Source organism: Nocardiopsis sp. NPDC058631 (assembly GCF_042716955.1).
GTDB lineage: Bacteria > Actinomycetota > Actinomycetes > Streptosporangiales > Streptosporangiaceae > Nocardiopsis.
The window spans coordinates 1-51,460 of sequence record NZ_JBHXQY010000043.1; the positions used below are offsets into that span (position 1 = coordinate 1).

General features: G+C 70.8%; 45 protein-coding genes. 20 read left to right on the plus strand and 25 right to left on the minus strand.

Going from position 1 to position 51,460, the window contains the following annotated elements; translation table 11 throughout:
• Nucleotides 1-91: 91 nt before the first annotated feature.
• The 3 genes from ACFWTE_RS15875 to ACFWTE_RS15885 form a co-directional block, all read right to left on the minus strand.
• Nucleotides 92-1,339, minus strand: coding sequence for an ABC transporter substrate-binding protein (locus ACFWTE_RS15875; RefSeq protein WP_378780151.1), 1,248 nt, complete (start codon nt 1,337-1,339; stop codon nt 92-94).
• Nucleotides 1,340-1,402: 63 nt separating this feature from the next.
• The gene (locus ACFWTE_RS15880; RefSeq protein ID WP_378780152.1) at nt 1,403-2,227 is read right to left on the minus strand and encodes a carbohydrate ABC transporter permease; all 825 of its coding nucleotides are present in this window, start codon (nt 2,225-2,227) and stop codon (nt 1,403-1,405) included.
• Nucleotides 2,224-3,162, minus strand: a complete 939-nt coding sequence (locus ACFWTE_RS15885; protein ID WP_378780153.1) for a carbohydrate ABC transporter permease — start codon at nt 3,160-3,162, stop codon at nt 2,224-2,226. The genes ACFWTE_RS15880 and ACFWTE_RS15885 overlap by 4 nt, the downstream gene beginning before the upstream one ends.
• Nucleotides 3,163-3,591: 429 nt before the next feature.
• Between ACFWTE_RS15885 and ACFWTE_RS15890 the strand changes: the two genes are divergently transcribed.
• Both ACFWTE_RS15890 and ACFWTE_RS15895 read left to right on the plus strand, forming a co-directional pair.
• Complete coding sequence (locus ACFWTE_RS15890; protein WP_378780154.1) at nt 3,592-6,201, plus strand: family 78 glycoside hydrolase catalytic domain; 2,610 nt, start codon at nt 3,592-3,594, stop codon at nt 6,199-6,201.
• A gap of 154 nt (nt 6,202-6,355) precedes the next feature.
• The gene (locus ACFWTE_RS15895) at nt 6,356-7,330 is read left to right on the plus strand and encodes a LacI family DNA-binding transcriptional regulator (protein ID WP_378780155.1); all 975 of its coding nucleotides are present in this window, start codon (nt 6,356-6,358) and stop codon (nt 7,328-7,330) included.
• Nucleotides 7,331-7,373: 43 nt separating this feature from the next.
• Here ACFWTE_RS15895 and ACFWTE_RS15900 read toward each other — a convergent pair whose 3' ends face one another.
• On the minus strand, nt 7,374-8,324 hold the full coding sequence (locus ACFWTE_RS15900; protein ID WP_378780157.1) for a LysR family transcriptional regulator: 951 nt from the start codon (nt 8,322-8,324) through the stop codon (nt 7,374-7,376).
• 113 nt (nt 8,325-8,437) lie between these two features.
• Between ACFWTE_RS15900 and ACFWTE_RS15905 the strand changes: the two genes are divergently transcribed.
• Genes ACFWTE_RS15905 through ACFWTE_RS15930 form a run of 6 tightly spaced genes read left to right on the plus strand, consistent with a single transcriptional unit; the run spans nt 8,438 to nt 14,421 of the window.
• On the plus strand, nt 8,438-9,427 hold the full coding sequence (locus ACFWTE_RS15905; protein ID WP_378780158.1) for a fumarylacetoacetate hydrolase family protein: 990 nt from the start codon (nt 8,438-8,440) through the stop codon (nt 9,425-9,427).
• Nucleotides 9,427-10,386: a cyclase family protein gene (locus tag ACFWTE_RS15910; protein ID WP_378780160.1), complete on the plus strand. Its 960-nt coding sequence runs from the start codon at nt 9,427-9,429 to the stop codon at nt 10,384-10,386. Before ACFWTE_RS15905 ends, ACFWTE_RS15910 begins: the two co-directional genes overlap by 1 nt.
• Nucleotides 10,387-10,396: 10 nt before the next feature.
• A complete protein-coding gene (locus ACFWTE_RS15915) occupies nt 10,397-11,524 on the plus strand; it encodes an FAD-dependent monooxygenase (protein ID WP_378780161.1) in 1,128 nt (375 codons plus the stop codon).
• Complete coding sequence (locus ACFWTE_RS15920; protein WP_378780162.1) at nt 11,521-12,534, plus strand: amidohydrolase family protein; 1,014 nt, start codon at nt 11,521-11,523, stop codon at nt 12,532-12,534. The genes ACFWTE_RS15915 and ACFWTE_RS15920 overlap by 4 nt, the downstream gene beginning before the upstream one ends.
• Complete coding sequence (locus ACFWTE_RS15925) at nt 12,531-13,469, plus strand: VOC family protein (protein WP_378780163.1); 939 nt, start codon at nt 12,531-12,533, stop codon at nt 13,467-13,469. The genes ACFWTE_RS15920 and ACFWTE_RS15925 overlap by 4 nt, the downstream gene beginning before the upstream one ends.
• A gap of 16 nt (nt 13,470-13,485) precedes the next feature.
• Nucleotides 13,486-14,421: a fumarylacetoacetate hydrolase family protein gene (locus ACFWTE_RS15930; protein WP_378780164.1), complete on the plus strand. Its 936-nt coding sequence runs from the start codon at nt 13,486-13,488 to the stop codon at nt 14,419-14,421.
• Between the two features lie 7 nt (nt 14,422-14,428).
• Here ACFWTE_RS15930 and ACFWTE_RS15935 read toward each other — a convergent pair whose 3' ends face one another.
• Nucleotides 14,429-15,196, minus strand: a complete 768-nt coding sequence (locus ACFWTE_RS15935; RefSeq protein ID WP_378780165.1) for a TioE family transcriptional regulator — start codon at nt 15,194-15,196, stop codon at nt 14,429-14,431.
• A gap of 58 nt (nt 15,197-15,254) precedes the next feature.
• Between ACFWTE_RS15935 and ACFWTE_RS15940 the strand changes: the two genes are divergently transcribed.
• Nucleotides 15,255-16,466 carry an erythromycin esterase family protein gene (locus ACFWTE_RS15940; RefSeq protein WP_378780166.1) on the plus strand — a complete coding sequence of 404 codons (1,212 nt, stop codon included), beginning with the start codon at nt 15,255-15,257 and terminating at the stop codon, nt 16,464-16,466.
• Nucleotides 16,467-16,790: 324 nt separating this feature from the next.
• Nucleotides 16,791-17,378: a peptidoglycan-binding protein gene (locus tag ACFWTE_RS15945; protein ID WP_378780168.1), complete on the plus strand. Its 588-nt coding sequence runs from the start codon at nt 16,791-16,793 to the stop codon at nt 17,376-17,378.
• Between the two features lie 125 nt (nt 17,379-17,503).
• Here the strand turns inward: ACFWTE_RS15945 and ACFWTE_RS15950 are convergent, their stop codons facing one another.
• A complete protein-coding gene (locus ACFWTE_RS15950; protein WP_378780169.1) occupies nt 17,504-18,301 on the minus strand; it encodes a DUF2306 domain-containing protein in 798 nt (265 codons plus the stop codon).
• A 442-nt stretch (nt 18,302-18,743) separates the two neighbouring features.
• The gene (locus ACFWTE_RS15955; RefSeq protein WP_378780202.1) at nt 18,744-19,706 is read right to left on the minus strand and encodes a helix-turn-helix transcriptional regulator; all 963 of its coding nucleotides are present in this window, start codon (nt 19,704-19,706) and stop codon (nt 18,744-18,746) included.
• A gap of 63 nt (nt 19,707-19,769) precedes the next feature.
• Here ACFWTE_RS15955 and ACFWTE_RS15960 point away from each other — a divergent pair, with 63 nt between their 5' ends.
• The 3 genes from ACFWTE_RS15960 to ACFWTE_RS15970 all read left to right on the plus strand — a co-directional run bounded on the left by ACFWTE_RS15960 (nt 19,770) and on the right by ACFWTE_RS15970 (nt 23,281).
• Nucleotides 19,770-20,912 carry an epoxide hydrolase family protein gene (locus ACFWTE_RS15960; protein ID WP_378780171.1) on the plus strand — a complete coding sequence of 381 codons (1,143 nt, stop codon included), beginning with the start codon at nt 19,770-19,772 and terminating at the stop codon, nt 20,910-20,912.
• Between the two features lie 520 nt (nt 20,913-21,432).
• A complete protein-coding gene (locus ACFWTE_RS15965) occupies nt 21,433-22,179 on the plus strand; it encodes an alpha/beta fold hydrolase (RefSeq protein WP_378780172.1) in 747 nt (248 codons plus the stop codon).
• A 208-nt stretch (nt 22,180-22,387) separates the two neighbouring features.
• Nucleotides 22,388-23,281 (plus strand): DUF1963 domain-containing protein, encoded by an 894-nt coding sequence (locus ACFWTE_RS15970; RefSeq protein ID WP_378780173.1) that lies wholly within the window; start codon nt 22,388-22,390, stop codon nt 23,279-23,281.
• Between the two features lie 135 nt (nt 23,282-23,416).
• On the opposite strand, the gene panD is transcribed toward ACFWTE_RS15970, so the two are convergent.
• The 4 genes from panD to ACFWTE_RS15990 all read right to left on the minus strand — a co-directional run bounded on the left by panD (nt 23,417) and on the right by ACFWTE_RS15990 (nt 27,047).
• Nucleotides 23,417-23,824 carry an aspartate 1-decarboxylase gene (panD, locus tag ACFWTE_RS15975; protein ID WP_378778674.1) on the minus strand — a complete coding sequence of 136 codons (408 nt, stop codon included), beginning with the start codon at nt 23,822-23,824 and terminating at the stop codon, nt 23,417-23,419.
• Nucleotides 23,825-24,019: 195 nt separating this feature from the next.
• Nucleotides 24,020-24,913, minus strand: a complete 894-nt coding sequence (locus ACFWTE_RS15980) for an ATP-binding cassette domain-containing protein (RefSeq protein WP_378780174.1) — start codon at nt 24,911-24,913, stop codon at nt 24,020-24,022.
• Nucleotides 24,910-25,959, minus strand: coding sequence for an ABC transporter permease (locus ACFWTE_RS15985; RefSeq protein WP_378780175.1), 1,050 nt, complete (start codon nt 25,957-25,959; stop codon nt 24,910-24,912). The genes ACFWTE_RS15980 and ACFWTE_RS15985 overlap by 4 nt, the downstream gene beginning before the upstream one ends.
• A 38-nt stretch (nt 25,960-25,997) precedes the next feature.
• Nucleotides 25,998-27,047 (minus strand): sugar ABC transporter substrate-binding protein, encoded by a 1,050-nt coding sequence (locus ACFWTE_RS15990; RefSeq protein WP_378780176.1) that lies wholly within the window; start codon nt 27,045-27,047, stop codon nt 25,998-26,000.
• A 355-nt stretch (nt 27,048-27,402) separates the two neighbouring features.
• Between ACFWTE_RS15990 and ACFWTE_RS15995 the strand changes: the two genes are divergently transcribed.
• Nucleotides 27,403-29,022, plus strand: a complete 1,620-nt coding sequence (locus ACFWTE_RS15995) for a glycoside hydrolase family 32 protein (RefSeq protein ID WP_378780177.1) — start codon at nt 27,403-27,405, stop codon at nt 29,020-29,022.
• Nucleotides 29,023-29,151: 129 nt separating this feature from the next.
• Nucleotides 29,152-30,198 carry a LacI family DNA-binding transcriptional regulator gene (locus ACFWTE_RS16000; protein ID WP_378780178.1) on the plus strand — a complete coding sequence of 349 codons (1,047 nt, stop codon included), beginning with the start codon at nt 29,152-29,154 and terminating at the stop codon, nt 30,196-30,198.
• A gap of 100 nt (nt 30,199-30,298) precedes the next feature.
• Here the strand turns inward: ACFWTE_RS16000 and ACFWTE_RS16005 are convergent, their stop codons facing one another.
• Nucleotides 30,299-31,423 carry a sensor histidine kinase gene (locus tag ACFWTE_RS16005; protein ID WP_378780179.1) on the minus strand — a complete coding sequence of 375 codons (1,125 nt, stop codon included), beginning with the start codon at nt 31,421-31,423 and terminating at the stop codon, nt 30,299-30,301.
• Nucleotides 31,424-31,584: 161 nt separating this feature from the next.
• On the opposite strand from ACFWTE_RS16005, the gene ACFWTE_RS16010 reads away from it, so the two are divergent.
• Together ACFWTE_RS16010 and ACFWTE_RS16015 are read left to right on the plus strand one after the other, a co-directional pair.
• A complete protein-coding gene (locus ACFWTE_RS16010; protein WP_378780180.1) occupies nt 31,585-32,469 on the plus strand; it encodes an ABC transporter ATP-binding protein in 885 nt (294 codons plus the stop codon).
• Nucleotides 32,470-32,581: 112 nt separating this feature from the next.
• The gene (locus ACFWTE_RS16015; RefSeq protein WP_378780181.1) at nt 32,582-33,298 is read left to right on the plus strand and encodes an ABC transporter permease; all 717 of its coding nucleotides are present in this window, start codon (nt 32,582-32,584) and stop codon (nt 33,296-33,298) included.
• Between the two features lie 127 nt (nt 33,299-33,425).
• Here the strand turns inward: ACFWTE_RS16015 and ACFWTE_RS16020 are convergent, their stop codons facing one another.
• From ACFWTE_RS16020 to ACFWTE_RS16070, 11 genes are all read right to left on the minus strand, one after another.
• The gene (locus ACFWTE_RS16020) at nt 33,426-34,031 is read right to left on the minus strand and encodes a response regulator (protein ID WP_378780182.1); all 606 of its coding nucleotides are present in this window, start codon (nt 34,029-34,031) and stop codon (nt 33,426-33,428) included.
• Complete coding sequence (locus ACFWTE_RS16025) at nt 34,028-35,197, minus strand: sensor histidine kinase (RefSeq protein WP_378780183.1); 1,170 nt, start codon at nt 35,195-35,197, stop codon at nt 34,028-34,030. Before ACFWTE_RS16025 ends, ACFWTE_RS16020 begins: the two co-directional genes overlap by 4 nt.
• Nucleotides 35,198-35,213: 16 nt before the next feature.
• Nucleotides 35,214-36,242, minus strand: a complete 1,029-nt coding sequence (locus ACFWTE_RS16030; RefSeq protein ID WP_378780184.1) for a type II CAAX prenyl endopeptidase Rce1 family protein — start codon at nt 36,240-36,242, stop codon at nt 35,214-35,216.
• A 179-nt stretch (nt 36,243-36,421) separates the two neighbouring features.
• Nucleotides 36,422-37,105 carry a 4-carboxy-4-hydroxy-2-oxoadipate aldolase/oxaloacetate decarboxylase gene (gene ligK / locus ACFWTE_RS16035; RefSeq protein ID WP_378780186.1) on the minus strand — a complete coding sequence of 228 codons (684 nt, stop codon included), beginning with the start codon at nt 37,103-37,105 and terminating at the stop codon, nt 36,422-36,424.
• Between the two features lie 40 nt (nt 37,106-37,145).
• Nucleotides 37,146-38,162, minus strand: coding sequence for an amidohydrolase family protein (locus ACFWTE_RS16040; protein ID WP_378780187.1), 1,017 nt, complete (start codon nt 38,160-38,162; stop codon nt 37,146-37,148).
• On the minus strand, nt 38,162-39,445 hold the full coding sequence (locus ACFWTE_RS16045; protein WP_378780188.1) for a 4-oxalomesaconate tautomerase: 1,284 nt from the start codon (nt 39,443-39,445) through the stop codon (nt 38,162-38,164). Before ACFWTE_RS16045 ends, ACFWTE_RS16040 begins: the two co-directional genes overlap by 1 nt.
• Nucleotides 39,446-39,552: 107 nt before the next feature.
• Nucleotides 39,553-40,578 carry an ABC transporter substrate-binding protein gene (locus tag ACFWTE_RS16050; RefSeq protein WP_378780189.1) on the minus strand — a complete coding sequence of 342 codons (1,026 nt, stop codon included), beginning with the start codon at nt 40,576-40,578 and terminating at the stop codon, nt 39,553-39,555.
• Nucleotides 40,579-40,697: 119 nt separating this feature from the next.
• On the minus strand, nt 40,698-41,558 hold the full coding sequence (locus tag ACFWTE_RS16055) for an ABC transporter permease (RefSeq protein ID WP_378780190.1): 861 nt from the start codon (nt 41,556-41,558) through the stop codon (nt 40,698-40,700).
• Nucleotides 41,555-42,322, minus strand: coding sequence for an ABC transporter ATP-binding protein (locus tag ACFWTE_RS16060; protein WP_378780191.1), 768 nt, complete (start codon nt 42,320-42,322; stop codon nt 41,555-41,557). Before ACFWTE_RS16060 ends, ACFWTE_RS16055 begins: the two co-directional genes overlap by 4 nt.
• Nucleotides 42,319-43,290 carry a DUF6282 family protein gene (locus tag ACFWTE_RS16065; RefSeq protein WP_378780192.1) on the minus strand — a complete coding sequence of 324 codons (972 nt, stop codon included), beginning with the start codon at nt 43,288-43,290 and terminating at the stop codon, nt 42,319-42,321. Before ACFWTE_RS16065 ends, ACFWTE_RS16060 begins: the two co-directional genes overlap by 4 nt.
• A 133-nt stretch (nt 43,291-43,423) precedes the next feature.
• Entirely contained in the window at nt 43,424-44,101 is a 678-nt protein-coding gene (locus ACFWTE_RS16070) for a GntR family transcriptional regulator (protein ID WP_378780193.1), read from the minus strand.
• An 82-nt stretch (nt 44,102-44,183) separates the two neighbouring features.
• Here ACFWTE_RS16070 and ACFWTE_RS16075 point away from each other — a divergent pair, with 82 nt between their 5' ends.
• Complete coding sequence (locus ACFWTE_RS16075; RefSeq protein WP_378780194.1) at nt 44,184-44,948, plus strand: DUF1932 domain-containing protein; 765 nt, start codon at nt 44,184-44,186, stop codon at nt 44,946-44,948.
• Nucleotides 44,949-45,086: 138 nt separating this feature from the next.
• Here ACFWTE_RS16075 and ACFWTE_RS16080 read toward each other — a convergent pair whose 3' ends face one another.
• Nucleotides 45,087-45,791, minus strand: a complete 705-nt coding sequence (locus ACFWTE_RS16080; RefSeq protein WP_378780196.1) for a hypothetical protein — start codon at nt 45,789-45,791, stop codon at nt 45,087-45,089.
• A gap of 166 nt (nt 45,792-45,957) precedes the next feature.
• The gene (locus tag ACFWTE_RS16085) at nt 45,958-47,490 is read right to left on the minus strand and encodes a WD40 repeat domain-containing protein (protein WP_378780198.1); all 1,533 of its coding nucleotides are present in this window, start codon (nt 47,488-47,490) and stop codon (nt 45,958-45,960) included.
• Between the two features lie 1,011 nt (nt 47,491-48,501).
• Here ACFWTE_RS16085 and lanKC point away from each other — a divergent pair.
• Together lanKC and ACFWTE_RS16095 are read left to right on the plus strand one after the other, a co-directional pair.
• Nucleotides 48,502-51,153 (plus strand): class III lanthionine synthetase LanKC, encoded by a 2,652-nt coding sequence (lanKC, locus tag ACFWTE_RS16090; RefSeq protein WP_378780199.1) that lies wholly within the window; start codon nt 48,502-48,504, stop codon nt 51,151-51,153.
• A gap of 31 nt (nt 51,154-51,184) precedes the next feature.
• Entirely contained in the window at nt 51,185-51,310 is a 126-nt protein-coding gene (locus ACFWTE_RS16095) for a SapB/AmfS family lanthipeptide (protein WP_378780201.1), read from the plus strand.
• The last annotated feature ends 150 nt before the right edge of the window (nt 51,311-51,460 follow it).

Genomic DNA, 51,460 nt, shown 5'->3' on the forward strand with positions numbered 1-51,460 from the left:
TGCTTTGTCGTCAGCGGTCAGGTCCAGCGGCGCGAGTTTGGGTCCTGGTCGTACCATCACACAACTATATGGATATTTGAGACTCAGGACACTAGCTGTCCTGGTAGGAGTCGTCCATCTCGGCCAGGGCGTCCTCGACGGTGATGTCGCCGGCGAAGAGCTGCTGGATCACGGTGAAGTGGGTCTGCTGGACGCGGGGGTTGGGCCAGCGCTGATCCATGAAGGGCACGGTCCGGCCCCCGCTCTGGAACTCGGTGAGGGTGGACAGGGCCGGGTCGGCCTCGCGCTCCTCGTCGGGCAGGGCGGTCAGGGTGCCGCCCTCGGTGGCGTAGATGTCCTGCCCCTCGGCCGAGCCGAGGAAGTCCACGAAGGCCATGGCGGCGTCGGGGTTCTGGCTCTCGGCGTTGACGCCGTAGGCGGCCGAGATCGAGCCCGGCATGAGGGTCTCCTCGGCGTCGTCGGTGGCGGGCAGGGCGAACATGCCCAGCTCGGCGTCGCCCATCTCGGTCCGGACCTGGGAGAGGGTGGTGGCGACCTGGACCAGACCGACCGACCGGCCCTGGACGACACTGGCGACGGAGGCCTCGTAGCTGGTGCCGAGGGGGTCGTCGTTGAAGCAGCCCTCCTCGTCCATCTCCAGGTACTTCTCCATGGCGGTCCGCCACTCGGAGTCGGCGAAGGTGGCGTCGCCGGAGGCCATCCGCTCGTCGAAGTCCGGGCTGTCGTTGTAGACGGTGGTGGCGGCCAGCGCGTAGGTGACCAGCTGGGTCACCCAGGGGGTCTGGTTGCCCAGGGCGAGCAGGCTCATGTCCTCGTCGCGGGCCGTGCCGCACAGGTCGATGAGCTCGCTCCAGGTGGTGGGGGGTTCGGCGCCCAGGCCGTCCAGCGCCTCCTGGCTGTAGATGACGCCGATGCCGCTGTAGGTGACGGGGACGACGTGGGTGATGCCCTCGTACTCGGTCACAGGGCGGTCGCCCTCGGGGATCTCGGAGGCGAACGCGGCGTCGCCGAGGTCGGCGAGGTAGCCGCTGGGCGCCAGCAGCTCCAGCGCCGCCGGGTTGCCGTTGCCCGGCCACACCGTGAAGACGTCGGGGCCGGTGCCCGAGGACAGCTGTGTGCGCAGGGTGCTCTGGAGCTGGTCGGTGTCCGCGTAGGTGACGGTGACCTCGACGTCGGGGTTGGCCTCCTGAAAGGCGGAGACCACCTCGTCCATGGGCACGCGGTCGGTGGAGTTGGCGGTCACGGTGAGTCCGTTTCCAGAGGCTTCGTCCTCGGCGCTGCACGAGGTGAGGGCCGCGACCACGGCCAGGCAGGCCAGGGGTGCGAGGGGTTTGGACATGGGTCTCTCCAGGAGATCGGGGGAACGGGATGGGAGCGGGGGTGGGTGCGTGTCCGGAGGGGATCAGCCCTTCAGGCCTCCTGCGAAGCCCTGGATGACGCGCTTTTGCATGGCGAAGTAGACCGCGAGCACCGGGATCGATCCGATGATCAGGCCGGCGAAGACCAGGGGCCACTGGGAGACGTACTGTCCGACGAATCCGAACAGGGCCACCGGGATGGTCTGGCTGCCCGAGCCGCTGAGGTACAGCAGCGGCGTGAGGAAGTCGTTCCAGACGAAGATGACGTTGAGGATGACCACCGTTCCGGTGATCGGGCGCAGCAGCGGCAGTACGACGCTGAAGAAGGTGCGCAGGGGGCCGGCGCCGTCCATCATCGCGGCCTCCTCGTAGCCGCGGTCCAGTCCGCGCAGGAACCCGGTGTACAGGAAGACCGAGAAGGGCATCTGCACGCCGGTGTAGTAGATGACCAGCGCGATCGGGCTTCCCAGCAGGTCAAGGTCGCGCATGGTCTGGTAGAGCGGGATCAACGCCAGCTGGAACGGCAGGAGCAGGCCCAGCATGAACAGCGCGAAGACGGCGCGCGACCAGCCGCGGGTGGAACGGGCGATGGGGTAGGCGGCCAGCGAGGAGAGCACGACCAGCAGCACGACGCTGGTCGCGGTGACGATGGTGCTGTTGGCGATGGCCGGCCCCAGGTCGGCCTGCTGCCAGGCCTGGCCGAAGTTGTCCAGGGTGGGCGAGGTGGACGGGGCCAGGGGCGAGGCGCCCGTCTCGTCCGCGGGGCGCAGCGCCTGGACCACGAGGATGTAGAGCGGGAAGGCGAAGACCAGGGCCGCGGCGATCATCGTCGCTTCCAGGACACCGGTCCGCCAGGTGTAGCGGTTCACGAGTTTTTCTCCTGTCGGCCCAGGGCGCCGTACTGGATGCCGCTCAGCACGATCACGAACAGTGTCAGCACCACCGCCATGGCCGTGCTGTAGGCGAAGGCGTTGAACTGGAAGGCCTCGCGGTAGATGACGGTGGACAGGGTGTCGGTGGCGCCGCCGGGGCCGCCCTGGGTCATCACCCAGACCTGGTCGAACAGCTTCAGCCCGCCGATGAGGGAGAGCATCAGGTTGATGGTGAAGGCGGGGGCGAGCATGGGTCGGACGATGTACCAGAAGCGGCGGATCGGCCCGGCCCCGTCCATGTCCGAGGCCTCGTAGACCTCCCGCGGGATGGACTGCAGCCCGGCCAGGAAGATGACCATGGAGTAGCCCGAGAACTGCCAGACGATGACGGCGACGACCGACCACAGGGCGAGTCCGCTGTCCCCCAGCCAGTTCTGCGCGAGGAAGCCCAGTCCGAGGGCCTCGAACGCGGCGTTGAGGGCACCCTCCGGCGCGTACAGGTACTTCCACAGGTACGCGGTGACGACCGGGGTGATGACGGCCGGGGCGAAGAAGAACACGCGCAGGACGTTGCGGGACCTGATCCGGCTGTTGACCCCGAGCGCCAGGAGCAAACCGACGGCGTTCTGCACGACGGTGACCGCGAAGGCGATCAGGAGGGTGTGGACGAGGGCGTCGCGTGCGGCCTCGTCGGCGAGCAGGGAGCGGTACTGGTCCAGGCCGACGAAGGAGAAGGACCTGGCCAGTCCGTCCCAGTCGGTGAAGGAGTACACCGCGCCCCTGGCGCTGGGCACCAGCACCGCGAACGCGAAGAAGGCGAGCGCGGGGAGTACGAACCACCAGGGCACGGCGGTCCGGTGGGTCCGGGTGCGCCCCACCGGGGCGGTCGGGGGCGGACTGGTGCTCCCCACGGGTGTGGCCTGCGTGGCCATAGCTGTCTCCATCGGGTCTTCCTCATGGGGGCGCGGGAGCGGAGTTCACTGGTCCGGTTCCTGCGCGACTCTGGGTTTAACAGAGTTGAAACGATTTATTGATTGGCCCGAAGCTAGGCGGAGGAAGTGACGTGCGTCAACCCCCGAAGACGAACGAAACCTCTTCGCAACCCGATCGGAGTGACCTGCGCGCCTCGCCCCCTCCGCCACAAAATTCGTCTTTGACCAGGCTTTTCATTGAGTGGAAAGAGGCCTTGACGCAGGAGTGCGCAGCTGCGTGGCACCCCCACCCCTTGACGGAAGCACGTTCCTGTTTCTACGGTTACGCTTGCCCCACGCCTTGAACCGTTTCAATTCGCGTCTTCGGATGCGCGGTTCGGACCCGTGTCCGGGGCTGCCACGTTCCCCGCTCCCGTACAGGAGTCCCCTGTGTCCCCTCCCCGCAACACCCCCGTCGGCGCCGTGCCCGAGGCGCCCACGGCCGAGCACCACCGCTCGGCGCTGGGCATCGGCGAGTCCCGCCCCCGGCTGTCGTGGACGATGAGCCGGGCGGCGCCCGGCTGGCAGCAGGAGGCCTACGAGGTCGAGGTCCGCGGGGACGGTGTCCGGACCTGGACGAGCGGGCGCCTGGCCGGTGCCGGGTCCGTGCTCGTACCCTGGCCGGCCGGGCCCCTGGCCTCGCGCGAGCGCCGGTCGGTACGGGTGCGCGTGTGGGGAGGCGGCCTGGACGCCCCCTCCCCCTGGAGCCCGCCCCTGGAGATGGAGACCGGCCTGCTCGAACCGGGCGACTGGTGGGCGGGCATGGTCGGCCCTGGCGACGGCCTGGGAGAGGGCGAGCGCCCCGTCCTGCTGCGGAGCGGCTTCACCCTGCCCGCGCCGCCCAGGTCCGCGCGCCTGTACGTCACCGCGCACGGGGTCTTCGAGGCCGAGGTCAACGGTGTGCGCGTGGGCGACGAGGTGCTCGCCCCCGGCTGGACCACCTACCCGGCAAGGCTGCGCTACCGCACCCACGACGTGACGGCGCTGCTGCGCGAGGGCGAGAACGTGCTCGGCGCGCACCTGGCGGACGGCTGGTACCGCGGCCGCCTCGGCTTCCACGGGGGCCGCCGGGACATCTACGGGGACCGCACCGGCCTGTTGGCGCAACTGGAGGTGGAGTGCGAGGACGGGTCGCGTGTGCGCTGGGGCAGCGGCCCCGGCTGGCGGTGCGCACCCTCCCCGACCCTGTCCTCCAGCCTCTACGACGGCGAACGCCACGACGCGCGCCTGGAACCGGCGGGCTGGTCGGAGCCCGGCTTCGACGACACCGGCTGGACGCCCGCCGTCCCCGTCGAGCGCGACCCCGCCACACTGGTGGCACCGCTGTCACCACCGGTGCGCCGCACCGCCGAACTGGAACCGGTGTCGGTCGCCCCGACAGCGTCCGGCGGCCTGCTGCTGGACTTCGGACAGAACCTTGTGGGGCGCCTTCGCCTGCGCGTGGCGGGACCGGGGGGAACCGAGGTGACCGTGCGCCACGCCGAGGTGCTGGAGGACGGGGAGCTGTGCACCCGCCCGCTGCGCTTCGCCGAGGCCACCGACTCCTACGTGCTGGCGGGCACCGGTGAGGTCGAGGAGTGGGAGCCCCGCTTCACCTACCACGGCTTCCGCTACGCGGAGATCACCGGTTGGCCGGGCGAGATGGGGCCCGGAGCGGTGGCGGCGCTCGTGCTGCACACGGACATGCGGCCCACCGGAGAGTTCACGTGCTCCGACCCGTTGGTGGAGCGCCTGCACGAGAACGTGCGGTGGAGCATGCGGGGCAACTTCGTCGACGTGCCCACCGACTGCCCCCAGCGCGACGAGCGGCTGGGGTGGACCGGCGACATCCAGGTGTTCGCGCCCACCGCGGCCTTCCTGTACGACTGCGCGGGGATGCTGCGCTCGTGGCTGGCGGACCTGGCCGCCGAGCAGTACCCCGACGGCACGGTGCCGTTCATCGTGCCCACCATCCATGCCCCGACCTGGACACCGGCGTGGCCTGCGGCGGTGTGGGGTGATGCCGCCGTGCTCACTCCGTGGCGCGTCTACGAGCGCTTCGGCGACGTGCGGGTGCTCAAGGACCAGTACGCCAGCGCCGCAGCGTGGGCGGATCTGGTGGCGCAGCGGTTGGAGGCCGACGGCACGTGGCGCCGGGACCGCCAGCTGGGCGACTGGCTCGATCCGGCGACGCCGCCGGAGGACCCCTTCCAGTCGCGCACCGAGCCCTCGCTGGTGGCCACGGCCTACGCCGCCGAGACGCTGCGCACGATGGCTGAGACCGCGCGGGTACTGGGCCTGGGCCCCGACCGGGAGCGCTACGCGCGCCTGGCCGGGCACGTACGCGACGGTTTCCGCGCGGCCTACACCGGGAGCGGGGGGCGGCTCACCAGCGACACGCAGACGGCGTACGCGCTGGCCCTGTGCTTCGACCTGCTGCCCGAGGGGACCGCACGCGCCGGAGCGGCCGACCGGCTCGCCGAACTCGTCGCCGAGGGCGGCTACCGGATCGCCACCGGCTTCGCCGGCACCCCCCTGGTGTGCGACGCCCTGTCGCGCCACGGCCACACCGCGGCGGCCTACCGGCTGCTGCTCCAGCGCGAGTCGCCCTCGTGGCTGTATCCGGTGACGATGGGGGCGACCACCGTGTGGGAGCGCTGGGACAGCATGCTGCCCGACGGACGGATCAACCCCGGCGAGATGACCTCCTTCAACCACTACGCGCTCGGTGCGGTGGCCGACTGGCTCCATCGGACGGTGGCGGGTCTGGCGCCGGCCGCTCCCGGTTACCGGAGCATCCGCGTGGCCCCCCGGCCGGGTGGCGGGCTGGAGCGGGCGGGCGTCTCGCACGAGACCCCGTACGGGACGGCGAGCGTGCACTGGCGCCGTGACGGCGACCGGCTGCGCGTGTCCGTGGCCGTACCCCCGGGAACGAGCGCCGCGGTGGACCTGCCGGGTCTGGCCCCCTTCGAGGTGGGCAGCGGTGAGCACCGCCTGGAGGCGCCCTGGCTCCCCGCCTGAGCGGGGGTCCCGGAGGGGACGGGGCCGACGCGGCGCGCTCGTGGACGTCGCGTCCCACTACTATCGGAGGACCCGGATTGAAGCGTTACAACCCAACCCCTCCACCGGGAACGCGGGGAGCACACACGCCGTGAAGGCCGTCAGCATAAGGCAAGTGGCCCAGGAGGCCGGAGTCTCGGTCGCCACCGTGTCCAACGTCCTGAACAGGCCGGAGATCGTGGCACCGGCCACCCAGGACCGGGTGCGCGAGGCCATCGGATCGCTGGGCTACCGACCCAACCAGGCCGCGCGCCAGCTCAGCAACGGGTACGGCACCGGCGTGGGCCTGGTGCTGTTCGACGTGCGCAACCCCTTCCTGACCGGTGTGGCGCGCGGGGCCGAGGACCACCTGCACGCGGTGGGGCGGACCGTGGTCCTGTGCAACACCGACGTGGACCCGGCCAAGGAGGAGCGCTACCTGGAGATGCTGCTCCAGCAGCAGGCCCAGGGGGCACTCATCACCCCGGCGGAGCTGTCCCGGGAGTGGGTGGACCGTGTGCGCTCACGGGGGCTGCGGACGGTGCTGTTCCACAACTCGACCGGGTTCGCGGACGTGTGCTCGGTCGCCGTGGACGACGCGGCAGGGGGCGAGATGGCGGCCACCCACCTGTTGGCGCGCGGGCACGAGCGGATCACCTGCGTGACGGGGCCCGCCCCCATGCGCCAGTCGGTGGACCGCCTGGCCGGGTGTCGCCGCGCGGCGGCACTGGCCGGTCGGCCGGAGGAGGCCGTGGAGGTGGTGGAGGCGGGTGCGTTCACCCTGGACCAGGGCCGGCGCGCGGGCGAGCGGATCCTGGCCTCGCCCCACCCCGCCACGGCGGTGTTCTGCGCCAACGACCTGCTGGCGCTGGGCGTGATGCAGGCGGTGACCCGTGCCGGCAGGCGCATCCCGGACGACGTCGCCGTGGTGGGGTTCGACGACATCGAGTCGGCGGCCACGGCCGGCGTGCCCCTGACCTCGGTGCACGTGGACAGCCACGCGTTGGGCAGCGCGGCGGCCAAGCTCCTGGTCGAGGAGGTCGAGGAGGCCGGCCATCAGCACCGCCGCCTGTTGTTCGCGCCCCACCTGGTCGAACGGGCCTCCAGCTAGCTCAGCCCCTCGCAGCCCCGGGCTGCCGTCGCGCCGGCCCCCGTCACGGGTGCGGGACCGGCGCGATGCCCGGGCCGCCGGCGACGGGCTCCCGGTCCAGTTCCGCCGCGACTCTGGCCGCGGTCTCACGCAGCCACATGTGCGCCGCGTCGTGCCGGTGGACCGGGTGCCACCACAGGGCCTCCTGGATCGGGGCGGCGGGGAACGGGCAGGGCAGCGCGCGGAGTCCGGCGCTCTCCGCCGGGTGCTCCACCAGGCGCCGCTGCGCCAGTGCCACCCTGCGCGTGCCGCGGACCAGGTCGGGGAGCAGCCGGAAGCTGTGCGCGGAGACCTCCACGTGCGGGTCCAGGCCCAGCATGGCCAGCTGGTGGGTGCCCGGAGCGTCGTAGGGGCGCCGGTAGACGGCCCAGGGCAGCCGCGCCAGGTCGTCCATGGTGATCGTCTCGCCCACGGAGTCGTTGCCGGCGTCGACCAGGCAGACCCACTCGTCGCGGTACAGCTCCACGGTGGGGTATCCGCTGATCACCCCGTGCAGTATCAGGACGCCGTCCACACTCCCGAGGACGCTCTCGGTGGCGTCCACGATCGTCTCGGGCATCTGCCGGAAGTGCAGCCTGACGCCCGGCGCCTCGGCGTGGAGCACGCGGGACAGCCGGGATCCGAAGACGGCGATGGCGTAGTCCGAGGCGAGCAGTGTGAAGTCCCGCTGCTCGGTGTCGGGGTGGAAGTGGGCCCGGCTGCTGAAGAGCCGCTCCATGACCGAGCAGGCGTTGGCCGCGGGCACCCGCAGGGCGTGACCCAGGGGCGTCAACTCGTAGCGGTTCCCCCTGCGCACCAGGAGTTCGTCGGAGAAGTGGCGGCGCAGCCGCGCCAGGGCCGCACTGGTGGCGGGCTGGCTCAGACCGATGCGCTCCCCCGCTCTGGTGACGTTGCGCTCCTCCAGCAGTGAGCGCAGGGCGACGAGCAGGTTGAGGTCCAGGTTCGCGATGTTCACTCCGACGCCTTCCTGCTGATATCCACCAGACAGATGCCCTCCATACGAGAGATCTATTTCACAAATCTCTCCGTGTGACCGATGTTAGTGGCATCACACCGGAAGGAAACACCGTGGCAACAGACCCGTCACCCACCCGCCCCTTCTCCCTCGGGACCTTCTCCCTCGGCGGCGGCGTCCCCTTCCCCGGCCTGGTCACGGGTGAGGAGGTTCTCGACCTGCGGACCGTGCCCGGCCTGCGGGGCACCTCCGGCACGAACACCGGCACACGGGACCTGCTGGAGCGCTGGGACGAGGTCCTACCCGTGCTGCGCGAGCTGGCCGGCGGTGGCGGCACACGGCACAGGCTCACCGACCTACGGGTCCACGCCCCCGTGCAACCGCGCCAGATCCTGCAGTCGGGGGCCAACTACCGCACCCACGTGGTCGATCTGGCCGTCGCCCACGAACCCGAGAACGGACGCCCGGCGGACCAGGTGCGGGCCGAGGTCGCGGCCATGATGGACCGCCGGGCCGCCGAGGACCAGCCGTACGTGTTCATCGGCCTCCCCTCCTCCGTGACCGGGCCCTACGACGACGTGGTCCTCCCGGGCTGGTGCACCAAACCCGACTGGGAACTGGAACTGGCCGCGGTCATCGGCGAGCCCGCCCACCGGGTCTCCCCCGAACGGGCGCTCGACCACGTGGCCGCCTACACCATCGCCAACGACGTCACCGCCCGCGAACTGGTCTTTCGCCGGGACATGCCCGAGATCGGCACCGACTGGCTCCGCGCCAAGAACGCCCCCACCTTCACCCCCCTGGGCCCGTTCCTGGTCCCCGCCGAGTTCGTCGACGACCCCGCCGACCTGCGGGTGACGCTGAGGCTCAACGGACAGGTCATGCAGGACGAGTCGACCAAGGACATGATCTTCGATGTCGCCCGTCTGGTCTCCCACGTGTCCCAGACCGTCGAACTGCTCCCCGGCGACCTGGTCCTGACCGGCAGCCCAGCCGGGAACGGCATGCACTGGGGGCGGCTGCTGCGCGCCGGCGACGTCATGGACGGCACGATCACCGGCCTGGGTTCCCAGCGCAACACCTGCGTGGCCGAGGAGGCCTGATGCTCGACCGCACCGATCCTGAGGGCGCCGTCGCCGAAGCGGCACGCAAGTACTCCAACTGGGGCCGCTGGGGCGAGGACGACGTCCTGGGCACCGTCAACTTCCTCGACGGGCCCAAGCGCCGCGAGGCCGCCGGACTCGTCCGCCTCGGCGCCAGCTTCTCCCTGGCGCAGCGCTTCGACATGGACGGCCCCCAGAAGGGGTGGCGGCGCCGCACCAACCCCGTGCACACCATGCTCGACACCGGCGTGGACGCGGCCCGGGGCAACCAGGGCTTCCCGCACGGGATCGGCGGCGCCGACGACGTGGTCTCCATGCCCTTGCAGTGCTCCACCCAGTGGGACGGCCTCGGCCACATCTTCGACCACGGCAGGGCCTGGAACGGCCGTGACGCCGCGCAGGTGGTCACCTCGGGCGGCGACCAGGTCACCGGTATCGAGCACATGGCGGCGCACGTGGCGGGACGGGGCGTGCTGCTGGACGTGGGCCGTGTCCTCGGGGACGGGGGCGAACTCCCCGACGGTTTCGCCGTCACCGCCGACCACTTGGACGCCACCGCGAAGGCACACGGCGTCACGGTGGGCCGGGGCGACATCGTGTGCGTGCGCACCGGTCAGCTCACCCGTGCCCGCCGCCAGGGCTGGGGCGACTACGCGGGCGGCCCCGCGCCGGGGCTGTCGTTCACGGCGGCCGGGTGGCTGCACTCCACACAGATCGCGGCGATCGCCACCGACACCTGGGGCTTCGAGGTGCGCCCCAACGAGTTCGACGACGCCTTCCAGCCCCTGCACCAGGTGGCCATCCCCCATATCGGTCTGCTCATCGGCGAGATGTGGGACCTGGACGCCCTGGCGGCGCACTGCGCGGCCGACGGCGTCCACGAGTTCTTCCTGACCGCGGCTCCGATCCCCTTCACCGGAGCGGTCGGTTCGCCCGTCAACCCCGTCGCCGTCAAGTGAGGTGCCCCCCATGGCAGCAGTGAGCAACGTCCTGATCGTCGGGGCCGGAACGTCCGGCCTGGCCCTGGCCATCCTTCTCGCCCGCGCGGGCGTCCACGTGGACGTCGCCGAGATCAAGCACGACGCCGACGCCCTCGGGTCGGGTATCACCATCCAGGGGAACGCACTGCGTGTCCTGCGCGAACTCGGTGTGTGGGAACAGGTGGCGAAGCTGGGTTACGCCTTCGACAGCCTTGGCATGCGCGCACCCGACGGATCCTTGCGCGCCGAGATCCCCGACGTGCGCACCGGCGGCCCGGACCTGCCGGCCACGATCGGGATGAACCGGCCCGAACTCGCCGCGATCCTGGTCGGGTCCGCCAGGGCGGCAGGGGCCCGCGTCCTCCCGGGCCTGACCGTGCGCTCCCTGACCCAGCACCGGGACGGCGCGGAGGTGCTGTTCTCCGACGGCGGCTCCGCCCGCTACGACGTGGTGGTGGGGGCCGACGGCATCCGCTCGGCCACGCGCCGCATGATCGGTGTCGACGCCGAGCCCGTACCGACCGGGATGGGCATCTGGCGCATCCACACCCGCCGCCCGGCCGGCGTGGAGCGCACCGACCTCGTCTACGGCGGACCGTGCTTCATCGCGGGCTACTGCCCCACCGGTCCGGACACCATGTACGCCTACCTGGTGGAGCGGGCCCGCGCCCACGACGACCTCACCGAGCGCGACCGGGCCGCGCACATGACCGAGCTGTCCCGGGGGTACGGCGGGGTCTGGGACGAGATCCGCCCCGAGATCGCCGTGTCCGGGCGCGTCAACTACACCTGGTTCGAGTCCCTGCTCGTGGAGGGCCCCTGGAACCGCGGCCGGGTGGTCCTCATCGGCGACGCCGCGCACGCCTGCCCGCCCACCCTCGCCCAGGGCGCCGCCCAGGGGCTGGAGGACGCCCTGGTGCTGGCCGAGCTGCTGCTGGCGGCCGACACCGTCGACCAGTCCCTGTTCGACGCCTTCACGGCCAGGCGCTTCGAGCGTGTGCGCACGGTGGTGGAGTCGTCGGTGACGCTGGCCCGGTGGCAGCTCGACGGTGTCCGCGACGCCGACGTGCCCGGCATGATGCGCAGGGTCTCCGCCCTGGTCTCGGAGGCACCGTGATCGTCGACGTCCACGCACACGTCCTGCTCCCCGGGGTGGAGGCGGAGGTCGCGGGCCGCCGGGGCCACGAGGGCCACCGGGCCGCCGACGCGCGGCGCAACGGGCAGGAGTCCCTCCGGGTCAGCGGCCGCATGGTGGCCGAACGGCTGCACCGCCTGACCGGGGTGGGCGCGCGGCTGGCCGACATGGACGCCGCCGGTGTGGACGTGCAGCTCGTCAGCCCCTCGCCGTCCCACTACCACTACTGGGCGGAGCCGTCGGTGGCCGAACGCGCGCACAGGGCGGCCAACGAGGGGGTGGCCGAGCACTGCTCCCACGCCCCCGACCGGCTGCTGGGTCTGGGCCTGGTCCCCCTCCAGCACCCGGACAAGGCCGTGGAACTGCTCGACCACGCCCTGTCCCTGGGGCTCCGAGGCGTGGAGATCTCCTCCCACGCCCCCGGCCGGGAGCTGTCCGACCCCGCCTACGAACCGCTGTGGGCGCGGGCCGCCGCGACCGGCGCGGTGCTGTTCCTGCACCCCTTCGGCTGCACGCTCGACGAACGGCTGGACCGCTGGTACCTGTCCAACATCGTCGGGCAGCCCGCCGAGAACGCCGTGGCCCTGTCCCACCTGATCTTCTCCGGTGTCCTGGACCGGCACCCGGGCCTGCGGGTCGTGGCCGCCCACGGCGGCGGCTACCTGCCCACCCACGTCGGCCGCGCCGACCACGGCTGGCGGGTGCGTCCCGACGCCCGCGGGTGCGCGGAACCACCCAGCTCCTACCTGCGGCGCATGTGGTTCGACTCCCTCGTCCACGACTCCGCCGTCCTGCGCCACCTGGTGCGGGCCGTGGGCGCGGACCGCGTCCTGCTGGGCTCGGACCACCCCTTCGACATGGGCTCCGACTCTCCGGTGGCGGGTCTGCGCGAGGCCGGCCTGGAGCCCTCCGAACTCGCCGCGATCGGCGGCGGCAACGCCGCAGCCCTGCTCGATTTGACCGCCGACCCACCCACGAAGGAAATCCCATGACAGAGCGGCTCATCACCCACGTCCGGCACGTCGCGCTCGCCGTGCCCGACTTCGACAAGCAGCAGAAGTTCTTCACCGACATGTGGAAGCTCACGGAGGCGGAGAGGGACACCGGCGTCTCCTTCCTGGCCGCGGAGGGCTCTCCGGAGAACTACGTGGTCCGGCTGCGCCGGGCCGAGGAGAAGCGGATCGACCTGGTGGCCTTCGGCGCCGCCTCCCCCGCGGACGTCGACGCGCTCGCCGACCGGCTGATCCGCGCCGGCGTGCGGATGGTCAGCGAACCGGGGGCGGTGGACACCCCCGGCGGCGGCTACGGCATGCGCTTCTTCGACGTGGACGGGCGCACCATCGAGGTCTCCGCCGACGTCGCCGTGCGCGCCCACCGCAAGGTGGAGGAGAAGGAGTCCGTTCCGGTCCGCCTCTCGCACGTGGTGCTCAACACCCCGGACCTGGACCGCACCCGCCTCTGGTACGAGCGCCACCTGGGCTTCGCGCTCTCGGACACCCTCATGCACCCGCACATGGGCGAGGTCATGCACTTCATGCGGTGCAACCCCGCCCACCACAGCATCGCCCTGGCCAAGGGGCCGCACACCTCGCTGCACCACGTGTCGTTCGAGATGCGCGGCCTTGACGAGTACATGCGCGGGACGGGGCGCCTGCTGCGCGCGGGTGTGCGCAAGATCTGGGGGCCGGGGCGCCACCTGGCCGGGAACAACACCTTCTCCTACTTCATGGACCCGCACGGGAACACCCTGGAGTACACGACCGAGTTGGAGATGCTGGACGAGGACGCCTGGCACCCCCACATGTACGACTTCTCCGACCCGGAAGTGACCGACCAGTGGGGCACGGCCAACCCGATGGACGAGTTCGTCGCCAAGGAGTCGTTCAACGACCCCGACCGCGGCGTCTTCGTCGCACCTCCGATGTAGACCGACAGGAGAACTTATGCGACTGGCCACCTACGAGCACGAGGGGCTGCGCCGCTGCGGCGTGGTCGAGGGGGACCGGGTCCTGCCCTTCGCCGAGGGAGCCGAGCTGCTCGACCTCGTCGGGGGCGCCCCCGTCCCCTCCACCGGGGAACCCGTGCCCCTGGCCTCGGTGCGGCTGCTGCCACCCCTGGAGCCGCCCTCGGTCCGTGACTTCGTCACCTTCGAGGAACACGTCGAGGGCGTTCGCCGCAGTGTGAGCGGCGAGGCGGGGGTACCGGACGCCTGGTACGACGCGCCCGCCTTCTACTTCACCAACCCGGCCTCCCTCGTTGGTGCGCACGACGACGTCCCGGTCCCACCGGGGTGCTCGGTGTTGGACTTCGAGCTGGAGGTCGCCGCGGTCGTCGGCCGCGGAGGCGCGGACCTGTCCCCCGAGCGGGCCCGGGACCACATCTTCGGCTACACCGTGTTCAACGACTGGTCGGCGCGCGATCTCCAGTCGCGCGAGATGCGGGTGGGGCTGGGGCCCTCCAAGGGCAAGGACACGGCCTCGACCCTGGGCCCCTGGCTGGTCACCGCCGACGAGCTGGAGCCCTACCGCGACGGGGAGGGGTTCCTGCGCCTGGCCCTGACCGCCGAGGTCAACGGGGAGGCGGTCGGCAGCGACCTGCTGTCCAACATGGCCTGGACGTTCGAGGAGATGCTCGCCCACGCCTCACGGGGCACGCGGGTACGCACCGGCGACGTGCTCGGTTCGGGCACCTGCGGCAACGGCGGGTGCCTGGCCGAGCTGTGGGGGCGGCGGGGACGCCAGGACCCGCCGCCTCTCGTACCGGGCGACACCGTGACGCTCACCGTGGAGGGCATCGGCGCGGTGTCCAACACGGTCGTCCCCGGGAAGGCCCCGCAACCGGTCCCCACCGCGCGCAAGCGGCCCCGCGACCGTCCCTGACCGGCCACTACCCTCTCGCCCGCGCCGCGGGCAGGTGTGCGCTGCGGGTCCCGTCCCCGGGCGGGGCCGTCCGGTGGACGAGGTAGGCGTCCAGTGCGGCGGCGCCGGTGAGCATGGCGCGGCTCCGGGCCGAGAGTCGGGCCTGCCAGTCGCGCAGCGTCGACCCGAGCGGCGCGATGCCGCCGGCGGAGCGGACCCGGGCGATCAGCGGGGCGATCTGTTCGAGCAGGTAGCCGCCCCGTCTGAGCTGGTGGGCCAGGAGGGCGTCGCGCACGTCGGCCGCGCTGTAGACCCGGTAGCCCGTCTGCGGGTCGCGGCGGGGATGGAGCAGGCCGGCCCGTTCCCACGCGCGCAGGGTGGCCGGGCGAAGGCCGAGCCTTCGCGCCAGGGGTCCGACGAACGTCTCGCCGCCCTCCTCGGGTGCGGGGGCGAGGTCGCGGAGGGCGGCTTCGACGGCCCGGAGGGTGCGGCGGTCGTCGAGCAGCTGGGCGTGGCTCTCGTCGATGAGCCGGAACGCGTCCTCGGCGGCGCCCCGGTTGACCGCCCGCATGATCGCCGTGGCCGTCGGGTGGCTGTGGCCGGGCACCAGCGCGAGGAACGCCTCCAGGGCCCGCGCGTGCAGCGGGGTGTAGGTGCGGTACCCGTGGGGTGTGCGGTCGGCGGCCGGAAGGATGCCGGCCTCCTCGTAGTTCCTGACCGCCTGCGTGGAGAGACCGTGCCCGCGCGCCAGGTCGATCGGCCGGAGCTTCACACTACTTTGAAGGTTTTGTCGCATGACTCCGACGATAGCGCCTCAAAGTCTCAACCGAAGCTTCAAAGATACCGTTGAAGGCATGGTCACTGGCATCAAGAACATCACCCATGCCGTCGGGGCCGCCGCCGTGATGGGGCTGCTCCCGTCCCGGCCGCGGCTGCTCGCCCTGGGCGAGCCCACCCACGGGGCGGACAACCTGCTCGATGTACGCAACGAACTCTTCCGGCAGCTCGTGGAGCAGGAGGGCTACCGGACGATCGCGATCGAGAGCGACTGCCTGATGGGCCTCGTCGTGGACGATCACGTCACCTCGGGCACCGGTTCCCTCGACGGGGTCATGGAGCACGGGTTCAGCCACGGGTTCGGCGCGTCCACCGCCAACCGCGAGCTCGTGCGCTGGATGCGGGAGTACAACGAGGGCCGCCCCTCGCCCGAGCGGGTACGCTTCGCCGGTTTCGACGGCCCCCTGGAGATCACCGGCGGCGCGAGCCCCCGGCAGGCGCTCACCGCGCTCCACGCCCACCTCGCCGCCCGGGTCGACCCCGGTCTGCTTCCCTGCACCGCGGAAACACTCGACCGTCTGCTCGGCGCCGACGACCGGTGGACCGAACCCGCCGCGATGAGGGACCCGTCCCGGTCCGTGGGGCGAACACCCGACGCCGCGCGGCTGCGGCTGCTCGCCGATGATCTGGTGGCCCTGTGCGAGGCGCGGTCGCCGCACCCGGTCGCGGCGTCCTCACAGGAGGACTGGCGACGGGCCCAGCTGTACGGCCGCACCGCCACCGGTCTGCTGCGCTACCACTTCTGGATGGCCGACACCTCACCGGCCCGTATGGCGAGGCTGCTGGACCTGCGGGGTTCGATGATGGCCGCCAACCTGCTGGACCTCGCCGAGCGGGGCCCGACACTGGTGTTCGCCCACAACGGCCACCTGCAGCGGGACAGGAGCTCGATGCGGCTGGGCGACCTGGCGCTGGAGTGGTGGAGCGCCGGTGCGATCGTGAGCGCCCGCCTGGGCGAGGGGTACGCCTTCCTCGCCACGGCCCTCGGCACGATGCGCCACCAGGGGGTGGAGGCCCCTTCCCCGGACACCGTCGAGGGGCTGCTGTACGCACTCCCGGAGGAGCGTTGCGTCGTCGGCGCGGACCAGCTGGCCGCTGTCCTCGCCGACGTGGCACCCGCTGCCCGGGTGTCCCCGTGGTTCGGTTACGCCCCGCTCGACCCGGCCCAGGTGGCAGGCACCGACGGGATCGTGTTCGTCAGGGACGCCCTCCCGGGCCAGGTGCGGTGACCCGTGCCGCCGGTGTCCGTCCCGCGGCACACCGCCCCCCGACCCCCGACACCCGCCCCCCAGCGCGAGCGTGCAGAGCCTGCGCACTCCTCTGGTCACGTCGAAGGCGCAGCGGCGGCCCAGCCGCCCGAAAAATCGAACACTGTCGTCCCAGCGCATCACCCGTACGGGGGCGTCGGCCGGCCGCCGCCCCCGTTTCCGTCGAGCGGTGTCGGGCACGGACGGGCACAGGGCTGCGACGGGGAGCCGCTCCCCGCCGCAGCGGATCCGTCGACGGCGGGACCAACGGGGTCCCGCGGGATCCGACAGAAAGGGAGACCCCACATGGCGCGAACCGCACGGACGATCACCGCCCTCCTCGCCTCCGGAACCCTGGCGGTCGGTGTGGGACTGGCCGGAGCACCGGCCGTCGCGGCCGACGGAGTCGACACCTCCCCCCTGGCCTCGACCGCCTCCCAGGACAGCGCGTGGCCGGAGTACTGGCAGGGCCAGATGGGCTGGGACGTGGCGGTCGCCAAGTACCTCCTGTGGGAGCAGGGCTACTTCGAGCCCTACAAGGTCGTCGACCACGTGCTCGACGAACGGGCGCTCGACGCCCTCATGGACTACCAGCAGGACACCGACCTGAAGGTCACCGGCGTGCTGGACGCGCGCAGCTGGGAGTTCCTGGTCGAGGCCGCCGGTCCGGTGCAGCAGGGCGACGAGAGCTACGCCGTCAGCGCGGTCCAGACAGCGCTGCAGCAGAAGCACGGATACGACCTGGCCGCGGACGGGTTCTCCACCGACACCCCCGGTCAGGGCACCTTCGGCACCGCCACGCACGACGCCGTCACGGACTTCCAGCAGGACGTCGGACTCGATGCCGACGGCGTGGTCGACGCGGCCACCTTCCAGGCGCTGGTCAGCGAATAGTCCCACCCCTCGGGCGGGCACAGGTCCTCCCGGTCCAGGTTCGGCGAAGGCCCCCGCGGCACGGCTCGCGGGGGTCTTGTGCGCTCCACCGCCCCCCGCGCCGCAGCGGCCGACGCGGCCACCGGTTACCCGGGTCCCCCGGAGCCCGGTGGCCCGGCCGGCACCGTGACACCGACATCCGTCCCGGACCCGTCGCCGACCGACCGGCTCGCGCCCACGAGGGCCCCGCGGTCGGCCGTCGTGCGCGCGGCGGCGTCCCCCTTGGGTCTGCGCCGGCTGGCCAGGGGCTGCAGGATGCGCTGCACGATGAAGTACTCCGCCACGAGCACGTTCCCCACGAAGGACGCCCACGCGCTCGCGTGGTAGACGTCGTCGAAGGTCAGGGACGGGAAGTGGCTCTCCTGGAGCGCCAGGCCCAGGCCGAGGTAGATCCGCAGGGTCACGGAGGCGAAGGTGAGTGCGTAGTTGCGGATCATCCAGACCCGGTGCAGGTGGACCTCACCCCGGCGGATGGTCCGGTAGGCCTGGGCGAGGGTGTAGAGCCAGGCGGCCGTCAGGATGTAGAAGGCGACCTGGACCGAGAACCCGCTGACGGAGAAGGTGGCGGCGAACAGGGCCGCGATCGACCCCAGCACGACGGACACCATGTAGACCCGGCCGGCGACGCGGTGCGCTTTCGGGTACCGGACGCGGAGCCGGGTGACGAACTGGAACGGTCCGATGAGCAGCGCCAGGGAGCTGGGGATCGCGTGCACGGCGATGGAGAGGTAGTGGGAGGCGATCTCGGGGTCGAGCGGGATCCTGTTGCGCTCCACGTCCCCGACCACGTAGGGCTCCGCCGAGAAGAGGGCGATACCGACGGCCGACGCGGCCAGCAGGGTCCAGAGTGCCCACCACCATCGGCGGCGGGTCGATTTCGTCATGTCTTTCACAGTCATCTCCACTGATCGCAGAAGGAAGGGCCCTGTCCGCGCCGAGGTCGGGGACCCGGCGCCGGATCGGGCCCGTAGGAACACGAGGCTGGTGAGAGACACGGTGCCGTCCGCGCACGGCCGTTCGCGTCGGTGAAAATGACCTAGAAAGTGTTTTTGAAAGGTTTTCGGGTCGGCGAGCGGCCTCCGCCACGGCGCCGAGCAGGTCGAGGCGGACGGTCACGTCCTGGGCCGTTCCCGGGGCGGGCCGACTACCAAGGTCCACGCCGGGGCCGAGCAGGGCCAACGACTGATGGCGACGGCCATCACCGCCGGCCGAGCCGGCGGGATCCCGCAGTTCGAACCCGTCCCGGACACCATCGGGGCCGCCCGGACCGGACACGGCCGCCCCGGAGCCGCCCGGTGCGGGTGCGGGCGGGCGCACGGCCGGGGTTCACGTCGTGGAGGCGCCACCCGCCGCGCGGCGGAACCTCGTCGCGAGGCGATCGAACGCCGCCGCGAGCTCGTCTCCGTCGATCACCTCGATGTCGGCGTCGAGCTGTGTCATCCACAACGCGAGTCGGCCGGGATCGTCGGAACCCAGCTCGACATTGCACGTGGCCTCGTCGACCACCTCGATATCGACCGGGACGGGGATCTTCGCGGCGACCTTGGCGGCGGGAGCATGCACGAGTACCCGGGCGCGGTACTTCCACGCCGCCTTGCTGACGCGTCCGACGACGTACTCGACGGCATCGTCCCCCGGGATCACGCGCGGCTGGAACCGAGCACCCGTCGGTACGTGCGCGACCATGCGGTCGACACGGAAGACCCGCCAGTCGTCACGGTCGAGGTCCCACGCGAGCAGGTACCAGAGTGGCCCCCAGCTCACCAGCCGCTGCGGCTCGGTGTGGCGGGCCCCCTCGCCGCCCCCGGGCTTCGTGTATCCGAACCGGAGCCGTTCGCGGCCGCGGATCGCGGCAGCGACCGCACCGAGAACCGAGAGATCGAGCGGCGTTTCAGCCCCCGGAACGACGCTCGTCGCCTCGCGTACCGCCTCGACGCGCCGGCCCAGGCGCGAGGGCAGCACCTGCTCCAACTTCGCGAGCGCGGTGAGCGACGTCTCTTCGACACCGAGCCTCTGGGTCGCGACCACCCCCAGTCCGACCGCGACGGCGACGGCCTCGTCGTCGTCGAGCAGCAGTGGGGGCATCGCCGCCCCGGCGGCCAGCCGGTACCCGCCCGTGACGCCGGGGCGCGCGTCCACGGGATAGCCGAGCGACCGCAGTTTGCCGATGTCGGCGCGCACGGTCCTCGTGCTCACATCGAGCCGGCCGGCGAGCTCGGAGCTCGTCCAGTCGCGCTTGAGCTGGAGCAGTGACAGCAGTTCGAGCAGGCGGGCCGAGGTCTCCAACATGTTCTCCATCATTTCAGCAATTGCGGAAGCCAACCTGCCGCATTGCTTGGAAACGTCGGTGTCATGAACGAGAACAACGCACTCACACCGTTCCGCATCGACATCCCGCAGGCCGACATCGACGATCTGCGTAACCGGCTGGCACACACGCGCTGGCCGATCTCCGTGCCGGGCCGAGACGACCGCACCGACTTCAGCCGCGGCATCCCGCTGGTGTACCTGAAGGAGCTCGCCGAATATTGGCGCGACGGGTTCGACTGGCGTGCACAGGAGGAGGGGCTCAACGAGCACGAACAGCTCACGACGGTCGTCAACGGCCAGACGTTCCACGTCGTCCACGCGCGATCGACGAACGCGGAGGCCATCCCGCTGATCCTCAACCACGGCTGGCCGGGCTCGTTCGTCGAGTACCAGCGGCTCATCCCGATGCTGACCGATGAGTTCCACGTGGTCATCCCCTCGCTGCCCGGTTTCGGGTTCTCCACCCCGCTGTCAGGGACCGGCTGGGAGCTGGCACGGACGACGGAGGCCTACGCCGAGATCATGACGCGTCTCGGCTACGAGAGGTTCGCGGCCCACGGAACCGACATCGGTGCGGGCACCACCGGCCGTCTCGCGGCGCTCTACCCGGAGCGCGTCATCGGTACGCACATCGGTAGCGACCCCCGGTGGCTCGGGTTGGTCGGCGACAAGTTCCCTTACCCCGACGGTCTGTCCGATGACGAGATCGACCAGATCGAGGCAGTTCGCACCGAGGATGCGGCCGAGCGCGGGTATCTCGAGATGCAGGACCACCGTCCCGACACGATCGGCGCGGCGCTCACCGACTCGCCGGTCGGTCAGCTCGCGTGGATCGCCGAGAAGTTCAAGACCAGGACCAGCGGCGCCTACCGGACGCCGGACGAGTCGGTCGACCGCGACCAGCTCCTCACGAACATCAGCCTGTACTGGTTCACCCGCAGCGGCGCGTCGAGCGCGCAGTTCTACTACGAGTCCGAGCACTCCGGGATCGACTTGGTCATGGCCTCCGACGTGCCGTCCGGATGGGCCGTGTTCGACACCCATCCGCTCATGCGCCGCGCGATGGACCCGGGAAAGGCGATCGGCCACTGGAGCGAGTTCACCGAGGGCGGCCACTTCCCCGCGATGGAGGAGACGGAGCTGCTCGCGGACGACATTCGCACCTTCTTCCGCGGCATCTCCTGACTCCGCGCCAGGGTCGGCGGGCAAGCAAGGCCCGGCCGGTCCGGCACGCCCAGGACCTCGTCGACCTCCAACCCGGCGGCGTTCAGCGACGCCTCGATCTCGTCCCGCTCGTAGAACCGCAGGGTCGGGACCGAGGTGACCGCCTCGCCGTCGGGCAGGATGCGGGGCGGGAAGCGGTGGGACCGCTGGAAGGTGACCAACGGGGGCGAGACATCCAGGAGGCCGCTCTACATGCCGCCGGGCCGGAGGCGGGGCTCCAGTACAGGGTGGTGTGCCCGCCACCACGTGGCGGGCGACGTGCATCTCCTGCATGGTCAGGCTGGTGGAGGGGCGCTCCGACCGGCTGCCGAGCACCTCGCCCTGGTGCGAACCCGACGGTGGGCCTGCTGTCGGCTGCGAGACTGGTCGGACCGGGCCCCGAACGGCTCCGGCACGCCGTCAGGGCCCTCGTCACAAGGGCCGCGGCCCTCGGACCCCGCTGATCAGTACCTGCACCCGACCTTCCGGCCCACTGCGAATGGTGACCAACGTGTATGTGAAGACCTTCGGCCGCGAGAACGACCGGCCCGTGCTGCTCCTGCACGGCGGCGGCGTCGCCGGGTGGATGTGGGAGCCGGTGCGGGCGCACCTGGACGCGGGGCTCCGGCTCATCGTGCCGGATCTTCCCGGTCATGACCACAGCGCCGACGAACCCTACCGGTCGCACGATGAGACGGTCGCCGCACTGGAGTCGCTACTCCAGAAGGAGGCGACGGCACCCGTCGCGGTCGTCGGATTCTCACTCGGCGCGCAACTGGCGGTCCTGCTCGCCGCCCGTCGACCGGACCTCGTCGACCGGGTCGCCCCCATCAGCGCACAGGCCAGCCCCTCGGCGGCGCCCGGCCCGACCCTGGCCCTGCTCGGCGCGACCGCCGGTCTGGCCAAGTACGCGTGGTTCGCCAGGCTGCAGGCGAAGGAGCTCTTCGTCCCGCACGAACTCCTCGACGACTACCTCCGCACCTCCTCGACCGTGTCCAGACCCACCCTGCTCGCGGCCGTCGGCGAGAACATCCGCTTCACCGTGCCTGCGGGGTGGTCGGACTTCACCGGTGGGGCCCTCCTTCTGGCCGGGGCCGAGGAACGCGCGCTCGTGAAGAAGTCGGCGAGGTCGCTGCACGGGGCTCTCCCCCACAGCACGTTGGAGATCGTCCAAGGATGCGGGCACGGCATCCCCCTGCAGAGCCCCGCGTGGCTCGCGAACCGTCTGCACACCTGGCTCGGCGCCTGAGTGCGGTCCCGTGCCCTGGCCGGGCCGGGCACTACCGGTTGACCACCCTCTGCTCCCCGCCCTCCGGTGGGAACGGGGTGGTGCAGGCGGGCGGGGCCGCGCACGGCGTGGTGTGCGCCACCGTCTCCCATACGGCACCGGGCCACCGGTTGTCGGACAGGGGCCGTACAGTCCCGGTGTCCTGCAAGGCCGACACAGGAGCGCCCCGATGACTCGCCGCACCCCACCCCGCCCGGTGGACGTGGAGACGCTCTTTCCCGAGCTGCGTCCCCTGCGCAGGGAGGCGGTACGGCTCCACCCGCGTGCGGGCCGGCCCTCGCGCGAGGACAGCTCCGTGGGAGGGCCGCTCCTGTGGCCGGCCGACGAGCCCTGGCCCGTCTGCGACGGAGAGCACTACGAGAGGAACGGCAACACGCCCTACGAAGGGGAGGTCCGTCTCGTACCCGTCGTACAGGTCCACAGCGGGGACGCTCCCGGCATTCCGTTCCCGCAGGGGTGCGACCTTCTGCAGGTGCTGTGGTGCCCCTACGACCACGATGAGGTCCGCTGTCCGCTGCCGCGGGTGTACTGGCGCAGTGCGCGTGCGGTGGACGCCGTCGAAGCGACGCCCCCACCGCACGCCGAAGCTCCAGCGGCCTACGTTCCCCACCCCTGCGCGGTCCATCCCGAGCAGGTGACCGAGTACCCCGGCCAGGACCTGCCCGAGGAGCTCTTCGACGCACTGGGCGGGCGTTTCGACCAGCTGGAACAGGAGACGGGCTGGCACTACCAGTACCACCTGGCCCAGGCCCCCGGGATCAAGCTGGGAGGGTATCCGGGCTGGACACAGGAACCGGTGTGGCCGGAGTGCGGTTGGTGCGAGCAGCGCATGGACCACCTCCTCACGGTTGCCAGCTGGGAGTACGACGGGGCGTCCTGGCGCAGCTGGCTCCCGGTCGAGGACCGGCCGACGGTCGACGGCGGGGAGCCGTGGTGTTCCGAGCAGGGCCGCGCGGCGCAAAATCCCGCCGGTCTGATGCTGGGAGACTCCGGTGGCGTGTACGTCTTCGAGTGCTGGTCGTGTCCCGAACGCCCCGTCGGCCACTGGTTCGACTGCCCCTGAGCGGACGGCTCGGTCCGAACCACCGGCAGCGGGCCACCGCGGAAGCAGGGCGGGAGGCAAGCCGGGAAGCTCTCGATACCGTGCCGGCGCCGTGGGCGCGGGCACGGGCGCCCACCCCGTGCGGACCGGGGCCGGTCAGCGCCCCGCGACCAGCCCCGTGTCACCGGGAACCGGCTCCGCCGCATCGTTGCCCAGAGCAACGATCCTGTTGTCGCGGTCCACGTGCACGATGTGCTGCACGTGCCCGGCCCGCTCCACCTCGTCGACCTGGGCATACCCGATGATGATGACGAGGTCGCCCGGGCTCACCAGGCGCGCGGCGGCACCGTTGATACCGATCACACCGCTACCGCGCTCACCCACCAGGGCGTAGGTCACCAGCCGGGCACCGTTGTCGATGTCGACGATGTGGACCTGTTCCCCCTCGACGATGTCGGCGGCCTCCATCAGATCGGCGTCGATCGTGACGGACCCCACGTAGTGCAGGTCGGCCTGGGTGACCGTGGCGCGGTGGATCTTGCCGTTGATCAGGGTGCGCAGCACTTGCTCGATCCTCGTTTCAGCCGTCGGGCGAACTACAGGCCCCTCGGGGTCCCGTGCGTCTTCCATGATGGCCCCGCCCGGTCACCACTGCGACCACCGGGGCCCACAACGCCGCGAACACCCCCGACCCACCGGGTGTTCCCCACCGCACCCGGCCACCGGGCGGAAGGGGCGGCCCGACACCTCGGACCGCGTTCACCGTGCGCCTCCCGGTGCGAGCGCCTCCTCGGGCAGGTCGGCGGGGTCCACGGCCCCGGTCATGACAGCGACCGCGTCGGCCATGCTGCACCCGGCGGGGTCCAGGACCGCGACGCGCCGACCGAGCCTCTGGACGTGCACCCGGTCGGCGATCTCGAACACGTGCGGCATGTTGTGGCTGATCAGGATCACCGGGAGTCCGCTCTCCCGGACCCGCAGGATCAGGTCCAGGACGGCCCGGGACTCGCGCACGCCGAGCGCCGCGGTCGGTTCGTCCATGATCACGACCTTGTTCCCGAACGCCGCGGCCCGCGCCACCGCGACCGCCTGGCGCTGGCCGCCCGAGAGCGTCTCCACCGCCTGCCCCGGGTTCTGGATGGTCATGATGCCCAGGTCGTCCAGGTGACGGCGTGCCTCGTCGCGCATCCTCCGGTGGTCCAGCATGCGAAACACCGACCCCAGGATCCCCGGGCGGCGCAGCTCACGCCCCAGGAACAGGTTGGTGGCGATGTCCAGGGACGGGGAGACCGCCAGGCTCTGGTGCACCGTCTCGATACCCGCCGCGCGGGCCGCGATCGGCGAGTGCAGGCGCACGGGCCGCCCCTCCACCAGGATCTCCCCCTCGTCCGGGACGACCGCCCCGGCCAGGGCCTTGATCAGGCTGGACTTGCCGGCTCCGTTGTCGCCGATCACCGCGAGGATCTCGCCCGGATACAGCTCCAGGTCGGCGCCCGCGAGGGCGGTCACCCGCCCGTAGCGCTTGACCAGGCCGCGCGCCTGGAGGATCGGTGTGTCCGGGCGACCGGCCGGTCCCGGTGCGGTGGTGTCGGGGGCGGTGTTCCCGGAGGGGGCGGACGCGGGCACGGCGGGCTCCTCTGTCATCCGGTTCATCGTCGTGCCTTCCTGATCCACTGGTCGAGGGACACCGCGAGGATCACCAGCACACCCACGGCGAAGTTCTGCCACAGCACGTCCACACCGGCCAGGGACAGGCCGTTGCGGCACACCCCGACGATGAGCGCGCCCATGATGGTGCCGACGATCATGCCGCGCCCGCCGAACAGGCTGGTGCCGCCGAGCACGACGGCGGTGATGCTGTCGAGGTTGTCCATCGTTCCGGCCTGGGGGCTGGCCGAGGCGATACGGCCGATGAGGATCCACGCGCCCACCGCGTACACGAGCCCTGCGGTCGCGTACACGCTCAGCAGGACCCGGTTCACCCGGATCCCGGCGAGGCGCGCGGCCTCCCTGTCATCACCGGTGGCGTACACGTGCCGCCCCCAGCGGGTGCGGTGCAGCGCGTAGGCCAGCACCGCCACGATCGCCAGCATGAGGAGCGACCCGTAGGTGATGCGCGCCCCGCCGACCGTGAGGACCTGACCGGTCCACAGCAGCAGTTCCGACATCTCCGCACCGCGGATGGTCTCGCTCCGGGAGATCCACAGGTTGAGCGCGAAGAAGATGTTGAGCGATCCCAGGGTGACGATGAACGGGGGCAGCTTCACCCTCGTCACCAGGAACCCGTTGAACAGGCCGCACGCCGTACCGCAGGCCAGGCCCGCCAACAGCGCCATCGGGCCGGAGAAGCCCAGGTCGGCGGAGAGCCGGCCCATGATGATGGAGCACAGCACCATGATCGAGCCCACCGACAGGTCGATGCCCGCGGTGAGGATGATGAGGGTCTGGCCGAGGGCCAGTGTGCCGATGACGGCGGTCTGCTGGAGGATCAGCGAGATGTTCGAGGCCTGGAGGAAGTTGGGGGCGATCAGCGCGAACGCGGCCACGGTGATCAGCAGGACGGCTGCCGGTCCGAGCGTGGCCTGGGCGTGCAGCAGCCGCTGGACGTGGTCCGCGAGTGTGGGCGGTCGGACGTCGTCGGCGAGCGTCACCACCGGAGGCGGTTCGGGGCTCACCCGCGGGGAGTTCGATGTGGTCACTTCGGGTCTTCCTTCGTCGTCGCGGTTTCCTGGCCGGGTCAGCCCCAGCAGTTCTCCAGGCCCCACGCGCTGTCCCTGGACTCCAGCCCGTCGACGGCCCCGTCGGTGACCAGCTCGACCCCGGTGTTGACGAAGTCCAGGCCCTCGGTGTTGTCCGGGCCCTGGCCGGAGTCGGCGTACTCCACGACCGCCTCGACCCCCATGGAGGCCATCTCCAGCGGGAACTGCATGGCGGTCGCGCCGATGATCCCGTCCTGGACGTTCTGCACGCCGGGGCAGCCGCCGTCGACCGAGACGATGACCACGTCGTCGGCCCTGCCGGCGGCGTTGAGGGCTTCGTAGGCACCGGCCGCGGCGGGTTCGTTGATCGTGTAGACGAGGTTGAGGTCGGGATCGCGCTGGAGGAGGTTCTCCATGGCGGTGCGCCCGCCCTCCTCCGCCCCGTCGGTGACGTCGTGGCCGACGATCCGGGGGTCGTCCTCGTCCCCGATGGTCTCGGGGTCGGCGATGTCGACACCCAACCCCTGGAGGAACCCCTGGTCGCGATCGACGTCGACCGCGATCTGGTTGGGGTTGAGGTCGAGCATGGCCACGCGCGGCTCCACGTCCAGGGCCTCGAAGTGCGCCTCGGCCCACTGGCCGATGAGCTCCCCGGCGAGGAAGTTGTCGGTGGCGAAGGTGGCGTCCACCGCGTCGGCGGGCTCCGTGGGGGTGTCCAGCGCGATGACCATGATCCCGGCGGCGACGGCCTGGTCCAGGACGGGCACGATCGCCTCGGAGTCGTTGGGGGTGATGAGGATGCCCTCGGCCCCTGCGGCCATGAGGTTCTCCACCGCCTGGACCTGGCTCTCGTTGTCGCCGTCGTAGTCGCCGGCGAAGGTCTGGAGGGTGACGCCGTGCTCGTCGGCGGACTCCTGGGCGCCCTCCTTCATCTTGACGAAGAAGGGGTTCGTCTCGGTCTTGGTGATCAGGCCGACCAGGGCCCCGTCGTCTCCGGTGGCGTCCTCGGAACAGGCGGCCAGGGAGACGACCAGTCCCAGTCCTGTGGTGGCGGCCAGGGCGCGGCGCGTCCACGGTGTGTTCGTCATCAGGGGGTCTCCTTCGGCACTGACCCGTCGGAGCGGGACAGGGCGGGGGCGTGGGCGGGGTTCGGGTGACCGCAGTCACCAAAGACAACGATGTCCCGAAAGTTTCCGCGAGACATGTTGGAAATGTCAAGCCCAACGATCGAGTGAGATCAGCGCTGTGAATCGACACGGAAGACCCCGTTGACAACGTTGACTCAGCAGGGAAGGGTGAGCCACGACACCGACCCCTGGGACACCCCCACCACCCACCGGCCTCACCACACGGCGGGACGGCACCACTCCGTCCACAGGCTCCGCCAGGGCGGTGTCAGCCGTGGGCACCTACCGCGGAGGGGTCGAAGATCGGAGATCCCGCATGCACCGACGTACGCATCGCACAGTCCGACGACGCCCGCTCACCGCCGCCGCGGTGACCGCCCTCGCCGCGGTGACCGCGCTGACCGCCGCCCCCGGCGGCCCGAACGCCGCACCGGCCTCAGCCGAGGCGGACCACACCCACCGCCCCCAGGCGCACTTCACCCCGGCACGGAACTGGATGAACGACCCCAACGGGCTCATCCACCACAACGGCCTCTACCACCTGTACTTCCAGTACAACCCCGAGGGCGCCCGCTGGGGCAACATGTCCTGGGGCCACGCCACCAGCCCCGACCTGGTGCACTGGGAGGAGCAGCCGCCGGCCATCCCCTACACCGACTCCGAGCACATCTTCTCGGGTGGCGTCGTCTTCGACGAGCACAACACCAGCGGGCTGGGTACCGCCGAGGACCCACCGCTGGTCGCCGCCTACACCAGCGCCTACACCGACGCCTCCGGCCGTCCCGGCATCCAGGCGCAGTCCCTGGCCTACAGCCTCGACGGCGGCTACACCTGGGAACGCTACGAGGGCAACCCCGTCCTGGACATCGACAACGCGAACTTCCGCGACCCGAAGGTGTTCTGGTACGAGGAGGGCGGCTACTGGGTGATGGCCGCGGTGGTGGCCACCGACCGCGTGGTCAAGCTGTACCGCTCCGACGACCTCCTCAGCTGGGACTTCCTCAGCGACTTCGGGCCCGCCCACGCCGTCGACGGCATCTGGGAGGTCCCCGACCTGTTCGAGCTGCCCGTGGACGGCGACCCCGGCGACACCCGCTGGGTCATGGTCGTCAACCTCAACCCCGGCGCGGTCGCGGGCGGTTCGGGAGCCCAGTACTTCGTCGGCGACTTCGACGGCACCGCCTTCACCCCCGAGCACCTGGTGGACTCCGACGACCTGGCCGACCTCGACTGGCTCGACTGGGGCCGCGACCACTACGCCGCCGTCTCCTTCAACGACACCCCCGACGACGCCCGCGTCACCATGGCGTGGATGAACAACTGGCAGTACGCCGAGGCCACGCCCACCGCCCCCTGGCGCGGCGCCATGGCCCTGCCCCGCCAGCTCTCCCTGGAGACCGTCGACGGACGCCCCCAACTGGTCCAGCAGCCGGTCGACCAGTTCGATTCGATCGTCGGGGAGCCCGTCCTGGCCCACCCGGAGATCACCGTCGAGCCGCACGGCGTGGACCTGCACTCCGCCGCCCCCGGCCAGGCCTACCAGGTGGAGCTCACCCTGCGCCCCGGGGAAGCCGACGGCATGGGACTGCGCGTCCACCAGAACCAGGACCAGTCCACCGTGATCGGCTACGACACCCGCGCCCAGGAGCTGTTCGTGGACCGCACCGCCTCCGGTCACACCGGCTTCCACCCGGACTTCCCCGGCCGTAGCACCGCGCCCGCCCCCCTGAGGGGCGGGACCCTGCACCTGCGGGTGGTCGTGGACACCTCCTCGGTGGAGGTGTTCGCCGCCGGGGGCCGGACCACCCTCACCCACCTCGTCTTCCCCGACCCCTCCGCCACGGGGATCTCCCTGTACACCGAGGGCGCGGACAGCCTGGCCGAGCACGTCAGCGTCCGTCCGCTGTCACCCGGACCGGACAGTGGGGCACAATGAGACCGTCCCCCCTCGCGCCACAGCGACGATGAACGCCCCGGGGTGGTGCGCCCACGCGCACCGCCCCTGCCGCGGGTCGGGGCACGGCCACAGTGTCAGGGAGAGAACCGGGGTTCGACTCACGTGTCGATGGACCACAGCACGCAGGGCAGGTCGGGAGAGCCTCTTCGGCGTGCCACGATGCGCGACGTCGCCGCCCTGTCCGGGGTGAGCATCAAGACGGTCTCCCGGGTGATCAACGGGGTGTCCACCGTCTCGGACGAGCTCCGCGAACGCGTCTCCAAGGCCATCGCCCAGCTGGACTTCCAGCCGAACCTGGCCGCGAGCAGCCTGAGGCGCACCGACGGGGCCACCCGCCAGATCGCCCTGCTGCTGGAGGACGTCGCCAACCCCTTCTCCGCAACGCTCAGCCGAGCGGTCGAGAACGTGGCGCGCGAGCACGACACCCTCGTGTTCGCGGGCAGCCTGGACGAGGACCCCCAGCGGGAGCTCGAACTGGTGCGCGCGGCCATTCTGCACCGGGTGGACGGGATCATCATCGTCCCGGCCGCGCCCGACCACGGCTACCTGCACCGGGAGATCCGGACCGGCACGCCGGTGGTGTTCGTGGACCGCCCCCCGCGCGGGCTCGCCGCCGACGCGGTGCTGTGCTCCAACGCCGAGGGGGCCCGCGAGGCGGTGCTGCACCTGGCCGACCACGGCCACACCGAGATCGCGTTCCTGGGGGACGAGCACGTCATCAGCACGGTGGACGAGCGGGTCCAGGGGTACCGGGCCGCTCTGGCCGAACGCGGCCTGCCGGAGCGTCCGGGGCGGATCGCCTTGGACCTGCCCGACCCGCAGTCGGCCGCGCGCGCGGTTGCCGCGCTGTTGGACGCCGACCACCCTCCCACCGCGCTGTTCACCGCCCAGAACCTGGTCACGATCGGCGCCATCCAGACCCTCCAGGCGCGGGGGCTGCACGAACGCGTCGCCGTGGTGGGATTCGACGACTTTCCCATGGCCGACCTGATGGCGCCGAAGGTGACCGTGGTGGCCCAGGACGTCATGCGGATCGGCACCCTGGCCGTACAGCGCCTGTTCGAGCGCATCGCCGGGGACGACGCCCCGCCCCGCGAGTTCCGGGTTCCCACGTCCCTGATCGCGCGCGGCTCCGGGGAGATCCCCCCGCCGTGAGCCGCCGCCCCTCGCGACGGCGTCGCGGGGCGTCGTCTCCCGGGCGCTGTGGGTGGGGCGGGTCCGCTCCCCCACCCACAGCGCCTCCTCCTCCGAGTTCTCACGGGGCGGTGTCGGAACGCAGGCGCGGGAATGCCGCGGCCGTCAGGAACCACCCGTCCCTCTGTTCCACCGTCAGTTCGCCGCTGTTGTCCGCCAGCCGTTCCCTGAGGGTGGCGAGCCCTCTGAGGTCGGGAAGCGGGGCCTCCCCGGCTCCGTCGTTGACGATGGTGATGCCCGCCCTGGAGAGGGTGATCCGCACCTGGGCGGCCTGTGCGTGCCGCAGGATGTTGGTGGTCGTCTCCCGCAGGACCTGGCCGAGCAGCTCGCCCGCGCGCGGGTCGACCTCGGCCTCGGGGTCGACACGTACGCGGATGCCCGCGGCCTCGAAGAGGTTCTTGGCGTTCTCCAGCTCCGCCGACAGGTTGAGCCGCCGCTGGGCGTAGGCGAGCGCCTTGGTCTGGGTGATGGTGTCGCCGACCAGGGTGTGGATCTCGCGGAGCTCCTCCTCCGCCCGGTCGGTGTCGGTGCGTACCAGTTTCCGGGCCAGGGCGGTCTTGAGCTTCACCACATGGAGGGTGTGGCCCTGGATGTCGTGCAGGTCGCTGGCGAAGCGCATGCGTTCCCGGGCGACGACCAGTTCCGCCTCGCGTTCGCGTGCCTCCTCCAGCTCCTTGATGAGGCCTGAGACCAGGTGGTTGAGGAACGCGAGAACGATCCCCACCAGGGCGACGCTGGTGGAGCCGACCGCGTAGTCGGCAAGAACGCCGAGTACGTCCCCGGGTGACATCATCAGCCGGACCGCGACCACCGCGACGGCGAACGCGACCAGCGCCAGGGCGGCCGCGCGTCTGCGGTCGCGCGGCAGCTGGAAGACGACGATGGTGCCCACGACGGAGAGGCCGAAGGACGCGGACGTGTTGTCCAGCACCAGCACCCCGAGAAGCCAGACGGCCGCGGCGACGACCAGGCAGGGGAGCGCGACACGGGAGAGGCCCTCCCCGGTCCACGCCCGGGCGGCCAGCATGGCCGCCGCCACACCGAGCCCCAGGACAACGGCCTGCCCCAGGGTCTCGGCATGGATCGAGAGCAGCAGCGCCCCGATGGCGGAGAGCGACGCTAACACGATGTTGAGATTGAGCGCGCGCAGCTGTCCCTGCGTCGTGTCGGCGTGCTCGGACGTCATGTGGGCCCTTCAGGGTCGAACAGCGGAGTCTGCCCAGTATTCTTCCGTTCCCCGGGCACCGACAGTGACATCACGTCATGCCTTCACCCGGAGAAACGTCATGGGCGAGCAGTGACGTGAGCGCACTGCCCAAGCCGGGCGCCGGCGGCTGGAATGGACGCATGTCCTCTACACCAGTCATCGACGTCGAACACCTCAACGTCAAGTACGGCGACTTCCACGCCGTGAAGGACCTGTCCTTCCAGGTGCGGCGCGGGGAGTTCTACGCCCTGCTCGGCACCAACGGGGCGGGCAAGACCTCGACCCTGGAGACCGTCGAGGGCCACCGGGCCGCCACCTCCGGCACCGTGCGGGTCTTCGGTCAGGACCCACGCGACCGCCGGGCCGTGCGGCCCCGGACGGGGATCATGTTGCAGGAGAGCGGTTTCTCCCCCGATCTGACGGTGAGGGAGTCGATCCGGCTGATCGGGAAGCTCACCCGGCGCACGGACCGGGTCGAGCGCCTGCTCGACGTCGTCGACCTGACCAATAAGGCCGGCACCAAGGTGTCCCAGCTCTCCGGCGGCGAGAAGCGGCGGCTGGACTTCGCGACGGCCGTGTACGGCGCGCCGGAGCTGATCTTCCTGGACGAGCCCACCACCGGTCTGGACATCCAGTCCCGGGACGACCTGTGGGAGGCCGTGGACCGGCTGCGCGAGGACGGCTCCACCATCGTCCTGACCACGCATTACCTGGAGGAGGCCCAGCAGCGCGCCGACCGCATCGGGCTCATGCACCAGGGCACCTTCCACCAGGAGGGGACCGTCTCCGAACTCACGGGGGCGCTGCCCTCCACGGTCCGCTTCGCCCTTTCGCCCTCCGCGCCGGCGCTGCCACTGCCGGCCTCGCGTGAGAGCGACGGGACGTTCCTCCTTGAGACGTCCGGCCTGCAGAAGGACCTGCACACCCTCCTGGACTGGGCGCGGGACCACGCGGTGGAGCTGCGGGACCTCCAGGCCGGCCCGACCCGGCTCGACGACGTCTTCCGCTCCATCGGCAGCGAGTAGACCACTCCGACCATCCTGTTTGTTTCGCCCCTCCCCGCCCGTCCGTCCCGGTCCCCGTACCCGTTCAGCCCGATCACCGCCCACCCCGGGCCTTGCAGAAAGAACCTTCGCCATGCTCGCGATCGCTCACAGTGAGCTGATCCAGATCTTCCGGAACCGGCTGGTGCTGGTCACCATGCTGGTGATGCCCGCGGCGTCCAGCGCGTTCTACATGTACCTGCACGACCGCATTCCGGCCCTCGACCTCGGTGCCGTCGCCGCGGTGCTGGTGTTCCTCGTCGTGACGATGGGGCTCTACACCACCGCTGTGACGACGCTCGCCTCCCGCCGCCAGAACCTCTTCCTCAAGCGGCTGCGTTCCACGGCGGCGGACGACACCCGTATCCTCTCCGGGCTGATGCTCCCGGTCACCGCCATCACACTCCTCCAGGTGGGTGTGGTCCTGACCGTGCTGTCCGTGGTCGCCGACCCGCCGTCCGACCTTCTCCTCGTGGCCGCGGCCGTCCTGGCGACGGTGGTCATGATGCTCGGCCTGGCGCTGGCCACGGCCGGGGTGACCAACTCACCCGAGCACGCCCAGGTGACCACGCTGCCGATCCTCATCGGTGTGCTCGCCGTGTCCGGCTGGGTGGGTTTCACCGGTACCGAGGAGCTCGCCGTGCTCAAGCGGCTGCTCCCCGGAGGGGCGGCCTCGGAGCTGGTCGTCAACGCCTGGAACGGCGGCGTCCCGGTCGCCGACTCCCTGTTGCTGCTGGCCCCGACCCTGGCCTGGGTCGTCGTCGCCGTCACCCTGGCCGCCCGGGTCTTTCGCTGGGAACCCCGACGCTGACGACCGGTGACCCGTTTCCGGCCGAGGTGGTCGGTCCGTCCTCGGACGGGGACGGGGGCCGGGACGGCGAGGCGTACGAAAGATCCTTCCACGAGGCCCCGCGAACCCGCCCGGGGGACGATGCCGCTCAGATCCAGCCGTGCTCGGCGGCGATGCGCGCGGCCTCGTGCCGGTTGGCGGCGTCGAGCTTGGCGATGGCGGCCGCGAGGTGGTTGCGCACGGTTCCCCGGGAGAGCGAGACGCGCCGGGCGATCTCCTCGACGGGCGCACCGTCGCGTGCCAGGACCAGGATGTCGGTCTCGCGCGGGCTGAGCGGGGAGTCGCCCGCGCTGATCGCCTCGGCCGCGAGTTCGGGGTCCACGTACCTGCCTCCACTCGCGACCTTGCGCACGACCTGGGCGAAGGTGCGGGAGGAGACGGTCTTGGGCAGGAAACCGCGCACGCCCGCGGCCAGGGCCGACTTCAGGTAGCCGGGCCGACCGTGCGAGGTCACGATGACGCAGCGGCAGTCCGGCAGTTCGGTCGCGAGCCGCCGGGCCACCTCGATGCCGTCGGGTCCGGGCAGCTGCAGGTCGAGCAGGGCCACGTCGGGGCGGACCCGCAGGGCCGTCGCCAGCGCCTCGTCACCGGACGCCGCCCGGCCCACGACCTCGAAGTCGTCCTCCAGGTCGAGCAGGCCGGCGATGGCGTCACGGATGAGGTGTTCGTCGTCGGCGACGAGGATGCGGGTCATGCGATCTCTTCTTCCATGAGCGGGATCGTGGCGTCGAGCAGGAACCAGTCTCCGTCACGGCGCGTGCTGAGGCGTCCGCCGAGCGCGCCGATCCGCTCGGACATCGAGCGCAGCCCCGTGCCCGCACCGGCCTGGGCCGAGCCCGCAGAACCGGCCCCGTCGTTGGCGATCGTCAGGAGCACCTCTGCGTCCTCGTTCGCGGTCGCGAGCGTGACCCGCGTGGCCGACGAGTGGCGCAGCAGGTTCGTGACGCCCTCGCGCACGACCCACGCCAGAGCCTGCCCGCACCGCTCGGGCACGGGGTCGCCGGTCACCGTGAAGCGGATTCCGGCGGAGGCCAGCAGTGACCGCGCACCCGAGATCTCGCCGTCCCAGGTCGTGCGGAGCTCACCGCGCACGACATGGCGGACCTCGGTTCCCGCCTCTTCGGCGAGCCTGCGAACCTCGGTGATCTCCGCCGCGGCCTGCTCGTCCCGGCCGCGGCGTACGAGTTCGGACGCCAACGAGCTCTTGACCGCGATCGTGGCCAGGGTCCGGCCGAACACGTCGTGCAGGTCGCGCGAGATGCGCAGACGTTGGTTGGCCAGAGCGAGCTCGGCACGCGTCTCGTGGGCCGCCTGCAACTCCAGCAGCACCCGCAGCATCCACGCACTCGACCAGCTGACCCACAGGACGCCGCTGGTCAGGGCCGCCCCGACCAGCAGGAGCACGGGGTCGCCGGGGCCCACGAGCGGGACGGCCAGAACGAGGACCGCCGCGTTGAGCAGCAGCGTCCGGCGCGCGTTGAGGACGGGCACCAGGCTCGCGGCGACCGAACCGATCGCCGCCGCGACCGTCAGCCCCATCGCGGGAAGGGGGAGCACGAAGGTCACGGCGACGAGGCCCACGAGAACCAGCAGCCACGCGATGGCACCACCGGTGCGGAGCCGCCGCGCGCGCCCGACGACGGCGTCGACGCTCCAGTTGGTGACGAGGATGTTCCCTGTGACCAGGGCGAGGGACAGCACCCCCGCTGCGACCAGCGCAGCGAGGGGCGTTCCCGTGAGCGGGCCGGCCTCGACCACGCTCCTGAGGAGGGTACCGGCCGGGAGCGAGACGGCCAGGTACGTGGACCAGCGCACGTAGATCTCGAACCTGTGTGCGCCCACCAGCGGCGAAGTGCTCATGCCCCTCATTGTCCCGTCAGACCCGCACCGGGTGCGGGTCCGGGTGTGTCGTCAGGGCAGGTCCCGTCCGGCGTGTGCGCAGCCACACCACGGCCGCGATCACGGCAACGGTGACGCTGGGCACGAGCAGGATGGGCGACCCGGTGCCCGCCGACCGGTCCGCGATGGAGGCGCCGATGTCGATGTGCAGGGCGATGAGGAGGAGGAAGGTGAGCGTGTTGAGCAGGGCGTGGATGACGACCGCGGTCTCGATGCCGCCGGTGCGCCAGGTGATGACGGCCAGGCTGACGGCGAGCGTAAAGTACCAGAGGTTGATCCACGGGTCTCCCGCGCCGTGGATGGTCGTGAACACCAGGCTGGAGACGAGGACACCGACGACCAGCGCCGTGCGCGGACCACGGTTCCAACTCCCGGCGACCCGGAAGACGAGTCCGCGCAGACCGTACTCCTCGCCCGCCGTTTGGAGGGGCACGAGCAGGAGGGTGAGGACGAGCATGCCGACCAGGTCGGCGACCGGCCAGTGGGTCTGCTCGGGGGGCGCCGAGACGTTCATGACGGTTACGGCGATCAGCCAGAAGGGGCCGATGAACAGGAGAGCCCTGCCGAACACGTCGAATCGGAAGCGCGACACCACCGAGTGCAGCGAGGCGCCCTTCACTCCGTAGAGCCACCGCTGGATGAGCATGCTCCACGGGATGAGCAGGGCGAGCGAGAACATGGTCGCACCGTGGTAGAGCGGTGTGTAGTCGGTGCCGCCCGCTGCCGGATTGGTCCTGCCCATCTGCGCGTCGACGAAGGCGGCGGCCTGGGAGAAAACGATGCTGAAGGCGAACAACCCGGCCACCAGGAGCACGATGGCGAGGATGCCGCGTGCGATGCGGCGCTTGTCTCCGGCGAGGACACGGTGGTACTCCACGCCGGGCGGGACCGGCCGCGGGCCGCGGCGACGCGGGGTGGGCACGTCCGGTTGGGCCGGTGCGCGCACAGGCGTTTGCACCGCTCCCGTGTCCGGGGCCGAGGGAAAACGGTCGTCGTTGGGGTTCATACTCCGAACCTAATCCGGAGCAGGGCCATGACTGAGTGTCACCGATCATGGGTTTTCTCCGCGCCCCGCACGGGCCCGGCATGACAGATGTCATGCCTCGGCGGAGATCGGGCCCCCGGCCCTCGCGCACCGGCTGATCCGGCGCGTCCCCTCCCCACCGGAGCGGACGCGCCGGCAGGTCAGTCGAGGTAGCGCAGGCCGGCCGCCGTCAGCTTCTCGCGCATGCCGTAGATGTCCAGGCCCAGTTCGCCGCTCTGGAACCGTGCGCGCTTGGACACCTCGTTCTCCTCGCGGCGCCGTGCGGCCTCGGCCACGTCCGGGGCGGAGGTGCGGGGCACCACGACGACGCCGTCGGCGTCGGCGACGACGACATCACCCGGGTGAACCAGGGCGTTGGCCACGGTGACGGGCACGTTGACCGAGCCCAGCGTCGCCTTCACGGTTCCCTTGGCGTTGATCGCACGGCTGAACACGGGGAAGTCCATCTCGGCCAGCTCGGCGGCGTCCCGGCAGCCGCCGTCGATGATCAGGCCCACGGCGCCCCTGGCCCGGAACGAGGTCGCCAGCAGCTCTCCGAAGAATCCGTCCTCGGACTCCGTCGTGCACCCGGCCACGACGACGTCACCGGGGCGGATCTGTTCGGCGACCACGTGGAACATCCAGTTGTCGCCGGGTTGGAGCAACACGGTGACCGCGGTCCCGCACAGCCTGGCCTGCGGGTAGACCGGCCGGATGTAGGGCCGCAGCAGGCCTGTGCGCCCCTGCGCCTCGTGCACGGTGGCCACGCCGAAGCCGGACAGCTCCTCGACGGTCTCCGGGGCGGTGCGCTCGATGGAACGGTGGACGACTCCGAGCTCGGTCATGACTCTCCTCGTGCGTGGGTGGACGGGTTCGGACCGGCCCTCATCGGCCCTGTCTCCTCAACCGGGCGTCGAGCCGCGGGTACACCCGGCGGGCGTTGCCCTCCAGGACGGCCTCGCGTGCGGTCTCGGACAGGTCCGCGCGGAGGAGGTAGCGGGCCGTGTCGTCGAAGTGGTGCCCCGTACGCGGGTCGATGTCGCGGACGGCGCCGATCATCTCCGAGGCGAAGAGGATGTTCTCGTGCGGGACGACGTCGAGCAGCAGGTCGATGCCCGGCTGGTGGTACACGCAGGTATCGAAGAAGACGTTGTCGAGCACGTGCTTTTCCAGCTCGGGTTTGCCGAGCGCCATCGCCAGCCCGCGGAAGCGGCCCCAGTGGTAGGGGGCGGCACCTCCTCCGTGGGGGATGACGAGCCGCAGATCGGGGAAGTCGGCGAAGAGGTCACCCTGGATCAGCTGCATGAACGCCGTGGTGTCGGCGTTGAGGTAGTGCGACCCGGTGGTGTGGAAGGCGGGGTTGACGCTGGTGGAGACGTGCACCATCGCGGGGATGTCGTACTCGCACATCGCCTCGTAGACGGGGTACCACGAGCGGTCGGTGAGCGGGGGCGAGTCCCACAGCCCGCCGGAGGGGTCCGGGTTGAGGTTGATCGCCACCGCACCGAGTTCCTCCACGGCGCGCCGCAGTTCGGGCAGGCAGCCGGCCGGGGCTGCGCCCGGGGACTGCGGGAGCATCGCGGCGGGGGCGAAACGCTCCGGGAAGAGTTCCGTCACGCGGGCGATGAGGTCGTTGCAGATCCTGGCCCACTGGACGGAGGTGGCCTCGTCACCGATGTGGTGGGCCATGAAGGAGGCCCTGGGCGAGAACACGGTCAGGTCGATTCCGCGCTGGTCCATGAGGGAGAGCTGGTTGCTCTCGATCGCCTCGCGCAGCTCGTCGTCGCCGATGCGCAGCTCGCCGGGCTCGGGGCCGCCGTCGAGCGCGGCGATCTGGGCCTGGCGCCACTGGCCGAGAGCGTCGGGCGCGGTGGTGAAGTGCCCGTGACAGTCGATGATCATCAGTTCGTTTCCTTCATTGATGGGTTCCAGACGTCCAGGGGGACGTAGAGGTCTCCGGCCATGAGCGCTCGTGCGGTGCGTACGAGCGCGGAACTGGTGATGCGGGTGGGGTCGCCGGGCTCCCAACCGAGCCGTACGTCGAAGGTCCCGCTCGGGTGCTCGATGGAGAGGGTGGCTTCGGCCTCGTCCGTGGTCGGCAGGTCCGCCAGCTCGTGCGCGACCGCCCCCGGGAGTACGCAGGCGGTGGCGGCGGTGACGGCGGCCAGCACTCCGATCGACTCGTGGACGACTCTGGGGATGAAGCTGCGCGTGGTCACGGTGCCCCCGTGCTGCGGAGGCGAGACCAGCGTCATCTTCGGGTAGTTGCGGTTCGAGACGTCGCCGAGCCCCATGAGGGTGCCGGTGGCCAGCCGCAGCGCCTCGACCCGGTCGCACAGCGCGGGGTCGGCGGCGAGTTCGGCGGGGCTCTCCCTCCCGGTGGCGCCGAGCGCGGAGGCGGCGACGACGACGAGGGGCTGGCCGTTGTCGATACAGGTGACCTCGACCGGCCCCGCGCCGGGGACCTCGACCGTGTCGCGGGGGTTCCCCGTCGGCAGCAGGGAACCGGCGATGGATCCGGCCGTGTCGAGGAAACCGATCGTCACCGGCGAGGAGGTGCCGGGTGCGCCGTCGATGCGGGTGCTCCCGGCGTAGTCGACGCTCCGTACACCGCCCTCGCCGGGTGTGCGTACCGAGATCTGTGCGACCGCTCCCGTGTTGAGGGTGCGCACCCGCACAGTGGTGGTGTCCTCGGCGGGCACGATCATCGCGGTCTCGATGGCGAAGGGTACGACTGCGGCCAGCAGGTTGCCGCAGTTGGCGTCCATGTCCACGGAGTCGTCGTGGGGTTGCAGTTGGGCGAAGCGGAAGTCGAGCTCGGCGCCTGGTCGCGTGCTCGGGCCGACGATGCCGGCCTTGGAGGTGAGCGGGTGCCCGCCGCCCAGACCGTCGATCTGCAGCGGGTGGGGGGAGCCGAGCGCGGACCGGAGCACCCGGGCGAGGGTCTCGTCGTCGGCGGGAAGGTCCGCGCGGGTGAAGAACGGTCCGCGGGAGGTCCCGCCGCGCATCAGGACGGAGGGGATCGCGAGCTGGTGTCCGCGGACCCGCGTCCCCGGGCGCGGCGGGTGCTCCCCTTGCGCGACCTGGACCTGGTCCGATGTGGCCGGGGTGGTCGCCGCGGGAGCCGTCTGCGCGTGGCCGTCCGCACGTGGCTCCTCGGCCTGCGGTGTCTGTGAACGTGTCATCCTCGTCCTCGTGCGGTCGTCCGCGAAGCCCGGCGTGGTCCGCGAAGGGTCGGTGGTGGCGGGTGCGGGCCTCGCGCCGCCAGGTGTAGGGCCCGTCCTGCGTGGTGCTACTCCTGGACCTCGGACCAGACGAGGGAGCCGTAGTCGGGCGCCTCGTCGATCAGCTGGGATTCCAGGTGGAAGTCCACCGCGGTGTCGAAGGCGTCCTGCGACACCTGGGTCGAGGAGGCGAACTCCTGCGGGAGGATCTCGTTGAGGGCCTCCACCGCCTCGGGGTCGGTGCCTTCGAGGTAGGTCGAGAGCAGCTCCGCGCTGGCCTCCGGGTCGCTCTGGATGAACTCCAGTGCCCGGTCGACGGCCCGGTTGAAGGCCTCGATCTCCTCGCCCTTCTCCTCGATCACACCGGAGGTGCTGAACAGCGCACCGTGCAGGGAGCCGGACAGGTCGGGGATGTCACCGCGTTGGGGCGAGACGTAGATGTCGCCGACCCCTTCCGCCTCGGCCATCTGACCGGTCGGCTGGAAGAAGGCGAGGGCGTCCACCTGCCCCTCGGACAGGGCGCCGATGGCCGACGAGGGGACGGCGCCCAGGTTCACCAGCGTGGCGTCGGTCTTGGCGTCCAGGCCCACCTGCTCGAACAGGTAGACGAGAAGCGCCTCGGTACCCGACCCCGGGCCGGTGATGCCGATGTTCTTGCCTTCCAGGGCGCGGACCTTCTCCTCCAGGGAGGCGTCCTGCGCCGGTCCGTCGAAGTCCGAGGCCGCCACGATGTCCACGTAGTAGTCGGTGACGAGCGAGCCGGTGACCTGCGTCTGAGGGTTGTTCTCCGCCAGGTTGAACGCGTCCGTGAGGACTCCCGCGCCGACGTCGATGGAACCGGAGGTCAGGGCCGCCGCGAGCTTGGCGCCGGTACCGAGCCGGGGCCGCTCACCGAGTTCGACGCCCTCGTCGGTGAAGTAGCCCTCCTCCTCGGCGACGTAGAGCGGGAAGAACGCGACCGAGTTGCTGATCTGTCCCACGTTGAGGACGCCCGGGTCGGATTCGGACGCGTCACCGGCGCAGCCCGTGGCGGTGAGAAGGCCCGTGGCCGCCGCGATCGCGGCCGCCGTCCTGATGTGCGTGCTGAGTTTCATGGCGTGGCTTTCGGTTGGGTGGGTGGCCGTGGAGAGCCCACGGCCTTGGGGGATGAACCGCACGATGTCCGCTCGGGGCGCCGGGGTGCCCGGTCCGCGAAACGCCCTCTGGTCGGCCTCTAGTCGGCCTCTAGTGGCTTCCAGCGGTTGGCCCGGGAGGCCAGAACACCGACGAGGGTGTTGAGGACCATCGCCAGGGCGGTCAGCACCACGACCGCGGCGAACACACCCGCGGTGTTGAACTGCGCGGCGGAGTCGTTGATGAGGTAGCCCAGGCCGCGGTTGGAGGCGACGAGTTCACCGATGACCGCGCCGATGAGCGCGTAGGGGATGGACACCTTCAGTCCGGTGATGAGGCCGGTCATGGAGGCCGGCAGCACCACCTTGAGCGCGATGTCCTTGTTCGATCCGCCCATGAGCCGGACGGCGTCGATGAGGCCGCGGTCGACGTCGCGGACGCCGGCGGCGGTGTTGAGGAAGACCAGGAAGAACACGCTGACGGCCGCCAGGATGACCTTCATGTCGATGCCGATGCCGAACCACACGATGAACAGTGGTGCGAGCGCCACCTTCGGGATCGAGTACAGCGCCATCATCAGCGGTTCGAACACGTCGTAGACCAGGCGGATCGAGGCGAGCACGTATCCGGCGAGGGCACCGGTGGCGGCGCCGATGACGTAGCCGAGCACCACCTCCTGGATGGTGATCCAGGTGTGCGTGCCCAGGGTGCCGTCCACGATCCAGTCGCTCAGCTGCTCCCACACGCTGACCGGGTTGGAGACGAACATGGGGTTGGCCGCCGCGTTGCCGGCGATCTGCCAGAGCAGGAGGAGGACCAGCACCACGCCCAACCGCAGTCCCCACACGATGGTGGTGCGGCGGTTGCGGTGCCACCAGTTGCGGCGGCGGGCCTCCTTGACGGGGCCGCTCGTGCTCAGGCCGCTCTGCGCGTGGGTGTCGGGAAACGATCCGGTGGTCATGACCGCGCTCCTTTCTTCAGCGCGGAGGCCAAGGTGGCGTGCAGTTCGACGAACCGCGGCCGCACCTTGGTCTCGTCGGGTTCGCGCGGTCGGTCGAGGTCGACCTGCTGGTCGAGCAGGATGGTGCCCAGGGGGCCCAGGACGACGACGCGGTCGCCGAGCATCAGGGCTTCCTCGATGTCGTGGGTGACGAACACGATGGTGTGCCCGGTCGCTCTCCACAGGCGTGCCAGTTCGCGCTGGAGTTCGGCGCGCAGCTGGGCGTCCAGGGCGCCGAAGGGCTCGTCCATCAGAATGGTCCCGGCCCCGTTGGCCAGCATGCGGGCCAGGCTGGCGCGGCGCCGCATGCCGCCGGAGAGCTCGCGCGGGTAGCTGTCGGCGAACTCGGCCAGGCCGACCGTGGCGATGAGTTCGCGTGCCTTCTCCTCGCGCTCGGCCTTGTCGGTCCCGGCGATCTCCATGGGCATCTCGACGTTGCGCTGCACGCTCCGCCAGGGCATGAGCGTGTCGGTCTGGGTGAGGTAGCCGATGTCGGGGGTGGGACCGTTGTGCGGGCTGCCCCGGTGCAGCACCCGTCCCGAGGTCGGCTTGGAGAGGCCGGAGAGCAGGTTCAGCATCGTGGACTTGCCGCAGCCGGACCGGCCCAGGATGGTGACGAAGGTGCCTTCCTCGATGCTGAGGTTGAAGTCGCGCAGCGCCACCGTGGCGACGTCGTCGCGCTGGAACTCCTTGGTGAGGTGCTCGACCTCCAGGACGACGCTCATGAGGTGACCGCCTGTGCCTCGTGGTGGGCCTGCGGTGCGTCGGGGAGCGGGTCCGCCCCGGCGAGCCAGCGTGAGTTGTGCACCACCATCAGGCGCACCTCCTGCTCGGTGAAGCCGTTGTCGAGGAGGACGTCGGCGGCCAGCGCGAGGCCGTCCTCCACCGGCGGGTTGAAGGGCTGCCCCAGGTCGGAGCTGATGACGGAGTTCTCCGGGCCCGCCGACCGGATGTTGGCCAGCCACGTCTCCCAGGACACCTTGCCGGTCAGCGGGGTGGTCAGGCAGCGCTCCAGATAGGCGCCGTACTCGGCGAGTGTCCTCTGGTTCTCGGCGGGAATGCGCTGGGAGGTGAACTCGGGGTGGGTGACGACGATGCGTCGGACACCGCGTTCGCGGGCGAGTGCGACGACCTTCGCGGACTCGTCTCCGTGCAGGTGCCCGGTGGCCAGGGTCATGTCGTGCTTGGCGATGACGTCGAGGACCTGGCGAGTCGCGGCCGTGACCTCCCCGTCCTCGTCGAGCACGTCGACGGCGGGGCTGACGATCCCCGCGTCCCGCAGGTCCTGCTGGATGCGGGCCCACATGGGCGGTGTGGCGCCCTCGGGGGTTTCCGCGAGGCAGCTGCGCTGGTTGTCGCTGTCCACGGTCGGCAGCCAGACGACCCGGGCTCCGCCGCGTGCGGCGATCTCGACCGCGACGGGGTTGAGCCCGCCCACGGAGGCGTTGAGTGTGATGGCGCCGAGTACGTCGACGCCCGGGTGGACGCTGCGGACGACTTCGGCGCGTTCGGCCGTGGGCGTGTAGTGGGATTTGAGCACGAAGCCCGCCATGCCGTGCTGTTGGAAGCGCGGGGCGAGTTCGAGGTCACTCACCCTGCGCTTCATCACATCGGGGGCGATGTGGACGTGGATGTCGTAGGCCCCCCGAACGAGCTCGCGTGCGTGTGCGCTGGGTACTTGATGATGCAACATGCCGCCCCTTTGCCAACAAACTGGTAAGCGACATTGTTAACGATCTTGGTGACGACAGTCAATACCCACGTAACATCTGGTCAGGAGCCCGTGCCCCCGACTCGGGCGCCGACAGGACGCAAGCGAGAGGCGCTCACCCCCGCTCGGCGAAGTAGTCCCGCGTGGCCTGGTAGACGCTGTTCAGATGTGTCCGCATGGCGTTGGCGGCACGCTCGGGCTCCCTCGCGCAGACCGCCTCCACGATCTCCAGGTGCTCGGGCAGCGACGTGGCAGGGCGATGCGGCTGCATGGCCAACCGGATGCGGTACCTGACGTTCTGAGCACGCAGGCGCATGACGACGTCGGGCGCCACCTTGGCACCGCTGATGTCCATCACCGCCTGGTGCAGGTCGCGGTTGGCCTGCGCGTAGGCCTCGCCCTCACCCGCGTCCACCGCTTCCCGCATCACCTCACCGATGGCGCGCAGCCTCTCCACACCGGCGTCGTCGATACGCTCGGCGGCGCGGGCCGCGCAGAGCGACTCCAGGGCCGCGCGCACCTCCACGATCTCCAGGGCCTCGTCCAGATCCACGGCGCGCACCCGGGCGCCGCGGTTGCGGACCCTTTCGACCAGGCCCTCCACCGTGAGCGTCGCCAGGGCCGCGCGCACCGCACCCCGGCTGGCGTCGAACATCTCGATGAGATCCGTTTCCACAAGCCGCTGCCGGGGCGCGAAGTCACCGGCGACGATGGCCTGGCGAAGCTGTGACGTCACACGCTCGGCATCACTGACGCTCGGTCGCGTCCCCTGGCCCACTGCCTCCTGGGTCATGGTCTTCCTTTCGCTCATCTTGGTATGCATTATTGTAAACAATGTTGTTCACACCAAGATGGCTTCGTTACCGGAGGACGAGATGACCGTCATCACAGTGATCGGCCTGGGAGAGGCCGGCCGGCTCATCGGCGAAGGGCTGGCGCGGAACGGCGCCCGGGTCCGGGGCCACGACCCCTTCGTCTCGTTGCCGGACACGCCCATCGTGCAGCACTCCGCGCTGGACGACGCGCTCGCCGGCACGGAGATCGTCATCAGTCTCGTCGGCCCCGCCTCCGCGCACGAGGTCGCCGCAAGGGTTCTCCCCCTGCTGCCGGCCTCGGCCGTCTACGCGGACCTGAACACCCTCTCCCCTGCCGAGAAGAGCGAGCTCGGGGCGCTGGCCGCCGACGCCGGTGTGCCCTTCGCCGATGTCGCGGTCATGGCCCCCGTCCCGCGGGCGGGCAGCCGCACACCGCTGGTCGCGGCCGGAAGCGGCGCCGAGGCCTTCACCGCGAAGCTCTCGGCCTTGGGCACGCCCGTTCGCGCGGTCTCCGGCAACGCCGGTGACGCCGCGGCCAGAAAGCTTCTGCGCAGCGTTTTCATGAAGGGACTGGCCGCGCTCATCATCGAATCCCTCGACGCCGCGAGCGCCGCCGGAGCCGCGGAGGAGCTCCGCGACCAGATCGCCGCCGAGTTCGGCGAGAACGGCCGGGACCTGGTGGACCGGCTGGTGGAGGGCACCCGCCTGCATGCCGGCCGGCGTGTGCACGAGATGGAGGCGGCGACGGCCTACCTGGACGAGCTCGACGTGGAGCACCCCATGACCGAGGCCACGCTGTCGCACCTGCGCCGGTTGAGCGCCTGACGACGCTCGGTGCCGCGTCCGGCCTCGGCCGGGTCCCACACCTCGCGGCGGAACCCGGCCGGGTGTCCCCGACGGTCCACGAGGCCCTCCTCAGGGAGTGGAACCGGACGCGGAGCCCGACGAGCGTCCGCCCCTGGCTCAGCCGCCCAGCTCCTGCGAGGTCACCCCGACGTCCTCCGTCAGTGTCCGGACGCTGTCGGCCACGACGGGTGCGTCCTCGACCAGTTCCGCAAGGGCGTCGCGGGTGTCGTGGACGCACCGCGGAGAGGGCATGCCCGCGACAGGCAGCCTGTGCAGGGGGCGGGGGTAGAGCTCCCCTACGCCGGGGCTGGTGAGCACGGCGATGCTCCCGACCTCCTCGGTGTCGCCCCCGCTCTCGTGGAGGGTGATCCGGATCAGGGCCACTCCGCTGTCCGCCTCGCCGCTGCCCACGGGGAGTTGGAGCGCCTCGGCCTTCTTGGGCTCCAGTGCGTAGGAGATGTCACTGTGCGACTCCTCCCCCTGCGCGGGAAGGTCGATCTCGTAGGAGGCCGTGACGGAGATGGGCCCTCCCACACCGTCGACGCACTCGGTCACCGGAACGAAGTCCTCGGTCCTGACGGTGATCCGGTCGAACACCTTCAGGTCCTCGGAGTTGTTCATGAGGGTCACGGTGAGCACGGTGGCGTGGACGTCCACCTCCTGGTCCGGCCCCTCTCCCCCGGACAGGTTCCCGGTGATCGCCTGTGAACCGTCCGCTGACAGCTCGACCACCTCGAAAGTGCCCCGGTTGACCCAGTCGCCCACGTCCCTGACGAAGAGGACGACCGCGATGAGGGCGGTGGGTACGGCCAGCAGGGTCACCCAACCCAGGAGTGCCGCGCTCGGCGTCCGGAGGAACCCCCTTCGCCGGTGCGGGGAGGTGCTTCGCGGCTGTCGCGGCCCGCCGCCTCCCCTGGATCTGTTGCGCCTGTTCTTCCTGCCCATGTGCAACTCCCGTTCTGGGATGGCTGATGGCCGCCGAGAGGGCTCAGTCGTCGATCGGATCGGGCGAACCGGGAACCGCCGGGTCTTCGTGGTGGTCGGCGCCCTCCTCGTCCTGGATCCTGACGCACACGGGCTCGTAGGCCAGGTCGGGGAACTCGTGGTCCCACTCCTCGGGACTCAGCAGGACAGGGGCGCCCAGGCAGCGCTTGCTCAGGTAGAGGGAGAGCGACTCGGCGTCGGCGTAGGGAGGGTGGGGGTCGCGGTCCATGTCCCACAGCAGGGGGCCCGACCCGGACACGACCGTTGCCACAACGTGCAGATCCGTCGCGGTTCGAGAGGCGGCGAGCAACTCCACCGCCCGTGCCATGGGCATGGTCTCCACGGGCTGGTAGTCCGTGAGAGTCCCGGGAGGCGTCTCCCACAGTGTCAGTTCGTCGAAGCCCCGGCCCCGGCCCGCGGAGATGAGGAAGCGGACGTTCCCCTGGGCGGCCGGGCCCGGCACGGTGTCCAGGCGCTGGTGCGCGCTGGGCCGGGTCGAGGGCTTGTCGCAGAAGACACCGGAGCAGGACTGGGGCATGGTCACGGGTCCGTCCCCGGACCGCACCGCCTCGGAGGACACGGCGAAGACCCCCTCGTCACTGGTCACGGCGATGGTGTCCGGACCGACCGCGGAGGGGGCGAACCGGAACCCCTGACCGCTCACACCGCTCTCGCGCAGGTCCGCCGTACCGAGCAGCTCGCGGGTGGAGACTTCCCACAAGCCGATCTCCCCCTCATCGGTCAGGGTCGCCAGGACCGTGGCGTGGGAGGACATCGCGAGTGAGACCCGCTCCCGCGCAGCGGGGATCTCGCCATCGAGCCCCCAACCATCTCTGTTCCACAGGAGGACGTTTCCCGTCCCGGACCCCAGGGCCAGGTACTCGGCGTCGATGAGCGAGCCCCGCAGACTGCTGACGAAAGCCATTCCGCTCCCCGAGTCGACGTCGATCCGCGTCTCCTCCGCACCGGAGTCGACGTCCCACACGAGGACCTCCTCACCGGAGCGCACCGCGACGAGCCTTGACGCGAGGTCCAGGGCCAGCTCTGCGACGGGCCCGGGGGCCTGCTCGTCGAACACGGTGTCACCGGTGTAGACGTCCCAGAGGAACACCCTTCCCCGAGCGGTTCCCCCGGCGAGGAAGCGCCCCTCGTAGGAGAAGACCAGGGAGGTCAACCGTTCGCCGTCGCTGTCGAGCTCCATGATCAGGTGCGGCTCTGCGAGCCTTTCCATCGCTGCCGCCGAGGTGCCGGTGCGCTCCAGGCCCGCGGCCTCAAGGGCCAGAGCGGTGGACAGCCGGGGGTCCTCGGCCGCGAGTTCGAGGGAACGCGAAGCGAGTGTGTCGGCAAGGCGTGCGCGCTCCTCGGCATCCAGGTCGGTGACCGAGCGCGGGGGAACCGCGGAGTCGGCGTCATCGGCGGTGGGAGAGGCACAGGAGGCGCCCAGGGACAGGGCCAGGGAAATCGTGAGGAGGGGTCGGACAACGATGGTCCGAAGGGGTGGAAGAGGAACAGGAACACGGGGGGAGAGTGTTTCCATTTCTCGATTGTAGTACCGGAACCCCTTCGGGGTAGGGGTTTGCGTTCACGAGGACGCTGTCGCTGTTCGGGGTCCATCGTCCCGGCGGGACCGGTGGGGGCGGTTGCGCCCCGCACGTCCACCCCGCCCCGGACGCGCACGGAGCCACGGCTGCCGGCACCCCCGAGCGGGGCCCGGGCCCGAGGTCCGGCCCCCGGGATTCGACGTGACAAGGCACCGGACGACCTTCCCTTCCCTGAAGGCCTCAGGAGCAATCATTTCGTGGGTGAAAAACGTCCTCCCTGCGCGCTTCGGCAACGGATGAGAAGTTTACGCACTCGCCCCACAGCGGCATTCACAACGAGTTCGGAACACGGGAAGCCGGACTCGGTACGGACGGTTCACCCCGAATTCATCAAGGGGAAGCGAACAGCCGCACCCATAGCAGAACTGACCGCCTCCCCGGAAGCCCCATTCCTCATCCCACTGGTCTTCCGAGCGCGCACATCCCGCCGCACCCCGCATCCCCCGCGGCACCCCCATCGGCAGGAACACGGTGTTTTCCGAGTTCGCGCAGTTCACCTCACTGCCCGGCCAAGAATCTACTGCCCGCGACCCCTCAGACCCTCGACCCACCCTGACCTCCCTGTTCACAGCCGTTACAGACACCTCAAAAATTCTCAAAACCACAGATTTTCGACAAAGCGCCGGTTATCGACAAACAGTGCGCCAGGGCTTAACAACGCTCCAACCTGCCATTATTCGACATACCCACAATGAGAAGACCCTTCGGCCCACGAGACCGCGGAGAGAGTCGCACACCCGTCGTCGGAGGACGCACTCCCACCGAATCCGCTGGCAGGGGCGGTGAATGAACGCGGAGGGAACCGAGAAGGGAACCCACTCATCTCCCGGAAACCCGCCGCGAGTAATGAGCGACCGGAGAAACCAGGCGCAAAGTATGGACACGGAGATATCCCCTATGTCACTATCTGGAATGCCGCTGACCAAGAAGACTATGAGGGAGTTCGTATGATCAAGGGGTACGGTGTGTTCTGCGACGCCGACCGCTACTTCTACGACACGCCCCACCGTCTGTGGTCGGGCTCCGGTGCCTCCGGGACGGTCGGCGAACGCGACCGGGTCTTCGAGGGGACCGGGCGGCCGGTGCCCGAGGGGTGGCAGAGCCACCGCGCCGGCGACTGGCTGGCCCTGCGCCCCGTCGAACACCGCCTACCGGACCAGGGGTGGAAGATCCACGTCTCCGCCTGCCTGGACAACGCGGAATCGATTCTGGCCCGGGTCTGGGACTACTGCGTGGCACGGGGCGTCTCCTTCAAATTCGTCCCCACCCGGTACCTGCTGCACAACCGGAACGCCAAGTACGCGGATCGCGGGGGCAGCGGGAAGTTCATCACCGTCTACCCTGCCGACGACGACGAGTGCGCCTCGGTCGCCGCCGGACTGGACGCACTCGTGGGCGGTGAACCCGGCCCGTACGTCCTCAGTGACGTGCGCTGGAACGCTGGCCCGGTCCACCTGCGCTACGGGAGCTTCACCAGGAAGCACTGCTACGACGAGCGCGGCGAGCCGGTGCCCGCGCTGGAGAACGCGGACGGCGTGCTCGTGCCCGACCAGCGCGGGCCGGCCTTCCACACACCGGAGTGGGTGACCGTCCCCGAATTCCTCCGTCCGCACCTGGAGGCGCGCAGCTCCGTCGACGTCACCGATCTGCCCTACGACATCGAGCGCGCCCTGCACTTCTCCAACGGCGGCGGTGTCTACGCCGGGCGGGACCGGCGCACCGGTGAGCCCGTGGTGCTCAAGGAGGCCCGGCCGCACGCCGGCCTGGCCGCCGACGGCGCCGACGCGGTGCGCCGCCTGGAACAGGAGCGCACCGCCCTGGAACGCCTCTCCGGCCTGGGCTGCACCCCCGAGGTCAAGGACGCCTTCACCCTCGGCGACCACCACTTCCTGGTGATGGAGTACATCCAGGGCAAGGCGTTGAACTCCTACTTCGCCCACCGCCACCCCCTGGTCGAGGCCGACCCCGCGCCGGAGAAGCTGAGGGAGTACGGCCGGTGGGCGATGCGTGTGCACGGCTTGGTGGAGGAGGCCGTCGAGGCGGTGCACGCGCGCGGCATCGTCTTCAACGACCTGCACCTGTTCAACATCATGGTGTCCGAGGACGAGTCCTCGGTGGTGCTGCTCGACTTCGAGGTCGCCCGGGACGTCGAGGAGGGTAGCCGTCAGACGGTCGCCAACCCGGGGTTCGTCGCCCCGCGCGGGCGCCGGGGCTTCGATGTGGACCTGTACGCGCTGGCGTGCCTGCGCATCGCCCTCTTCCTGCCCCTGACCAGTGTGCTGGCCATGGACCGGGGCAAGGTCCGGCACCTGGCGGAGGAGGCCGCGCGTGTCTTCCCCGAGGCCCGGGAGTTCCTGGAGCTCGGCGTGGCGGAGATCCTGCGCGACCCGGACGGTGCAGCAGGGGCGGGCGCGTCCCCCGAGGCAGCGCGCCCGGTGGTCACCGGTACGCCCGATCCCTACCCGCCGGCCGAGCCCGGGGACTGGCCGCACAGCCGGGACTCGATGGTCCGTGCCATCCTCGCCTCGGCCACCCCCGAGCGGGACGACCGCTACTTCCCCGGCGACATAGCGCAGTTCACGGCGGTCAGCGGCGGTCTCTCCTTCGGCTACGGCGCCGCCGGGGTGCTCTACGCCCTCGCCGAGAGCGGCGCCGCCCGGTGCCCCGAGGCCGAGGAATGGCTGGTGCGGCAGAGCAAGGAGCCCGCGTCGGGGACCCCCCTGGGTTTCTTCGACGGACTCTCGGGCCTGTCCTGGACCCTGCACCGGCTCGGCCACGGGGAACCCTCCCTGGCGCTGGCCGAACTGCTCCTGGCACAGTCGTGGGAAGGGCTCGGCCCCGGGTTGCACGGTGGGACGGCCGGGATCGGCCTGGCCCTGGACTCCCTGGCCGCGGACACAGGAGAGCCGGAGCTGCGCTCGGGCGCGCTCCGCTGCGCGGAACTGGCCGCGCACGGCTTCCTGGACGCCCCGCCCGAGCGGCGCCGCGCCGGTCTGCTCCACGGCGGTGCGGGCGTGGCCCTGCTCTGTGTGCGCCTGTACGAGCGAACCGGGGACACCGCGCTGCTCGACCTGGCCGAGCGGGCGCTGCGGGCCGACCTCGACCGCTGCGTCACCAGCGCCTTCGGCACGCTCCAGGTGGACGAGGGGTGGCGGACCATGCCCTACCTCGGCGCGGGCAGCGTCGGTGTGGGGATCGTGCTCGACGACTACCTGGAGCACCGTTCCGACGAGGGGTTCGAGCGGGCCCGCTCGGAGATCGTCGGGGCTGCGCGGTCCAGTTTCTACGCCCAGCCCGGCCTCTTCCGCGGACTGGCGGGCATGGTGCTGTACCTGAGCCGGACGACCGCTCCCGGTGCCGGGCCCGCGGAGGTGCGTCGCCAGATCGACGCCCTGTCCCGGTACGCCATGCGCTACCAGGGCCACCTGGCCTTCCCCGGAGAGCAACTGATGCGGCTCTCCATGGACCTTTCCACGGGCACCGCCGGCTGTCTCCTCGCGCTCACCGCGGCGCAGAGTGAGCAGCCCGCCCGGCTGCCCTTCCTTCCTCCGCTGCGGCGGACCCAGAACCGGCCACTGCCATGGTCCGGAAATGAATAAGAAAAGAAACTACCGAAAAAGGATATCAGCTATGACTCTGCTCGACCTGCAGTCCCTGGAGATCGCCAAGAACGAGGCTCACGGCGAGGTCGCGGGCACCAGCACCGCCAGCCTCCTGCTGTGCGGCGACAGCAGCCTGAGCCTCGTCACCTGCTAGGGATGGCGCCGCGGATGAGCGCGGCGTGACTGAGCCGTGGGGCGGGTAACCCGGCCCCACGGCTTCGTGTCCGGTGAGCGGACCCTCCCATCGGCCCGGCGGGGCCCCCCCCGGGCCCCCCGGGCGGGCCCCCCCCCAGCAGCGAAGGGG

What these genes read in the sequence shown, in the direction of transcription:
- ACFWTE_RS15875 (WP_378780151.1), bottom strand. Translation starts at nt 1,339, where the DNA reads ATGTCCAAACCCCTCGCACCCCTGGCCTGCCTGGCCGTGGTCGCGGCC.
- ACFWTE_RS15885 (WP_378780153.1), bottom strand. Translation starts at nt 3,162, where the DNA reads ATGGCCACGCAGGCCACACCCGTGGGGAGCACCAGTCCGCCCCCGACC.
- ACFWTE_RS15910 (WP_378780160.1), top strand. Translation starts at nt 9,427, where the DNA reads ATGCTCGACCGCACCGATCCTGAGGGCGCCGTCGCCGAAGCGGCACGC.
- ACFWTE_RS15915 (WP_378780161.1), top strand. Translation starts at nt 10,397, where the DNA reads ATGGCAGCAGTGAGCAACGTCCTGATCGTCGGGGCCGGAACGTCCGGC.
- ACFWTE_RS15925 (WP_378780163.1), top strand. Translation starts at nt 12,531, where the DNA reads ATGACAGAGCGGCTCATCACCCACGTCCGGCACGTCGCGCTCGCCGTG.
- ACFWTE_RS15930 (WP_378780164.1), top strand. Translation starts at nt 13,486, where the DNA reads ATGCGACTGGCCACCTACGAGCACGAGGGGCTGCGCCGCTGCGGCGTG.
- ACFWTE_RS15935 (WP_378780165.1), bottom strand. Translation starts at nt 15,196, where the DNA reads ATGCGACAAAACCTTCAAAGTAGTGTGAAGCTCCGGCCGATCGACCTG.
- ACFWTE_RS15940 (WP_378780166.1), top strand. Translation starts at nt 15,255, where the DNA reads ATGGTCACTGGCATCAAGAACATCACCCATGCCGTCGGGGCCGCCGCC.
- ACFWTE_RS15945 (WP_378780168.1), top strand. Translation starts at nt 16,791, where the DNA reads ATGGCGCGAACCGCACGGACGATCACCGCCCTCCTCGCCTCCGGAACC.
- ACFWTE_RS15950 (WP_378780169.1), bottom strand. Translation starts at nt 18,301, where the DNA reads ATGACGAAATCGACCCGCCGCCGATGGTGGTGGGCACTCTGGACCCTG.
- ACFWTE_RS15955 (WP_378780202.1), bottom strand. Translation starts at nt 19,706, where the DNA reads ATGTTGGAGACCTCGGCCCGCCTGCTCGAACTGCTGTCACTGCTCCAG.
- ACFWTE_RS15960 (WP_378780171.1), top strand. Translation starts at nt 19,770, where the DNA reads ATGAACGAGAACAACGCACTCACACCGTTCCGCATCGACATCCCGCAG.
- ACFWTE_RS15970 (WP_378780173.1), top strand. Translation starts at nt 22,388, where the DNA reads ATGACTCGCCGCACCCCACCCCGCCCGGTGGACGTGGAGACGCTCTTT.
- ACFWTE_RS15980 (WP_378780174.1), bottom strand. Translation starts at nt 24,913, where the DNA reads ATGAACCGGATGACAGAGGAGCCCGCCGTGCCCGCGTCCGCCCCCTCC.
- ACFWTE_RS15990 (WP_378780176.1), bottom strand. Translation starts at nt 27,047, where the DNA reads ATGACGAACACACCGTGGACGCGCCGCGCCCTGGCCGCCACCACAGGA.
- ACFWTE_RS15995 (WP_378780177.1), top strand. Translation starts at nt 27,403, where the DNA reads ATGCACCGACGTACGCATCGCACAGTCCGACGACGCCCGCTCACCGCC.
- ACFWTE_RS16000 (WP_378780178.1), top strand. Translation starts at nt 29,152, where the DNA reads ATGGACCACAGCACGCAGGGCAGGTCGGGAGAGCCTCTTCGGCGTGCC.
- ACFWTE_RS16005 (WP_378780179.1), bottom strand. Translation starts at nt 31,423, where the DNA reads ATGACGTCCGAGCACGCCGACACGACGCAGGGACAGCTGCGCGCGCTC.
- ACFWTE_RS16010 (WP_378780180.1), top strand. Translation starts at nt 31,585, where the DNA reads ATGTCCTCTACACCAGTCATCGACGTCGAACACCTCAACGTCAAGTAC.
- ACFWTE_RS16015 (WP_378780181.1), top strand. Translation starts at nt 32,582, where the DNA reads ATGCTCGCGATCGCTCACAGTGAGCTGATCCAGATCTTCCGGAACCGG.
- ACFWTE_RS16020 (WP_378780182.1), bottom strand. Translation starts at nt 34,031, where the DNA reads ATGACCCGCATCCTCGTCGCCGACGACGAACACCTCATCCGTGACGCC.
- ACFWTE_RS16025 (WP_378780183.1), bottom strand. Translation starts at nt 35,197, where the DNA reads ATGAGCACTTCGCCGCTGGTGGGCGCACACAGGTTCGAGATCTACGTG.
- ACFWTE_RS16030 (WP_378780184.1), bottom strand. Translation starts at nt 36,242, where the DNA reads ATGAACCCCAACGACGACCGTTTTCCCTCGGCCCCGGACACGGGAGCG.
- ligK (WP_378780186.1), bottom strand. Translation starts at nt 37,105, where the DNA reads ATGACCGAGCTCGGAGTCGTCCACCGTTCCATCGAGCGCACCGCCCCG.
- ACFWTE_RS16040 (WP_378780187.1), bottom strand. Translation starts at nt 38,162, where the DNA reads ATGATCATCGACTGTCACGGGCACTTCACCACCGCGCCCGACGCTCTC.
- ACFWTE_RS16045 (WP_378780188.1), bottom strand. Translation starts at nt 39,445, where the DNA reads ATGACACGTTCACAGACACCGCAGGCCGAGGAGCCACGTGCGGACGGC.
- ACFWTE_RS16050 (WP_378780189.1), bottom strand. Translation starts at nt 40,578, where the DNA reads ATGAAACTCAGCACGCACATCAGGACGGCGGCCGCGATCGCGGCGGCC.
- ACFWTE_RS16055 (WP_378780190.1), bottom strand. Translation starts at nt 41,558, where the DNA reads ATGACCACCGGATCGTTTCCCGACACCCACGCGCAGAGCGGCCTGAGC.
- ACFWTE_RS16060 (WP_378780191.1), bottom strand. Translation starts at nt 42,322, where the DNA reads ATGAGCGTCGTCCTGGAGGTCGAGCACCTCACCAAGGAGTTCCAGCGC.
- ACFWTE_RS16065 (WP_378780192.1), bottom strand. Translation starts at nt 43,290, where the DNA reads ATGTTGCATCATCAAGTACCCAGCGCACACGCACGCGAGCTCGTTCGG.
- ACFWTE_RS16070 (WP_378780193.1), bottom strand. Translation starts at nt 44,101, where the DNA reads ATGACCCAGGAGGCAGTGGGCCAGGGGACGCGACCGAGCGTCAGTGAT.
- ACFWTE_RS16075 (WP_378780194.1), top strand. Translation starts at nt 44,184, where the DNA reads ATGACCGTCATCACAGTGATCGGCCTGGGAGAGGCCGGCCGGCTCATC.
- ACFWTE_RS16085 (WP_378780198.1), bottom strand. Translation starts at nt 47,490, where the DNA reads ATGGAAACACTCTCCCCCCGTGTTCCTGTTCCTCTTCCACCCCTTCGG.
- lanKC (WP_378780199.1), top strand. Translation starts at nt 48,502, where the DNA reads ATGATCAAGGGGTACGGTGTGTTCTGCGACGCCGACCGCTACTTCTAC.
- ACFWTE_RS16095 (WP_378780201.1), top strand. Translation starts at nt 51,185, where the DNA reads ATGACTCTGCTCGACCTGCAGTCCCTGGAGATCGCCAAGAACGAGGCT.